Below are 57,671 nucleotides of genomic sequence, written 5' to 3'. Positions count from 1 at the left end.
TGGCATACTTGGCTTCTTAATCAATCCACCTATCGCGCTGTACTTTATTCAAGGCTTGAATACCACCGCGACCCACGCTCATGCCGCTTTTATGGGAGTATACGGCATGCTAGGTATGGGACTAATGTTGTTCTGTTTACGCGGTTTAACTGGCCAGATGCAGTGGAACGAGAAGCTACTAAAAGGCGCGTTTTGGACCATGAATATCGGCCTTGCGGCTATGGTATTTATCTCACTGCTTCCCGTTGGAATCGTGCAGTTCTTTGCGGTAATAGATAACGGTTATTGGTTTGCCCGCTCACCCGAGGTGATCCACAGCCCACTGGTTGAAACCTTAGTCTGGATGCGTATGCCAGGTGACGTACTGTTCAGCTTCGGTGGAATATTTATGGGCTGGTTCCTATTCGATATCATCAAAAAAGCCATCGCTAAGAAAAAAGCGGTTGCCGTAATTGATGATCAACAATCGGTAAACGCTTAAGGTTAAAGAAGGCTCTAGAATTGAAACAAGGTTCTAGAGCCTAGAAAAAACTGGAAAAGCATAAATGCCGACCGACATCTAAACTAGAGTCTTCAGAATCAGGGCCTTCAGATTGGAGGCTCTGGTTTTTAACTACCATCTTGTCATCAGGTTAGAATCAGCACCATTTGCAGCTTGTCACCAGCCCAGTTGCCAGACTAATCGGCTCGCCACGCTTATCAGAGTGTAAAATTGACATATAAACAGCAGAGTTCAATACTGTTAAAAAGACACTGCCTAGCAGTGCTAAATGCTAAAGCAAGGTTACACTGTTAGCCTTAAATTGGAGTTCATCATGGCACTAAGCCAAAGCGATCTTACTCGTATCGCACTCGATATCACTTCAGGTCTTTCCGACCATGACCGCTTCGCTCGCCTGTTAGATACCATACGCCAAACCCTACACTGTGATGCAGCCGCTCTATTACAATTTAGCGGAAAGCAATTTACCCCACTGGCAATCGATGGCCTAAGCCCCGATGTCTTAGGTCGGCGCTTTATTCTGTCTGAACACCCAAGGCTCGAGGCCATTGCTCGTGCGGGCGACGTGGTGCGCTTTCCTGCCGACAGCGAGCTGCCCGATCCCTACGATGGTTTAATCCCCCATCAAGAAGATCATTTGATGGTGCATGCTTGTATTGGCCTGCCCTTAGTCGCCGATGGGGCACTTATCGGCGCAGTCACTATCGATGGTTTCGACCCAGAGCAATTCAATCGATTTAGCGATAAAGAACTACGCACCTTAAGTGCTATCGCTTCAGCATCACTCAGTAATGCACTACTTATCGAAAAGTTAGAAAAACAGGCGGTGCAGTCGCAAGAGCCATCATCGTTTAATCACAGCAGCGACAGTGAAGTGGAGATTATAGGTCAATCACCCGCCATGCAAGCGATGCAAAATGAGCTTAGCGTAGTAGCCAGTACCGATCTTAACGTTTTGATTTTAGGTGATACAGGAACGGGTAAAGAGCTGGTTGCTAAATCTATCCACTCGCACTCTCTGCGCGCAAACAAGCCACTGATCTATCTTAACTGCGCCGCCCTGCCTGAATCCGTGGCCGAAAGTGAGCTATTTGGGCATGTAAAAGGGGCCTTTACCGGTGCCATTAGCCACCGTAGTGGTAAGTTTGAAATCGCCGATAACGGCACACTGTTTTTAGATGAGATAGGCGAGTTACCTTTGTCGCTGCAATCTAAATTACTACGAGTATTACAATATGGCGATCTACAAAAGGTCGGCTCAGACAAAAGCCTAAAAGTGGATGTACGTATTATTGCCGCCACCAATAAAGATCTCAAGCAAGAGGTATTGGCAGGGCGTTTTAGAGCCGACTTATACCACCGCTTGAGCGTGTTTCCCATCGTTGTGCCGCCGTTAAATGAGCGTGAGGGTGACGTGATTTTATTAAGCGGCTTCTTTGTCGAACGCAGTCGAGAAAAGCTCGGTTTAAAGAGCCTAAGCTTGAGCCCTGATAGCATTAACCTGCTAAATAATTATGACTGGCCAGGTAACGTTCGTGAACTCGAACATGTGCTGCGCCGAGCGGCGGTATTATCAAGAGCCCAGTCTCAGTCCGATATTGCGGTGATCACCCCGCAGCACTTTGATCTGCCAGGGCAAGACTCACAAGAACAGCTGTCCTTACCTACGCCTCACGTTGAACTAAAAACGGGCAGCCAAATCAATTCAGGGTACTCATTAAAACAAGCCACCGAGTCATTTCAGGCGCAATATATCCGTCAAGCGTTAGCCGCCAATGGCAATAACTGGGCAGCGACGGCTCGTGCACTCGATCTAGACTCCGGTAACCTACACCGTCTCGCAAAGCGCATCGGATTAAAGTAAAAACACACCAGCTACCGGCTATAGAACACCGCAGATTAAGCTGATATAACTTAACTTGTTGTTGATGCTAAAAGCCGTTAAAAAAGGAATTGAGACTAAATTGAAGCGATTAATAATAAGTTGCATTACTGTTTTATACGCGGCCTCTTTGCCAGTCAGCGCAATGGATACTGATAAGCCAGAAAATTGTGCGCTCGATACACTTGCCCAGCCGCTCTATGATGTAGAGCAGAAAATTCAACTCCGCCAGCTCGATAATGGTCTGCAAGTCCGCACTCTGGCCCTTAAAAACACCCAAGCCGTATCAATCGCCAGCCAGTTCGATGTGGGCTCGCGCAATGAAGTAAAAGGCCAAACCGGATATGCTCACCTGTTTGAACATATGCTGTTTAAAGGCAGTGAAAATGCCCCCGGCGATAGCTATACCCAGACCATGAGTGCCTTAAGTGGCCAATTTAATGCTAGTACCTTTTTTGATTTCACCAACTACTACCTGACGATCCCCTCACAAGCACTCGAGTTGAGTCTATGGCTGGAGGCCGACCGCTTTCGTTACCCAACGCTCAATGAAACCACAGTCAAAAATCAGCAAGGGGCTGTGCTTGAAGAGATGGCCACCAGCATAGATAACCAGCCTTATGTACGCAAAGCGATGGAGTTTTTACTGGCGCAGGTTGAGGGCACGCCCTATGGCCATGCGGTGATCGGCAGTGTCGAAGATGTCAAAGCTGCAACACCCGAGAGTTTAAATGCCTTTCATCAACAGTTTTATCGCCCCGATGCCATGCAGCTAAGCTTAGTGGGCGACATACCTTTGCAAACTCAGGACTGGATAGACACGCAATTTAGCGACTGGCAGGCGCCGGATATCGAGCGGACTCAACTGAGCGACCTTAAGATACTTCCTAAGCCTGTGCATGGTGAAATCATCGATGAACGCGGCCCTTGGCCGGCAGTACTCTTTGCTTGGCATACCGCTGGCACCAATTCAGCCGATGCTGCGGTGCTAGCGCTGCTCGAAGCCTACCTGTTTCAGAACAAGAGCAGTTTAATTCAGGGCACAAGTTTGACTGATCCCGACCAACTGCTAAGTTACTCAATCCCCTTAACCATGACCCATCACGGCATGACTAACTTAGTATTGGTGCCCCGCGCCCGCACTTCGCTCGATAAGCTCAGTGACAATGTCGAGTCATTGATAGCCTCTGTTGCCGCGCAGCCCATAGATGATGAGCAGCTTTGCCAGTTAAAGCAGATCTGGCTCAACAAGGCGTTATCCGCTTTAGACTCGCCGTCACTGCTAGCGAGAAGCCTTTCGGCGACTCAACCTCAAGATAGACACCATCCCCTCACAGGGCCATGGCAACGTATCGATGCCGTTAGCGCTAAAGAGCTACAAGCCATCGCCCAAAGGTACTTTAGCGGCAATACCGTGCGTCTGGATCTGCTACCACCTTGGTATATTCGCGCCACCAAATCGATTCTAGAGTTCCTACCTAAAGGAATGACCGACAGCCTTGAAGAGAGCGTAATGTGATGCCCCATATAATAACGCTACAGATGAGAATGCTAATGAAACCTCTGACAAAGCTCAGCTCATATACACTCGTTGCAGGCATACTCCTGAGTGCGCTTGGCTGTCAGCAGACTCATATCAATTTTACCCCAAAGGCTGAACCGCAACTCCCCGTATTCGATAAACTAAAGGGCGCACCAGAAATTATGCCGCTTAATTATAAAGAGTGGCGCCATTCTGAGCCTGTCCCTATCACGCCAAAACTGGATCTATACCTGTTTGATGACACCTTATCGGGTCTAAACCATCTCTCATTGGTGGCCTACAGCAGTTTGCCGATGCTCAATCTAGATGTACTCGTGCAAGCCTTTACGGAGAAGAGAACTTGGCTAGTACAGCAATCAACACTTGCCTGCGCTGAGAGCCTGAGTATTCGCCCAAGTATGCACAGCTTGACCATTAGTATCGATTGCCCAAACTCCCCTGCCCTTGCCAGTGAGCTGTTGATGCAGTTTTGGCAAGTCGACAGTTTTGACGAGCTAGATATCGCTAATGTGCGCCGCCAACTCAAGTTGGCTAAACATATTAACGCATACAGCGGCGCCGAAATCGATGATGTGTGGGCCAAGAAAATTCTCGGTGAGCAGCATGTTTATAACCAAGCGCTCAATGATAAGACCCTTGCCGATGAGCTCGACTTAGACAAACTGAACCAAGTTAAAAAACAAATTTTAGAACAATCTAATTGGGCACTTTTAATCAATTCTAGCCTTGAGCAAGACAAGGCGTTTATCTCGGCGCTGAGCCAACAATTTGAGTCAAAGATTGCTAGCACGCCATCAACCCCATCTGTCATCAATAGCGAAGCTAACACTCAGCCCAATTTAAGCAATAACCTTAGCAATAGCCCTGTGAACAGCCCAGCCATCCCCCTAGGCAATGATAACAAGACACTGTTTATCATCGATGCACCGGGTAGCGTGCAAACACAAGTACGTATCGGCTATCCACTGGATGCGAACAACAAAGATATCGACAGTATTCAAGACTGTAAGCTGCTGGCCAGCTGGCTGGGACGCAGCTTTTCTGGGCGGCTTTACTACGATCTTCGCGAAGTGCGCGGCTTAACTTACGGCATTTACGGCCGCTGCTTCGATAATCCGCTATCACGCACACTGAAATTTTATGGCAGCACTAAGCTTGAGCACACTGGCGCCTTTATCAGTGGCGTGCTGGATCACCTCACATTGGCGACACAAACGCCCGCATCGGCTGTCGAAGTGGACGCCTTAATCACTTACCTCACTAGCCAAAAGATGCTACGTCAGGCAAACTTTCGCGCGGTAGAGGTCGATACCATCAAGCAACTTATTCGCGGTGGCTCACCTCGGCAGGAGCAACAAGCAGCAGACAGACTCGCAGCACTCACACCTGAACAATTACAACAGATTGCCAGCTCGGTGTTTAACAACACCCCCTATATCGTCATTCGAGGCGATAGAGATAAGATCCAAGCCGATCTAAAAGACAAGTTACCTGAATGGAAGATAGTCGAAGCCATGGCAGACTAGCCGCTGAAGCTTTAACTGGATAAGTTTTAAACGGAAAACAGCGTTTTTTGGTAGTGCCGCCACATCCTAGAAAATAAACCCAATAAAGATTTCAGTTCTTTGCAAATCGGGTCGCATTAACTTGCAAAATTGGGTTTATTTATAGGAACACTCATGCATTCAAGCATCATGAAATTCGCCATCGACGATGGCTCGACCAACGTTAAGATCAGCTGGCTTGAGGACGGTCAAGTGCGTAGCGTGACCTCGCCTAACTCTTTCCGTAAAGACTGGAAAAGCGCAGCGCTACTTAGCGACCGTAAGGTGTTCAACTATCAAATCGCATCGACCAAATATACCTACGATGCCACGTCTGACAAGGCGCTTTCGACGACCCATGTTGCCTTTCAGTACGATGACTTAAACCTACTCTCAGTGCACCATGCTCTACTACAGACTGGCGTTAAGCCTTGTCCCGTCAGTATCTTAGTGACTCTGCCTATCACCGAATACTACAAAGCCGATGACTGCCAGAAGAACGAAGACAACATCGCTCGCAAGAAAGCCAACTTAATGCGAGAAATAACCCTAAACAAGGGCGAGCTATTTACCATCGTCGATGTTGAAGTACTACCCGAGAGTCTGCCTGCGGTACTCACCACCTTGATGGATTCAGGCGTCAATGAATTTGCCAAGTCTTTAGTTATCGATTGCGGCGGCACCACCCTTGATATGGGCGTCATTGTCGGTGAGTTTGACGATATCTCCGCCGTGTATGGCAATGCCGAGATTGGCGTATCTATGGTCACCAACGCAGCGCGCAAAGCCTTGGCCGCAGCCGACAGTGACGCCAGCTACTTGGTGGCTAACGAGCTGATTAAGCGCCGCCATAACCGCGAGTTTGTTGAAGAGGTGATCAATGACATCAGCAAAGTCGATTGGGTGCTAGAGCGTATCGAAGATAAAATTGCCGAGCTAGGCGCGGCAGTTGCCTACGAAGCCAAGACCTTCACCCGTAACCCAAATCGCATCTACTTAGTAGGCGGGGGCGCCATGCTAATTGAAACGGCGATTCGCGAGGCCTACCCTTCGTTAAACGATAAGATTGTCATGGTCAAAGATCCTCAAGAGGCCTTGTCACGTGAGATCTGCTGCTATCACGCGGCAGAACCAAGCGACGCGGCGTAAGAGGAAGCTATGCGCATTCGATTCAATGTTAGCCTAGAGCCTGAGATCTACGACTCCCATAGCTACGCCATCGCCAGCCTTAGGCAGTGGCAACAAGCGGAAAAAGAGCGTGATGACGACCCCGATACAGCACTGGTGCGGCGCAATCGCTTTCATCGTAATCTGTATCTGTCGGGGCTGTTCCTGCATGAGCTCGCACCGCAACTACCTTCTATGCTGGTGCAGATGTTGCAGCAAGACAAGGTGAACTGCAAAACCTTAGCGTCTCAAGTGCGCGCCGTTGGCCTGCCGCTAGAGAACGCTAACACCCGCGCGCTTACTGAACCCCAGTGGCAGAAGCTAACATCGCTACTCGAAAGCACCAACCTACCCGAACATCCTGTAGAAGCGCCTAGCGAAACAGCGGTCATTAGCGAGCTAGCCCTCGAACAATTGCAGCAGCAACTCAGCCTGTTACAACAGGGTCAACAGCAGATGTTAACCGCTTTGACAGACTTATCAGCGGGAGCGGCTTCAACGGAAACGGGATCTGATTTTAGCGATCACTTTAGTCAGCTAAAGCGCGGGCAAGATAAGCTGATGAGTCAGATTAACGCCCTGCGTGAGCAAGTCTCTGCTTCAGCTATTCCAACGACGCAGGCGCTAGCCGACAGCCCGAGTATCGAAACCCAGCTCGAACGCGCCAGCCGAGTCAAATCTAAAGGCCTGTGGTAGGCTTTTAACCTAGTCTCTAGCATGTTCTAACTAGAAGATTAGAAACAAAAAAGGCAGAGCCAAGACTGAATATCCCAGTCAACGCCCTGCCTTTTTGTTATTACGCCAATCTAGCGCGATAAACTAGCGCTATTAGCTAGCCGATTGCGCTAGGTATTTTGCCATCTCTGTCGCTGGCACCATTCCGCCACCTGTCGCCCACACCACATGCGTCGCGTTCGCCATCATATCGCTTGTCAGCCCCATACGTGCCTGATATTCGCTATCAGCGCTCACTCTCAGTGCGCCCGGCATACCCGCAAGAGCCGATGGCTCAAGCTCGATACCTTCGCTCTTAGCCAGTAGACCGAGTAGATCATACATGTGCTGGTCGCTTAATGTGTAGTAACCATCAAGCATACGCTCCATGGCGCGGCCGACAAAACCTGATGCGCGGCCTACCGCTAAACCATCGGCTGCAGTGACGTTGTCGATACCTAAATCTTGCACCGCGATTTCGTCATGTAGACCCGTGTGCACCCCCAGTAACATACAAGGAGAGTGTGTTGGCTCGGCAAAGAAACAGTGCACGTTATCGCCAAAGGCTAGCTTAAGACCGAATGCTACACCACCTGGGCCGCCACCCACACCACAAGGTAGGTAAACAAACAGCGGATGCTCGCTATCCACCTTGATGTCAGCCGCGTCAAACTGTGCCTTTAAGCGCTCGCCCGCAACCGAGTAGCCTAAGAAGAGAGTGCGCGAGTTTTCATCGTCGATAAAGAAGCAGTTAGCGTCTGATTCAGCCGCCTTACGTCCCTGCTCAACCGCAACGCCATAATCTTGCTCATATTCATGTACCGACACGCCGTGGCTACGTAGCTTGTCTTTCTTCCACTGGCGCGCATCGGCAGACATATGCACGCTCACCTTGAAACCAAGCTTGGCACTCATGATGCCGATAGACATGCCTAAGTTACCGGTCGAGCCTACCGCAATACTGTAACCACTAAAGAAGTTACGCATCTGTTCAGTGAATAGCATTTGGTAGTCGTCAGACTCTTTAAGTTTACCCGCTGCAATCGCTAGCTTTTCGGCGTGGGTCAGTACTTCATAAATACCGCCGCGCGCCTTGATAGAGCCAGAGATCGGTAGGTGACTATCTTTTTTCAGCATCAATTTACCGGCAATCGCTTGGCCGTACTTGGCTTCTAGCGCCTGCTTCATCTGAGGGATCTCAACCACTTCAGACTCGATAATACCGTTAGCAGCTGCCGTTTCTGGAAAAGCTAATGCTAAGTAAGGCGCAAAGCGCTGCAAACGGGCACTGGCATCGGCGACATCTGTGCTGTCTAAGCCAACAAATGGCAGGGCTTCAACTAAGTTAGTCGCCTTAGTTTCAAACCAGCTGACCTCTTCTAGCTTGATAAGCTGAGTCAGCAAAGGGAAGTCGTTTATCAGTTGTTCAGTGTTCATGGTTTCAGTTCCCCTTTTAGGATTAAATAACATAAGACTTTTGATTTAAATTACGTAAGACAGTGCAAAGGTCGCAGCCAGTGCCACCAGCGAGGCGATAAAGGTTGCGGTGGTGTAATAGATAAATGTTTGTTTCATGGTGGCACCGGTGTACTGCTTAACCAGCCAGAACAGTGAGTCAGTGACGATAGTGCAGCCAATTGCACCAGAGCCGATAGCCAAGGTCACGATAACCGGGTTTAAGTCTGGGTACAGCACCAACAGTGGTGACACAATCGCCGTTGCGCCCATCATAGCAACGGTGGCTGAGCCAACTGCGGCGTGCAAGATGATGGCAACTAGCCAAGCAAGCAGCACTGGATGCATATCAAGGTTAGCCAGAATCTGCGCCAAGCTGTCGCCCATGCCGCTGCCACTTAATACGCCGTTAAACGCGCCGCCCGCACCAATAATCAGCAGGATGTTAGCAATTGAGGCGAAACAGTCTTCGGTTTTGGTTAACAAGGTACCCATGGTCATCTTGTTGCGCAGACCTAGCAGGTAGTACGCCACAAAGGCTGCGATAAACATCGCGGTGATTGGGTTACCGATAAACTCAAGGGTAGTGTAAAGCGTGCTGCCCGGCTCCATGTACAGCTCGGCCACGGTTTTAACCAACATCAAAATGATTGGCAAAAGGATGGTGAACAAGGTGGTGCCAAGTGATGGTAGCTCGCTCTCTTGGCGAGTCGACACTTCATTAAACTCAGCAGGTACGCTTAAGTGTGGCAGCTTGTCGCCAAACAGCTTAAGGAACAGTGGACCACCAATTAATGAAGCCACTAGTCCGATTAGCAGACCCCAAATAATCACCGACCCCACATCGGCGCCTAGTGCGTTAGTCACAAACAGCGCAGCTGGGTGTGGCGGCACGATGCAGTGTACGGCCATCAAGGCGGTACATAGCGGAATGGCGAGCTTTAGCAAAGAGGTATTGGTTTTACGTGCAATAGAAAAAGCCAATGGAATAAGCAGTACCACGCCCACTTCCACGAACAGGGTGATACCACAGATAAGACCCACTAGCACCATGATCACATCGGGGCTTAAGTAGCGTGACTTTAGCAGGGTGATACCAATTCGCTCGGCTGCACCTGAGATCTCCATCATCTTACCTAAGATGGTGCCAAGACCGATAACGATAGCCAAGAAGCCGAGAGTACCACCAATACCAGACTCCATCGCCTTGATCATTTCAAGTGGTTCCATGCCCATCATGCCACCAACAAAGAAGCTGGCTAACAAGAGTGCTAGGAAAGGATGCAACTTGAACTTAACGATGCTGATGACAATCAACAAGATACTGCTAAGCAGAGTACCGATAATCCACAGTTGTGATTCCATTGTATTTCTCTATTTAGTTGAAAGAAGTAAAAGTGGCGCTATTAAAGCCAATCAATGAAATGCTGACAAAAGATATAAATTGCAGTTCGCTTGAGCCAGATTGTGGCAACAGGCACTCTGGTGTCACAAAAGTGGGGGTTACATGATCTAAGCTTCAACTGTGTTGATGTTATCGGCGCTAAAAAGCACCTTAGGGTAAAATGCTCACATCAAAATTTGAGAAGTTAGTCATGTACTCCCAACAAGATGTGTTCAGCAGAAGTCGCCTACTCAGCAGCTATCAGCTTGCAAAACTGCATACCTTCGAAGTGGTGGCTCGCCACCAATCCTTTTCCCTCGCCGCCGAAGAGCTATGCGTTAGCCCCTCAGCCGTGAGCCATCGAATTACCGCACTGGAGAATGAGTTAGGCTTTAAGTTGTTTAGTCGCTTTCATCGCAGGATCGAGCTAACGGAAGATGGCAAGCGGCTGTTTTCAAAGTTGAAAGACAGCTTAAAAAGCTTGAATCAGGAAGTGTTTGAGATTAAAAACCAAGAGGTGTCGGGTAAGCTGACCGTGTACTCTCGCCCTTCCATTGCCCAATGTTGGCTGGTGCCTAAAATTGCCGATTTCAGCCGCCAGTATCCGGCCATTTCAATCAATATTTTGACCGGCAATGAGAATGTTAACTTCAACAGCTTTCATATCGACTTAGCGATTTACTACGATAATCGCCCCCGCAGTAAACTGTTTTGCCAGCACTTGATGGATGAAACCATCATGCCAGTCTGCAGCCCTGAGTACGCCGCCGAGCATGATCTCATCGGCAAGCTGGAGAACTTGAGTCGCTGCACCTTGCTGCACGATAACCAAGCCTGGGAATATGACTCAGATTGTGATGAGTGGAAGTATTGGGCCGATAAACAGGGTCTCAGCATTGATGATAACCGTTCTATCGGTTTTGACCGCTCAGACTTAGCCGTTATCGCCGCCATGAACCATGCTGGTATCGCCATGGGACGCGGACAGTTAGTGAGTAAGCGCATTAATCGAGGCGAACTCATCGCCCCTTTTGCCAACCAGCAGGTCCCATGCGAACAGACTTATTATGTGGCTTCACACGATAAGGAGCTCAACCCTAAGGCTAAGCTGTTTGTGGACTGGCTAAAGCAACAAGCTAATTTGGCTTCCCAGTAACGCTGTTCCTCTCGCTATTGCTAGCAAGGCTCGAATATTTCGATGGCCAATCTATTGCTCACAGCAAGCTTGCGGCATAATGGCGCTAATTACATTACAGAGTCGTAAAAATGGATAATCAGCAAGACAGTTACATGACTGAAGAAACCTTAATTGAAACAGTGGAAAATCAAATCGCCGATGGTGAACCTAAGAAGGTCAAAGAGACCTTAATGCGTTTGGTGATGACAGGCACGCCTCGCGAAGAAGCGATTCAATGGATGGCCTGTGCGCTTGCTATCGAGGTAAGTGATGTGATGCTAAATAACGCCTCGTTTAACGAAAAGCGTTACAACCAGCATTTAGACGCACTGCCAAATTTAGATTGGATGGAAGACTAATATTAACGCTGCAAGCCCCCGCTTAGCTCGGCTGTTAATTGGCGCGACAGTCGCCATCTTGCTTGGGCTTTCTATTACAGAAAGCTCAGCTCAACAACTAACTGAAGTAACAGAGCCTAACGCACAAACAAAGGGAGAATTGACCGTGAGCCAGCCGCATACACTCACATTAGATGATGTATCTTTCGATAAAAAACAAGGCAGCATTGATGCCTATGATGGCAACTATCAAAACATCATCATCCCCGACAATTTTGACGGCATCACCGTTACCGAGATCTCAGACTACGCGTTTTCAGAAGTAGAAGATTTAGGTGACGATGAAGCGCCAGAGAACCCTCTGACCAGTGTAGTACTCCCTAATACTGTCACCGAAATTGGTGAAGGTGCGTTTCAGCGTAATGCCTTATACCAATCAGTATAAGAATTTGATCAGCTCAGAACGATTTTTGGCAAACTAATTCAAGGCGAATAGCTGCAATAATGGTTATTCCCTTATAAAGCTAATCAACGCAGAAGTAGGCAGCCAAAAACGTTCCAGACTGGCGAGTTTTAGCGATTCTGATGCTGTGTTAACGAGCTTGAACGTAGAACAACTATGCCCTTCGCTCGTTGCCTTGCCTCAAAACCGCTAAACTCTCGCTGAGCGACTAAATGTTTATACTGATTGGTATTAACAAAATTGTCATCCCAAGCTCTGTTACCCGCATTGGTTACTACGCATTTGCACAAAACGCATTAACTCGCGTCGATATCCCAGACTCTGTGACTGAAATTGTAGAAGGCGCATTTACCGTTAACGCGATAGAGCAGCTTAAGCTAGGTAAGTCAGTGTCGATCATTGGCGATTATGCATTTGCTAACAACGCCATTAGTCAGCTCACCATTCCAAGCTCATTTACGGAAATAGGTGAAGAGGCCTTTGCAGATAACGCTATCACCCATGTGCTACTCACCAAAAACATCACTTATATGGGCGATGACGCCTTTATCAATAACCCGCTAAGGGGCCGCCCGATTAAAAGCTTTGGCAAGAAAAAGCCGCCAAGAGAACTCACTGACGAAGAGTTTCTCGAAGCCTTTGGTGACTTATAAGGTTAAGTCACCCTCAAAGTTTGGGGGGGAGGTATCAAGCAGCGCTTGATACCTGTGTTTACACATTGCGAACGATAAAACTGTCTGGGGCCGAGGTCATCTGCAGGTACATCACATAGCAGACGGGGATTAACACCAAAGAAAACACTGCCAAAGCCACTATCATAAACAGATGCATTGTTGGCTTGATGACAGCGGTATCGGGGTTACTGGGCTTGTAGTGCACTTGGATCTTCTTGTCACTAGGAAACTCCGCCACCAAGGCTTCGGCCTCCTCCAAAGAGTAACCGGGGATGGCACCTGTGATGTCTGTCTTATTGCTCTTGTGGTAAATTTTACCGTCAACAGCATAGAAATACTCGATAGCAACCTCGTAATGAGATTCGGCGCTACTTCTTTCATGGTAGCGTTCTATGATCCAGCTATTCACCACCATCCCTTTAGCCGTAGGCCAATTAAAAGATGCATGAAACTGATGCACAACATACGTTGCCAGACCCACAGCAAAAGAGAACATGATAAACATAAACCACATTAAATTTGAAACCTGCGACAGCTTAAACCGCTTCACTATTATTCCTCTTGTTATCCTCATAATTAGCCATCAAAGCTCGATAGCCTTTCACTAGCCTAATCAATGGCTATAAAGTGCCAATGCTCAGCAATAGTGCCAAAAAACCAAAGCCAAGCAGATAGCCAAACTCTTCAGCTCTGGTAACTGAAAACAGCCCATCATTAAAAAGTTCACTCTGACTCTACTTATCCATGAATTATCTCCTCTACAGCAGAGCCAAAGGAAACACCAATCCCCCATCGGAAGCGTTAGACTATTTCAAATAAGTATGAGGGAGACCACTTCGTCTGGGGCGGCAAGACTCTTTATGAAAGAAATGGGCAAGAGGGCGTTGCTGTTGACCCCTTCTTGGCCGAGTGTGAGCTGGAAGCTCACGGCTTTAATCGTTAGACGCAGTCTAACTTAAAGCTCAAGCGCAGCTTGGTAAAAAACAGTTTTTAGACGAAGTCTAAATAAACATCGCAATCATGCCACCAACCGTGGCCGCAGCCTTAACATATTGGCCTGCAGAATATGACGGGTCACCGTTCTCATCGATCTCTTCAGGATGATCGAGCCCTAGCGCACCAAAGACAAAGGACTCAAGATCGCCATCTTCCTCTTCGGCTTTAGCAGTTTCAGTCGAAGAAATGTTGGCTTTAGCAGCTGTTTGCTCATCGGCCAGCTTTTGCTGGGCATCGGCTGAAATCGCCACATTGGTACTGGCACCCACATTAGGTAAAGGCGCCGCAGGAGTCGCTGCTGGCGTAGCTGTTTTATTAGCCACAGGTGTATTAGTGACCGAAGCTGTTATTGCGCTTCCTACTGTATTTCCAACTGCGCTTCCTATAGCACCACTGACAGAAGTCATCAAACATTCCTCTAATTAATCCCTTTTACAACAGTGGGATATACAAGTGCAGATAGTAAGCAGGAAACCATTAACCTCAAAGCAGATTTTGTCGAAAGTTTGATACAAAACGTATCCTAGCTTATCCCTTAGCAGCAGACCTTAGCAGCTCCTCTTAAAAACTAAAGCGAGTACGCTTGACCCAGAGCGGGTCTTCTTGAGCCCCTTTAATATGGATAATATCGACATTGAGCTGGGTTAGATTTGCCAATACCCCGATAAACTCTTGACCATAATGGCTAGTGATGAGGTTCGTCGTATAGAGGGTCAGCTCGCTGTTATCGCTAAATTGCTCTGCGAAAAGGCTGAGGCTGGACTGATGTTCAAGCAGATAGTTTTTATCTATCCAGCGGCCGCCCAAGTAGATTGCCGAGCTTGAAGCCTTAGCGACTATGGTCACATTCGAATAGAGCGGCTCATCATATAGCGCCCGATTTATCTGCTCAAAGGGATCAACATCCTCCTCAAGAATAAGCAGATGCAACTCGCCTCTCACGCCTGAGAGGATCTGCTCAACCTGCTCAAGCCTGCGATCGACAATGATAAGATTGATGCTTTGATCCGCATCGACAAAAGCACTATTTAGTTTGGTTGGCACGAGACTCTTTGGCCCTGCCATAACGCTATTAATCAATAGCAATAGGCACAGAAGCAGTGACCAGTAAAAGGGAAACTCATGGGTTCGTCTATGCTTGGGCTTTCTATTGCTGCCACCTCTCGCTAAAGGCCATCGACGACCTAAGTATTGAGTAAAAAAGTACCGAGTAAAAAAGTACCGAGTGAAAGAGTGCCAAGTAAAAATCTTGCAGGTAAAAAACTGCCCCTTAAAGATCTTCATCTCGGTAAGACTATCGTTGAAAGTACTGTAATGGCTTGCCTGTTTGAGAGCGTTCATCGTGAGCTCCTTAAAAAAAGAGAACACACTGACTACTGCATATAACAAACCAATCTACCGCATAGTACAAACTAAATTGTCTTTACCCTTAAACTCAAGAATTTAGCCAGTAGGCTCTAGCCTTGACTAAGTGTTACTCTACAGGGTTCTTAATCTGCAATGCATTTTGCTTGCGCTTTTGCGGCGACAGTATAAACGCAAAAAGCCTCCCATATCCGTCACATTAAGCGTTGGAGATAAGAGGCTTTCTTCATCGGCAAAAACAGAGGCGATTATTCGCCTAAGATCTGTTTATAGATAGCTTCAACCTGCTCACTATGGGACTTAACGGCATCAATCGGCAACACCGGCTTCTTCTGCTGCAGTACCAACTTATGGCTTTCGTCACGCAGGTGACAATAAGCCTGAGTTAATAGCTGTGCGGTCTCAAAGGGGAGCAGTTCTAGCTCGGCCAACTCGGCAAAGATCCTCACATTATCTGACCAGAACGACAGTGACTTGTGATCGTAGGCGTGAGCCAATACTAGGTACTGAGCGATAAACTCGATATCGGCGATACCACCGCTGCTCTGTTTAAGATCGAACATCCCCTCATCGACCCTTAATAGATGATCGCGCATCTTAAGCCGCATCTCTCTGACATCTTTGGCCAGCGCCTCGTTATCCCGTCGCGTCTCGAGCACTTCGGCTCTGATCTCATTGAATCGACTGCAAAGGGAAACGTCACCAAACATAAAGCGCGCCCTCACTAAGGCTTGATGCTCCCAGGTCCAGGCATCGCTGCGCTGATACTCGCCGAAGTGTTCGATTTCACTCACCAATAACCCCGATGCACCAGAGGGCCTTAAGCGCATATCCACTTCGTAGAGTTCACCAGAGTTGGTACGGGTCGAGAACAGGTGTAACACTCGCTGGGCAAGCTTTAGATAGAAGTGACCGATATCGATCGCTCTGTCGCCGTTGGTCTGCCCCGCTTGACTGCCATTATGGAGAAAGACCAGATCTAAGTCTGATCCGTAGCCGAGTTCTATGCCCCCGGCCTTACCGTAGCCAACGACGGCAAACCCCATCTCATTGTCTTTAAGATTTCCAGGCACCCCATGGCGAGCACTCACCTGAGCCCATGCCTGATGCACTACCTGCTCGATAATCGCTTCGGCTAGGAAGGTTAAGTGATCGCTCACCTCCATCACAGGCAATACTCCCGTCACGTCTGCCGCGGCAATCTTTAACTGCTGTGATAACTTAAACTGGCGCAGCGCTTCCATCTGCTGCTCCATATCATCCTCAGGCACTCTAAGCAGGTATTGGCGTAGCTCACTGCCGTAATCATCAAGGGATGTGGTGTCATAGAGCTGCGCCGGATCAATAAGCTCATCGAGCAGCATGGGGAATTTAGCCAGCTGCTCGGCAATCCATGGACTGGCGAGACAAAGGCTCACAAGCTGCTGTCGTGCGCCGGGGTTTTCACATAAGAGTTCAAGGTAGGTGGTGCGCGTCAGAATCTGATCTAGCACTTTTGAGACTTGCTCAAATGCTTTCGATGGATGCGGAATATTGGTGAGCTCACATAAGAGCTTAGGCATCAGCTTGTCTAAGGTCTCACGCCCTCTAGGACCAATGGTGCGGCGCACCACGGTATCGTGCCAGCTGTTCAGCAGAGGCCAGAGCTCCTCGTCATCTATGCCCTGCTCCTCTAATATGGCTAAGGCGTGATCATCTTCATAGGCATTCCATAACTGCTGGGTCCAGGTCTCGCTATGATCATCAAGATTATTGCCGCCGACGGTATCGTTAAAGTGACGGTGGATCCGCCTCATAGCGGCCTCGATCTGCTCGCGCAGATCCATCTCGGTGTCGGCTCCGAGGGCGTAACATAAGCGCTGCCAGTTCAGTTCATTGCTCGGCAGGGTCTGTGTCTGCTCATCATTGATGGCCTGTAGTAAATTCTCGACTCGGCGCAACAAGATATAGCTTTTTTCAAGCTCATCGACGGCCAAGTATTCCAGCTGACCTAGCTGGTACAGGGTATTGATGGCACCAAACAGGCTCTGCTGACGTAGTGCGGGCTCGCGGCCGCCACGGATAAGCTGAAAGCTCTGCACCACAAACTCAACCTCACGGATACCGCCGGCGCCGAGCTTAATATTGTTAGTAAGCTTTCTGCGGCGCACCTCTTGGGTGATCAAGCCCTTCATCTTTCGCAGTGACTCGATGGCCGAAAAGTCTAAGTAACGGCGGTACACAAAGGGGCGTAATAAGTCATGTAGCTCGTCGGAGTCCGACGTCCAAGGCCCAAGCGCTCGGGCTTTGACCATGGCGTAGCGCTCCCAATCACGCCCCTGCTCTTGATAATAATCTTCTAGCCCGCTGAAGCTCACCACCAATGGCCCACTCTCGCCGTACGGGCGCAGGCGCATATCGACGCGGTAGACAAATCCATCCACCGTGACTTGATTCAAGAGGTTTACTAGGCGCTGCCCCATACGAATAAAGAACTGCTGATTCTCTATGGCGCGGCGCCCACCAAGGGTTTCACCATGCTCGGGGAAGGTAAAAATAAGGTCAATATCGGAGGAGAAGTTCAGCTCACGGCCACCCAGTTTGCCCATGCCTAAGATCAATAACTTCTGCGGCTTGCCTTGTCTATCGCTTGGGGTTCCCTGTGAGGCGCACATCTCGCGATACAACCAGTCGCGAGCGGCAATCACCAGCGCTTCTGCCAGCGCCGATAAATCTAATAGGGATTCCTGCAGTTCACTGTAATCACAAAAATCACGCCAAGCGATACGCACCATCTGACGATTACGATACTGACGTAAAATACGTTTTACCTGCTCTTCATCGGTAACACCGGCTAACTGCTTACTCAGTTCGCCATCGAAGGCTTGGCGCTCAATGTTATCCAGTTCATGCTCAAATAATGCGGGGATCCACTGTGGGTTACGACATAGCTGCGTGCCGATAAAGTCGCTTAACGCAAAGATAGTTTTTAGCTCTTGTTGCTGCGCCTGGGTCAAGGATGACACTAAGTGCGCGGAGTTGTCATTCAACCTTTGCCAATACTGTTCTGCACTCGCAGCCATTTGAGTGGAAACAAGCTTATTACCCATTGAAGCCGTGTGCATAATAATCCCTAACAATTTTGTATATCGACATATTATGTCGTTGATGATATAGATAGAGCGTGAATAATTGTGAGCAACTTTTGCTAATAATGTTGGCCAGTTGAGGCTTTTTTCTCTAACTGCGCCATGAAAACAGGAACGGTAGTGTTTTTGTGCTCTAATAAGCAATACTATACTCAAGCAGTGGCAATTGCAGTAAGCCAAATAATTTCTCTTGCGAATTCAATGTTTCAGCAAGTGAAAAAGACTTAATTAACTAAGACTCATCGGTCTTTTAGGCCTGTGTATCCCTGCATTAAGCGATATGAAGTTGGCCACTTTAAGTACAACACCCCAATTTGGAGAAACTATGGCAGGAATGCTAATCCGCGTTCTCACCGTCTTAATGGTTTTCGCCCTCGCAGGATGCGGCGATGATAGACCCGCTCAAGTTGCTAAGTATCAGCAACTGACACAGCAGCGTCTGGACACCCTTAGCACTATGCTGAGTGACGGTCAGATCCGTAATGCGAATTTGCTTAAGCAATACGTTCAAGTATTGGAAAAGCAAAAGCCCGATTTAAGCCCCTTGCTAAACGAGCTCGCCACCGATGCGACTAATCGTGGCCCTATGTTTACCTCGCTCACACGGCGCTTAACCGAGTCGCAAAACCCTGCAAACTTTGTCGATATCGATCAGCAACTTGCCGAAGTAGAAAACCTCTATCAAGCGGCAGATCCTAGCCTGTTTAACGATATGCTGTCCGACCCCCTGAACGTGGTCGCCGATATGTCCGATGGCGCACTGGCACGGGTTAACTCTATTAGTCGTGAAGCGGCGGCACTCGCCAATGGCGCAGAAGACTTTGGTGCTGGCAGTCAATTAGTGGGCAACCCAGCTTACGGTAGCTGGCAGACCGGCTCGAACGGCATGTCATTTTGGGCTTGGTACGGCATGTACTCCATGTTTTCCAACCTGACCCGTGGCCCAATCGGTTACGATCGCTGGTCTAGTCGTCGTAACTACAGTTACTACAACGATGTTGGCCGTTACCGCTACACTTCGCCAAAGCAGGCCAGAGCACAGACTCAAACCTATGAGCGCACTAAGAAACAATTTAACTCTCAAGGTCGTAAGTTCGATAGCCCTTACGCCAAGTCGCGTACTGGCTCAACCAGCCTTTCGAGACAGAGTAGCAGCACGCCAAAGGCCAGTTCAACAGGACGCACCACGAGCAGCAAGAGCAAGTTCCGCTCTAACTACTCTAAGGACAGCAGCTTCCGTAATTCCAGCAGTCGTACCACTCGCGGTGTTCGCCGAGGCAAATAATTAAGGAACTCTTATGACATTTTTACAAAACCACGGCCTCACCCCAGAGCTGATGATCATTCTATTTATCGACATCACGATTGCCGTGCTGTTACTGGCCTTGATGCGCTACCTACAGGGATGGACGGTAAAGGTAAATAGCCGCCATGAGTTAGCCGAAAACGACAACTTTGCCTTCGGTATTAGTACCGCGGGTGCAGTGATGGCTTTAGGGATTGTGCTAACCGGTGCCATTACTGGTGAAGCCGCCGAGTCTTACTTAGTTGAAGCCATCGGCATGACCGCTTATGGTCTGTTTGGCCTAGTGCTGATTAAGCTCGGCCGTTTCCTGCACGATAAAATCGCCCTTAATGATATCGATAAGAATGCCTTAATAGTGAAGGGCAACCTCTCGGTCGCCATCGTCGATGCCACCGTAGCCATCGCCACAGCGATTATCATCCGCTCGGTACTGCTGTGGGCTGAAGATCTTACGGTTTATACCTTTATCGCCATCTTTAGTGCCTTTGCTATCTCTCAGCTGATGCTAGTGCTGCTCACCCGCGCACGCGAGAACCGTTATGCTAAACGCAACCAAGGCGCATCGATGCAAGAGGCCTTTGCTCAAGGACATGTGGCACTAGCGATTCGCCATAGCGGCTATATGCTTGCCATGGCCTTTAGCTTCAACGCAGCCAGTCACTTCATTATCTTCGACCCACATGCCTATGTCGCTAACCTGATCGGCTGGCTGATCTTCTCTGTAGTGATGCTGCTTTCTTTGATGCTGCTTATCAAGCTCGTGAAGAAGCTGGTACTGGCCAAGATCGATCTATGTGAAGAGGTTGAGAAGCAACACAATATCGGCCTCGCCGCTGTGGAGATGGCGATCAGCGTCTCGATTGCCATTATCCTCGCTGCCTTGATGGCCTAAGGTGACAAAGCAAGGGAGCGCTCGCTGCGCTCCCTTTTCTATTGTCCTGCTTAGTGATTGGCGATTAACAGGATTTTGAATAGCGGCTATCTCGAATAACTACGGCCTCGAATCGAAACGCTCACGACTAAGAATTATCTATTAAAAATAAGCTACCGACACCCAATGCAAACCAATTCAAGCAGCGCTACCACTTCAACCCATAATAAAACCATTGAATCGGGCAAACTCGGTTGGTTCGATGATGCCTTACTGCTCGGCATCATGGCCGTACTCGCTGGCTGCGGCCTAATCTACGAGTATCTACTATCCCATTATGCAGGGCGTATTCTTGGTGCGTTAGAAGCCGCCATCTACACCATGATAGGTTTGATGATCGTCTCCATGGGCCTCGGCGCCTTTGCCGCCCGTAAAATTCGCTGTGCTTTCACAGGCTTTGCAGTGTTGGAGCTCTGCGTCGCCCTGTGTGGATCTTTGGCGATCTTAATCACCGCTGCGGTGATTGGCTTTGGTCAGCAGTTACCCCTTGTTATCGCCAATACCTTAGGCCTACCCGCCGATCAGCTGCCCGATGGCGGCTTTATTGGTACGCTGCAAAAGCTCAGCGAATATCTGCCTTATGTCTGGGGCGTATTGCTCGGCCTGATGATAGGTATGGAGATCCCACTTATCGCCCGGGTACGCCAAGCGCTGTCTGAGGCGCACCTAATGCACAACGCGGGCACCATCTATGGCGCTGACTATGTTGGTGCCGGTATTGGTGCGGCCATCTGGGTCGGCTTTATGTTGGCTATCGATATTCAGCTGGCTGCGGCGCTCACGGCAAGCTTTAACCTACTCGCTGGTTTTCTATTTATCTGGCGCTTCTGGCATCAAATACGCCATGTAAAACTGCTGTTAGTAGGCCACTTCATCGCCACCGGGATCTTAGTCATGCTGGCCCTGCATGGTCCTCAATGGGAGCAGAGCTTTAATAACCTGCTCTATAAAGACAAGGTGGTTTACGCCAAGGCGACCCGTTTTCAGCAGCTGACCTTTACCGAGCGCTTAAGGGGCAACGGCCTAGGTCCGGTGCACTCCCTCTATATCAATGGTCGGCTGCAGTTCTCTAGCAGCGACGAGCATATCTATCACTCCTTCTTAGTGCACCCAACCATGGCGGCCAGCGCGCGTCACGACAAGGTGTTGATCATTGGCGGCGGTGATGGCTTAGGCCTGACCCAAGTGCTGCAATGGCAGCCTGAGCAGGTAACCCTAATGGATCTAGACAGCGAGTTGGTCGAGCTGTTTAAGCAACCATCGAGCGATATGCCTGAGCATCTGAGTAAGGCGCTGTTGGCACTCAACCAAGATGCTCTTAACGATCCCCGAGTCAGAATTATGTATGACGATGCCTTTAACGGTGTCGATAAACTGCTGGCCAAGGAGGAAAAGTTCGATGCGATTATTGTCGATCTGCCAGACCCTAGTCACCCAGATCTTAACAAGCTCTATTCCGATGCCTTCTATTTAAAGCTTAAGGAACTAATGAGTAATGACGCTGCCTTAACCATACAGTCGACGTCACCTTATCATGCCCCTAACGCCTTTATTTCAGTGGGCAAGACCTTGGAGCTCGCTGGCTTTAATGTCGACCAGTACCACCATAATGTACCCAGTTTTGGTGAATGGGGCTGGAGCATCGCCACCTTAGGTGGAAAAAGTGCCCGAGCTAGGCTACAAAGTGTGCAGCAACTGCCCGTTGATGATCCTTGGCTAACCCCAGGTCTGATCCATGCAGCTTTCGAGTTTCCAGGAAACTTTTATCAAGATAAGGCAGAGATTAAGCCCAATGTTTTAGGTTCAAGCCAGCTGTATCAATACCATCAGCAGGCTTGGTTAGAAAATCAGTAGAGTTTATTTTTGAATCGTAAAGATAGCGCTTGACATATTATGTCGCAGTGTTATCTTTAATCACAGACATAATATGTCAATAAGGACAAATATGAATATCCACACAATTGCCAACCACCTAAATGAACTTGGCGACAACAGCCATACTGGCTTTCAATTTGATTGTTATCCAATTAATGGTGACGTGGAAGTCTTACAAGTTAACGTAGTTGGTCGTGAAGAGATCCCGGTATTCGTATCGGTCACGGACAACCAGATCCTTTGCATCAGCTATTTATGGGGCGAGGATGAAGTAAATCAACAACGACGTGCTGAGATGTTTGAGACCATGTTAGAGCTCAACATTCCAATGCCACTGTCATCGTTTGCCAAGATTGACGATAAGTACGTGGTTTACGGTGCACTATCAGTGCATTCAAGCATGCAAGAGATCGAGCAGGAGCTATCTGTTCTTTCTGATAATTGTCTCGAAGTCATCGACGAACTCGTCGATTACCTGAATTAAAGGAGCCACATCATGGGCATTCTAAACAAAATTCTTACAGCCTTCCGTGGCGGTGCCACTGAAGTAGGCCAAAGCATCGTAGATGCAAACTCTACTCGTATCTTCGAACAAGAAATTCGTGATGCAGAGAAGCACCTCACTAAGGCTAAGCGCGACCTAACCGAAGTGATGGCGAAAGAGATGCAAGCGAGCCGTGAAGTCGATCGCCTAAAGCGCTCTGTAGCCGAGCATGAAGGCTATGTGACGCAAGCCCTTGAAAAAGGCAACGAGCCGCTAGCACTTGAAGTGGCAGAAAAGATTGCGCAGCTTGATCAAGAACTGGCCGATCAGCAAGCGGCAAACGACAGCTTTAGCGCCCATGCGACTCGCCTAAAAGAGCTTGTGCGCAAGACTGAGCGTCAAGTTGCCGATTACCAACGTCAGCTGACTATGGTTAAGACGACCGAAAGCGTGCAAAAAGCCACGGCGACGATTACCGATTCGTTTGCGGGCAGCAACTCAAAGCTGCTTAACGCTAAGGATTCACTAGAGCGAATCAAGGCGCGTCAGCAATCATTTGATGATCGCCTAAAGGCTTCTGAAACGCTGGCGGAAGAGAACAGCGATAAGGCATTACATGACAAGCTAGCCGCAGCAGGTATTGGCGAGCAGAAGTCTAACGCTAACGCCGTACTGGATCGCATTAAAGCGCGTAAGGGCTAAAGGAGACTGGCGTGGGATTTCTAAACCGCCTATTTGGCAAGAAAGAGGAACCTAAACGTCAACTCGACCACCCATCAAAACTCATCAAGGGAGATCATATCTCCCTTGATGACAGTTTTGCGCTGCCCCCACAACTTCGTGGTCAGCAGCTGCGAGTTGAAGCGGTGAACACCTATGAGTATCAGCGTAAACAACAGACAGAGTGGGTGCTAAAAGGTCACAGTGGCGATGCCATCTTCCTCGGTCTTGATGAGGATGACGAAACCTATCTGGCCCTTTCGATTAAGATAAGTCGTGGCCAGGTTGAGCAGTTCTTCGATCTCGATCAGTTCAGTGAGATTTTCGAAGAAGAAGGTAAAGCCGAGTTAACGACGCAACCGTTAGCGGCAGACTTAAATGATTATGAGCAGTGGTTATCACCTCACTATCATCAAGTCACATCTGGCAACTTTGGCTATTTCCACCGCCAAGATTACCGTGGCCTTAGGCCTCCGCAAGATGCCGATGGCGCAACCGGTGAGCCGTTTGAGTCCTATCAGCTACTTGACGATAACGAAGACAAGGCTGTCGATGTCGAGGTCTATGAAAGCGGTGATACCGATGTAATGCTCACCCTCTATCGACCTCTATCAGATATCAGAGAATATTGGCCGGGCCAATAAATCAATGGTTCTAGATGCAGATCTAGAACCATTTCTGTTTCAACTCCGATGAATGATAGCATGGAAGAGTTTCCGTACCTTGTTAATACGGATCAGTAAATTTAGGTATAGTCCCCATGACCAAACAAAAAAATCCCTTACCCGCGCAGTGGCAACAAAACCAAAAAGCGGCCAAAGCGACTCAAATCGCCTTCGATCTGGATGAGAAATTCCAATATGCCATCCGTAAGGCAGCACTCGATGCTGGCGTGAGTCCATCGGATCAGATCAGGGAAATTCTCGGGTTAAGCGTGACTAAACGCCCTAAACGCCCCCGTCTTACCGTGTCATTGAGTCCGAGTGATTATGAGATTTTGGCGAAGAAATACAATCTATCAGCAGATCAACAACTTGAAATTAAAAAGCATGTGTTAGATGATTTAGTACAATTTAGTGCCGACAAATAAGCACAAAACATGGTGCCAGATGAACACGGACTGGCACCAATCAAGACGGATCTAAGCCATGGCAACAAAAAAGCGCTGGCTACTTCAGCCTGAAACGCCCCCCACTCCCGGTCAGCTAGCCATGATGCTGCTATCGCTGCTATCAGTGATTGTGGTACTGGTACTGACATTCGGTCGCGTCGATGGCGAAACGAAGCGACTATTGTTTATGATAGATTTCAGTATCTGTCTTATCTTCATGTCTAACTTCTTTTTCGAACTCTTTAAAGCCAGTGATAAAGTCGATTACTTAAAGAGTCATTGGATAGATTTTATCGCCAGTATCCCCGCTATCGAAGCACTACGTATGGCGCGTCTATTCCAAATTTTGCGAGTGATCCGCCTCATTCGTATGACCCGCTCATTGATCGTTCCCATGGTCAAGCAGCGCAGACAGGCAACGGTTGCTAGCCTGCTAGTCGCGCTAGTCATTATTTTAACCCTATCGTCTGTATTGGTGCTGATCGTGGAAAGCGGTGTAGAAGGGGCCAATATCGATACCGCCGAGAGTGCGATTTGGTGGGCCTTGGTCACCATCTCAACCGTAGGTTATGGTGATTATTACCCTGTCACCACCGCAGGTCATATCATAGGTGGCGTCGTCATCGTCTGTGGCGTGAGCTTTTTCGGTGTGATTTCAGGCTATATGGCATCGGTATTCGTCTCGCCAGACGAAGCAGAAAAACTCGATACCCATGCCGAAGAGATCCGCTCCGAGCTCAACACCAGTTTGCGACGCATGGAAGATAATCAGCAAAAACTGCTAGCGGAAATTGACGAGCTTAAGCAAGCCATACAAGACAAAAAGTCGGAGTAACCTATCGACTCGACCAACAAAAAGCCCACTCTTTATTGCTAATGCAAAAAAATGTGGGCTTTCTATTTAAGCGAATAGAACAGGGATTAACGCCAATAAGGCTCACTCTGCATCGCACTTCGGCGCGAGAACTCCATCGCCTGCACTAAGCTCTGCTCTTTATTTTCAAGCCAATCGCTGATATCCAAATAAGCCGTCTCGCTAATTGACTTTAGTTGGCGATAGGCTGCTAGCGTACGGATCCCCAGCGCCAGATCCTGCCATGGCGCTCTAAATTGATCCCGTGATTTTTCACTGTAGAGTCCACCATAGGCGACACCCACAAAAATACTGTCATCGAGTGCCTTAGCCACCGAAAGATAGTCGGAGCTACTCAACTCATTGTCGAGCGGCATCACGTCTAAAATTTTCTGCCAGGAGTTTTCCTGCATCTTATCGGCAAAGCTTCTCAGATCTAGCTCTTTGTCGATGATCACTTCACCATCATTTAACTGCATCAGCAGACTAACTAAGTGCACTTGTAATCGGCCATAACAGAGGTCGCCAAGTAACTGCTCAACTTGGCCAATAATATCCAACTGCTCAAGCTTAGCCGTTGCCACATCCACCAACGCCTGATGCATAGGTAGCTTTGCCACTAACGCGGCATTATTTTCAATGATGCTGTAGAGGCTTAGCCCCTCTTCAATAAAATTAAGTCGCTGCTCGATACTATCGAAGTCGGTTTGGAATGAATCTTCAAGCAGCTCAAACTGTTTCAGCGTGCTTTTAATTAAACGAATACAGGCACGTAAGCGGTAGCTCAGCGTTGGTAAGGACATCACTGACTGCTTGGGCGCTAACATCATCGCCTCTATGGTCTGCCAGCGATCGAGGCCGACTGCCAACAAATTAACTGCCACTTGTTTAAGACTCTGCCTTGGGTCTATTTCAATAAACTTAAGTGCTTCAATAGTTTCGACACTGGATTGGCCAGCTAATTGGTAGCCGCGTTGCGCTTTACTGGCCTTGCCCAAGCGTACCGGGATCTCTCGACTGACCAAGCCCGCTAAGGTCAATAACGCACTGGTATCGCCCGCTAGCAATTCAAACTCTAACTCACAGATAGGCTCGAAGCTGTCATCGACTCGGATCTCGCCAACATCTAAAGCGACCTCGACTAAGCTGTCATCAACAAAAATATGCCAGCTCTGACGTTCAAAATCGGTATTAAACAGACACTGGAGTTCAGACTGAACTTGATCGATATTTGACTCTGTAGGCCAAATTTCATTCGGGAATAAATTTAATTTCGGAAAATCTTGATCTATATCAACATTAAATTCGGGGCGGGAATGGATACCGCCTATAACTTGGCCAGCGGTCTTAATTGTTTGCTCTAAATGGTCATTAATGCCGCGGATCCGCAGACCCATGTCCCATTTTCGTAGAGTGAGGTTTGGAGTATCAAAGTAACTATTTGTTAGTTTCTCTACGCCCTTCCCATCACAACTGGGTAGGCTATCTAGCAGGTTTATAAGGTTTTTTTTATGGTTTTCATTAAAAAAAAGTTTCAGCTCTATTTCAGCTTCCATCGATCTACCGTTCACCTTGTCATTAAAAATTAATCAAACTGTCACTAAAGATACACAGTGTAATATTTCTGTAATAATATCGCCGTAGGATCCGCTTTGCAGTTAGGATATAACTAGCTAGAATAAAAAACTGTCAATTTAAATATAAAAACACAGTTTTCTTACGCGGCCGCTTGGGTTAACATGCGCCCGCTTTTTCCAATAGTGGAATAACCAAAATAGGTACACGGCAATGCCAGTAAACTCTATTTTAGGCGTGTTTGCAAAATCGCCAATTAAGCCTCTTCAAGAGCATATCGACAAAGTATACGACTGTGCGTCATTACTTGTCCCATTTTTTGAAGCTACTGTCGCAGGAGACTGGGACAAAGCCGTTCAATTACGTAAGCAAATTAGCTCTGCAGAGCAAGAAGCGGACTCACTAAAGCGTGAGATCCGTCTGACTCTGCCTGGCGGTCTGTTTATGCCTGTTGAGCGTACTGACTTACTGGAGCTATTAACCCAGCAAGATAAGATTGCTAACAAAGCAAAAGACATTTCCGGCCGTGTCATTGGCCGACAGTTAGAATTACCTCTAGCCATTCAAGAACCATTTATTGCCTATTTACAGCGCTGCATCGATGCAGTGTCTCTGTCTAAAGAAGCAATTAACGAACTCGATGACCTTTTAGAAACAGGTTTCAGAGGCCGTGAAGTGGATCTAGTGGCTAAAATGATTGGTGAACTCGACTCTATCGAAGAGGATACCGATGACTTACAGATTAAGATCCGTAGACAGCTTTACGCTATCGAATCTGAATTAAACCCTGTAGATGTAATGTTCCTCTACAAGATAATTGAGTGGGTTGGTGACTTGGCAGATCTTGCTGAACGAGTCGGTTCCCGCCTAGAGCTAATGTTAGCTCGCGTCTAATCGGAAAGGTTATCAAGGTAATAACATGGTTGATGTATTAGTCACCAATGGCCCGTGGCTTATTGGCATTGCGGCTGTATTTGGATTTTTAATGGCATGGGGTATTGGCGCGAACGACGTAGCTAATGCAATGGGAACCTCAGTAGGTTCTAATGCTATTACAATTAAACAAGCGATCATTATCGCTATGATCTTCGAGTTTGCTGGTGCATACCTAGCGGGTGGTGAAGTAACGAGTACGATCCGTAAAGGTATCATTGACTCAGCTTACTTCATCGACTCACCTGAACTACTCGTTTACGGTATGATTTCAGCCTTGCTTGCTGCTGGTATCTGGTTGATTGTTGCTTCTGCTTTAGGCTGGCCTGTATCGACCACTCACTCAATTGTTGGCGCCATCGTTGGTTTCGCCGCAGTGGGTGTGGGTAGTGATGCGGTAGCTTGGGGCAAAGTAGGTGGTATCGTAGGCTCTTGGGTCATCACTCCTGCAATATCTGGCTTTATCGCCTTTATGATATTCCAGAGCGTACAAAAGCTTATTTTCAACACTGACAACCCGTTAGAAAACGCTAAGCGTTATGTTCCTTTCTATATGGCGTTGGCTGGCTTCGTTATGTCGCTAGTGACTATCAAGAAAGGACTTAAGCACGTTGGCCTACATTTCACTAACGTTGAAGCGTATGCCCTAGCTGTTGTTCTAGCGATACTTGTAGGTATTGGCGGTATGATCGCCATTAAGCGCCTTAAGATGGACAGCCAGGCTGACCGTCAAACACAGTTTGGTAACGTTGAGAAAGTATTCGCTATCTTAATGGTTGTGACCGCATGTTGTATGGCATTCGCTCACGGTTCAAACGATGTTGCTAACGCGATTGGCCCTCTAGCAGCTGTTGTATCGGTTGTTGAAAGCGGCGGTCAGATTAACAACACTGCGCCTCTAGTCTGGTGGATTCTGCCTCTAGGTGCTGTGGGTATCGTTATGGGTCTTGCTATCTTTGGTCAACGCGTAATGCAAACCATCGGTAAGAACATTACTCACCTTACACCAAGCCGTGGTTTCGCTGCTGAGCTTGCAGCGGCATCAACCGTTGTTATCGCATCGGGTACAGGTCTACCAATCTCAACTACGCAAACACTTGTGGGTGCGGTACTAGGTGTGGGTATGGCTCGTGGTATTGCTGCGATTAACATCGGTGTGGTACGTAACATTGTGGTTTCTTGGGTTGTAACCCTTCCAGCGGGTGCTGGTCTTTCGATCATGTTCTTCTTCATGATTAAAGGTATTTTCAACTAAGGTTGAGCAACATCGGCTTTACAAGAATCACGTAATATTAAGGGAAGTTTGATAATTTTTGTATCAAACTTCCCTTTTGCGTTTTATCCCTCTTTTGCCACTTGCATTAACCCCTTTAAATCCCTAGCATGTGGGCTAAATTTCGTAGATGAGAATAGATTAGTGTTAAGACTTCTAATTATTGCGGGAATGATGCTACTTTCCCCCTCTTTGCTTGCCGCAAACCAAACGCGCTACATCTCAGATGATGTTTACATCTACCTTCATGGTGGGGCTGGGACGCAGTTCCGGATCTTGGGCAGCGTAGAAGCTGGTCAAGAGGTGACTTCACTTAATGAAACTCAAGGCGACTACAGCAAGATAATCGACCATAAGGGTCGTGAAGGCTGGATCCAGAGCAAGATGCTAAGCGCCAAACCAAGCCTTCGCGTACAGCTTCCAGCGATTCAAGCTGAACTAGAGCAGACTAAGGCCAAACTTGAAGCCGCCCTTGATAGCAGCGACAGCAATGCTCAAGAGCTTAGCCAAGTTAAGTCTCAACTTGCTGCGGCTCAAAAAGCCCTAGACAGTGCGACTAACGAACGCGATAGCGCCAAGGCAAAGCTTGCCAGCATGCAGAAGAACGAGCGTTTCGAGATGTGGAAACAAGGTGGCTATATTGCTGCCGGTGGTCTGATTTTAGGTATCATCTTAGTCTACTTGCCAAAGCCACAGCGTAAGCCTAAGAACCGCTGGTAATCGCTTATTTATAAGTAAGTAAACCACATTAAAAGCCTGTATTGAGTATATACAGGCTTTTTTATTGGCTGGACCTCATAAAGTAGCCTCACAATCGCTCATAAGCGCCTCATTTAACAAGCGGATGTTATTCGGCTTACGACCTTACTGATCCAATAAAGTCCTACACAAGCCTGTTTATAAGCTTTCGAGTACTCACTTTAACGACTAACTTAGCTTATCTCTCAATGGGCGTCTTTAAAACCTCATCCCCTCCCCAGCTCACCGCTCAGACTTTTGTAACTTACGCCAGCGACTAATCACAGGGCAAAGCATTGGCGTTCTCATAGCAAAAATTTTCAATGTAAGCTGCACTTATTAATATCATATTGGTTTATCAGGTAATTTTTTAGCGGTTGAAAGTAAAGTCCTGAACCTTATGAAAACCATCGGTAATAATTCAGTAAAACCGCATATAAAGCCGATGTGATTAAAACGCTGCACTTTTTTTAATCTTTCTCTAGGCCCTATAATACAAGGGCTAGCGCGCATTTCTTAAAATCAAAATCAAACGCAGATCACAATAAATATGACATTATTGTCACCCGTCACATTTTATGGTTATAATCGGCCGCGCGGAGGCCTTGAATTGTATACAAAAGAATAACAACAGAGGTTTTGTCGCGACACCTTATCCAAGCAATCAGCCCCAGCGGCTAAGATGGAAGCGATTACTATGTTCAAAGCGAGTGAAGTTCTAGCAGGTCACTATGACTCAGCTACCCTCGATGAGCTGTTTAAAGCCATCACCAATAACTACATTGTCGATGAAGATGAATATCTGTCGGAACTGATCAAACTTGTGCCATCTAGTGATGACGAGATCCAACGCGTTACTAAAAGAGCCCATGATTTGGTGGCGAAAGTTCGCCAATATGACAAGAAAGGCCTAATGGTGGGTATTGATGCCTTCTTGCAACAGTACAGCCTAGAAACGCAGGAAGGCATTATTTTGATGTGTCTTGCCGAGGCGTTATTGCGTATTCCAGATGCGGCTACCGCTGACGCGTTAATCGAAGATAAGCTATCGGGTGCTAAATGGGATGAACATTTAAGTAAGAGTGATTCACTGTTAGTGAACGCGTCAACATGGGGACTCATGCTAACGGGTAAAATCGTCAAGCTAGACCAAGCTGTTGACGGTAAGCCAAGCAACCTATTAAATCGCTTAGTCAACAAAATGGGCGAGCCCGTGATTCGTCAAGCCATGCTTGCTGCCATGAAGATCATGGGTAAGCAGTTTGTTCTTGGTACAAGCATAAAAGATGGCCTTAAAAACAGTGAGAACAATCGCAAACTTGGCTATAGCCACAGTTATGACATGCTTGGCGAAGCGGCGCTCACTAAAGCTGACGCCGACAAGTACTTCTCTGAATATTCATCAGCGATCGCGGCTCTTGGCGCACAAGATTACGATGAAACTCAGGCTCCTCGCCCCACTATCTCTATCAAGCTATCGGCGCTTCACCCAAGATACGAAGTGGCCAATGAAGATAGAGTCCTCAGCGAGCTATATGACACGCTGATCAAACTTATTGTCCAGGGGCGTAGCCTCAATGTCGGGATCTCCATCGATGCCGAAGAGATGGACAGACTCGAACTCCACCTCAAGCTGTTTAAAATGCTCTACAACTCAGATGCAGCTAAGGGCTGGGGACTGCTGGGGATCGTAGTTCAAACCTATGCCAAACGTGGTCTACCTGTACTTTGTTGGCTCACGCGTCTTGCAAAAGAGCAAGGTGATGAGATCCCGGTGCGACTGGTTAAAGGCGCGTATTGGGATAGTGAGCTTAAGTGGGCCCAGCAAAATGGTGAAGGAGGCTACTCGCTGTTTACTCGCAAAGCGGGCACAGACGTCTCTTATCTTGCTTCTGCGCGTTACCTACTGTCAGATGCAACGAGAGGTGCCATCTACCCACAGTTTGCAACCCATAATGCTCAATCCGTTGCGGTCATCATGGATATGGCAGGCGATCGTCTCTACGAATTCCAACGCCTACATGGCATGGGTCAAGAGCTGTACGATACACTGCTGGCCGAAAGTCCTACGACTCGGGTTCGTATCTATGCGCCGATCGGTGAACATAAAGAACTCTTGCCCTACCTAGTACGACGACTATTGGAAAATGGTGCTAACACCTCATTTGTTCATAAACTTGTCGATCCTAAGGTAGCAATCGAATCGCTCGTGGTTCACCCACTGACGACCTTGAAAAAGTACCAGACACTTTCAAATAACATGATCGTTCAGCCAGCCGATATCTTTGGCCCATCGCGCAAAAACTCCAAGGGACTCAATATGAACATCATCTCCGAATCTGAGCCATTCTTCGCCGCACTAGACAAGTTTAAAGACACCACATGGCATGCAGGTCCACTGGTTAACGGTGAGACCCTAGCTGGCGAAACCAAAGAGGTGGTGAGTCCATTCGACACCACACAAGTGGTAGGTAAAATTGCTTTTGCCAACAACCAAGCGGTTGAGCAAGCCCTTGCAAGCGCCAATGCCGCATTCCCAAGCTGGTGTTCCACACCGGTAGAAGTGCGTGCCAATGCACTACAAAAACTTGCGGACTTGCTAGAAGAAAACCGTGAAGAACTCATCGCGCTCTGTACCCGTGAAGCGGGTAAGAGTATTCAAGATGGTATCGATGAAGTCCGTGAAGCCGTGGATTTCTGCCGCTATTACGCGGTACAAGCGAAGAAAATGATGGCTAAGCCAGAACTGCTTCCTGGCCCGACGGGTGAGCTCAATGAGCTATTCTTACAGGGTCGCGGGATCTTTGTCTGCATCAGCCCTTGGAACTTCCCATTAGCTATCTTCTTAGGACAAGTGGCAGCGGCGCTAGCAGCTGGTAACACTGTAGTGGCAAAACCAGCCGAGCAAACATCGATCGTTGGTTACCGTGCGACTCAGCTCGCTCACGAAGCGGGAATTCCTAAGGAAGTACTACAGTTTCTTCCAGGCACAGGTGCTACTGTTGGCGCGGCAATTACTGCCGATGAGCGCATTGGTGGTGTTTGCTTTACGGGTTCAACAGGTACAGCCAAACTGATTAACCGCACACTGGCGATGCGTGAAGGGGCGATCATTCCGCTTATCGCTGAGACCGGTGGTCAAAATGCTATGGTGGTCGATTCGACATCACAACCAGAGCAAGTGGTTCACGATATCATTGACTCATCGTTCACCAGCGCTGGCCAGCGATGCTCGGCATTACGGGTACTCTTCCTGCAAGAAGATATTGCCGACCGCGTACTCGATGTGATGAAAGGCGCAATGGAAGAGCTAAGCATAGGTCATCCAGGCTTGGTCAAAACCGATGTGGGCCCGGTTATCGATGCCACAGCCAAAGCAAACCTCAATGCCCATATCGACCATATTAAGCAGGTCGGCACCTTACTCAATCAGCTAGAGTTACCAGAGGGCACCGAGAATGGTCACTTTGTGGCGCCAACGGCGGTAGAGATTGATTCGATCAAGGTGCTGGATAAAGAGCATTTCGGCCCGATCCTGCATGTGATCCGCTACAAGGCGTCTGAACTTGATAAAGTCATCGAAGAGATCAACTCAACGGGCTTTGGTTTGACCTTAGGTATTCACAGCCGTAACGAAGGTCACGCACTCAATCTCGCAAGCAGAGTGAATGTGGGTAACGTCTACATCAACCGTAACCAAATTGGTGCGGTTGTGGGTGTACAGCCATTCGGTGGTCAGGGACTATCGGGCACGGGGCCAAAGGCAGGCGGTCCACACTACCTGACTCGCTTCGTCACCGAAAAGACCCGCACCAACAACATCACCGCCATTGGTGGTAATGCAACCTTACTGTCACTCGGTGATAGCGAGGAGTAGCGCTAAACCTTCCCTGTACACCTAAGGTGTGCAGGGGAGTGAATTGACTAGAAAGCCGATTGTATTGCAGTCGGCTTTTATTTTAACGATGGTAGGCCTGCCATCATTATCACCGAAATCCTAATGCCGTACTGGATTGTTTTCATGTAAATTTTCCACCTCTTTGACACGCTACACACCTGCGTACACAAAACGCTTCTATCATTGTGTAATATTTGAGATAACTCTCCCATTTATCATGAATCTGATATACATACTTAAAACCTTTGCTTTATAATTCAGCCGTTTTTTAAACATGGGATTAATCTACACTTCCATGATCTTACTAGCCAAAATGGTTGCTTAACCTAAATTTTATTAGTGATAAATAAAATGAACCTTACGATAAAGCACAAAATTCAACTTGCCGTTTTAGTGACTATTCTTGCCATTAGTAGCACCTTGGCAACCCTGTCGACCCGCCAATTAATCCATGATACAGAACTGGCGATCTCAACACGCTTCGAGTTACAGGCCGAAGCTGTGAGTAATAATATCTTCAGTTGGCTAGAAGATAAGAAGCGCATCGTTAAGGCTAACAAATCTCGAATACAGCAAGGCTTAGACAGTGACAGAGAGTTATGGTTATCTGTCAATAGCGGCGGTTTCATCGATGTGTATGCTGGATTTGATACTGGCGATATCATCTCAGGTGATAAGAGCCAGCCTTGGCCAGACGATTATGATCCACGAACACGCCCTTGGTATAGCCAGGCTTACAGTGGCTCTGAGATGATCATCACGCCTCCCTATATCGATATCACAGGTGCCGCAGTAGTGACACTGGCCCAGCGTTTTAATGGCGCGATGAAGGGGGTTATCGCTGCCGATTTAAGTATCGGTTACATAACGGAGCAGATTAATAATCTGCAGATTGAGAATGCAGGCTTTGCCTTCCTGCTGGATGAAAACAATAAAGTTCTCGCATTTAGAGATACTAGCTTCGCGCAAAAAGATGCCAGCCGTCTCGCGCAAACATTAACGCCATCAAACATTGAGGCTATCCGCAACAATGGTGAGCTCAACACCATCGAATGGCGAGACGGCAATGAGAAACTGATCAGTTTAACTCACCTAAAGGGCACCAACTGGACACTGGGTTTAGTTGAGGATAAAAACCTTGCCTATCAAATGATTGAGAAGCAAGTCGTTAATAAGCTCATCGTGGTTGCAGTGCTTGCATTCATCATCTTGATGATTGCTTCTTTCATCGTGAACCAGATGTTCAAACCGCTGCAACAATTGACCAATGCAATTGAAACCCTATCTAAGGGCGATGGCGACCTGACTCAGCGCTTTGCTGCAAGTAAACAAGATGAAATTGGTCTGCTTGAAGGCCATATGAACCGTTTCCTTGAGAGCCTGCAACAGATGGTTAAGGCGATCTCCAGCGATACCGAACAACTCATCCAACAGATCCATGAGTCTTCGGCTATCGCATCTAAAGCCAGCGAAGGTGTGAATGGTCAGCATCAAGATGTGGATCAGATAGCCACCGCAATTCACGAGATGTCAGCCACTGCCAGTGAAGTCGCCAACCATGCGGAGATGACAGCCAATGCTGCGCAAGTATCGACTCAGGCTTGTGTTGAAGGTAACGAAGTTATCGTTAAGAGTAGCGACTCTATCGAGCTGCTTTCTGAACAGTTAGGCGATGCCTCTAAGGTGGTTTCAGCACTCGAAGAGAACGCTACCGAGATCAACCAGATCCTGTCAACGATTCAAGCTATTGCCGAACAAACGAACCTGCTGGCGCTTAACGCAGCGATCGAAGCGGCTCGAGCCGGTGAACAGGGCCGAGGTTTTGCCGTGGTAGCCGATGAAGTACGCGTATTGAGTCATCGAACCCAAGACTCGACCGAAGAGATCAGAGCCATGATCACCACCTTACAGCGAAACAGCCAACAGGCAGTATCTTCTATGGCATCGAGCACAGATATCGCCCATCAGAGCGTCGAATTCGCTAGCATGGCAAAACAGAGTCTAGAGCGTATCACCGACTCCATTACTGAGATCTCCGATATGTCGACCCAGATTGCTAGTGCAGCAGAAGAGCAACGTGCGGTGTCTGAAGATATCAGTCGTAACACTCAAGCGATTAGTGATACGTCTCATCAACTGTCGTCTCAAACCCAAGAGGTGAGTGACAATGCATTAGAGATGTTGCAGACCTCAAATGAACTAAGCGATCGCGTCTCACGCTTTAAGATCTAAATAGCCGATAACGCCTCTATAAGCCCTGTTTAATGCAGGGCTTTTATTATAAAACCGCCCCTTTAGTGACATTTCCAATCACATTTAAACGATAAAAGGTGCAGCTGACATAGTTGTTTCTGCGTTATGTAACCATTAGTAATTTTAGTATTAGTTATTAATAATTTGAGACAAATCTCTCAGTGATGAAACGATTCAAATGCTCAACTAATTATCATCCCCTATAATCCGCCCACTCTCAACAAGACCTTGCCGTACTGACAGCCTTTAGCCAATGATTTGTCGGTCAAAATTATTAAAATGAACCTTACAATTAAGCACAAGATCCAACTCGCCGTTTTAGTCGTCATAGTGACGATAACAGCGACACTCGCCCTTATTGCGACCAAGCAGCTAAACCAGCACACAGAAAATGCCATCACGACCCGCTTTGCACTGCAAGCCGATGCGGTCAGCAACAATATATTTAGTTGGTTAGCAGATAAGAAACGTATCATCACAGCCAATGAGACTCCGCTGCAAAACGGCCTAGATAATGCGAAAGAGCTAGAACTTAGCATTCAAGCAGGTGGCTTTATTAACCTGTATATGGGATTAGAAAACGGACAGGTGATCTCTGGCGACAAAGCCGTTGAGATCCCAGCCGATTTTGATGGTCGCACCCGTCCATGGTACCAAGCAGCCTACAACAGCCACGAGATCATCACCACCTTGCCTTATGTGGATATCTCCGGTGATACCGTCGTGACCTTAGCTAAACGCTTTAACGGTCAATTCTCTGGAGTGCTCGCGGCGGACCTAAGCATCGGCTATATCACCCAGCAGATCGATAGCCTCAATATCGCTAATGCCGGTTTTGCATTCTTGCTGGATGAAAATAATAAGATCTTGGCTTTTAGAGATAGGAGTTACACTCAGCAAGATGCGACTCGTTTAGCGGCAAGTTTAAATCCACAGACTATTCAGGCTCTGCGCAATAGCGGCAAGATCGCCACCATTGAATGGCAAGATCGCCAAGATAAACTAATCCGCTTAACTTCACTAAAAGGCACCAACTGGACCCTAGGCTTAGTCGAAGACAAAGCCCTCGCCTACGAAGCAATACAAGCGCAAATCATTCAATCGCTCATCGCGGTAACAGTATTAGCTTTAATCATTTTATTGCTCGCGTCTGTCTCGGTTAGCTATCTGTTTAAGCCACTTCAGCAACTCAGCCTAGCCATCGAAAAGCTTTCCCAGGGCGATGGTGACTTAACTCAACGTTTCCCTGCCGATAAGCAGGACGAAATTGGTCAGTTAGAGCGCCATATGAACAGCTTCCTCGCAAGTTTGCAGCAGATGGTGCAAGCCATCTCACAAGATACCGAACAGCTGATCAAACAGATCCATGACTCTGCAGATATCGCCACTAAAGCCAGTGATGGCGTCAATGGTCAGCATCAAGATGTGGATCAGATAGCCACCGCGATCCATGAGATGTCGGCAACCGCTAGCGAAGTCGCCAACCATGCAGAGATGACCGCCAATGCGGCACAGGTATCGACTCAAGCCTGCATTGAAGGCAATGAAGTCATCGTTAAGAGCAGCGACTCTATCGAGCTTTTGTCACAGCAACTTGGTGATGCCTCTAAGGTGGTTTCAGCCCTCGAAGAGAACGCCACCGAAATCAATCAGATCCTCTCGACGATTCAGGCGATTGCCGAGCAGACCAACCTGCTAGCCCTGAATGCTGCGATCGAGGCGGCGCGAGCGGGCGAGCAAGGCCGCGGTTTTGCTGTGGTTGCCGATGAAGTGCGCGTACTGAGTCACCGCACCCAAGACTCGACCGAAGAGATCCGCGCCATGATCACCGCCTTGCAGCAAAACAGCCAGCAAGCGGTCTCCTCGATGACATCGAGCACACAACTCGCCCATAACAGTGTCGAATTTGCCAACCAAGCCAAACATAGCCTAGAAAGCATCACCCAATCGATCACCGAGATCTCGGATATGGCGACCCAGATCGCCAGTGCGGCAGAGGAGCAGCGTGCGGTTTCAGAGGATATCAGCCGTAACACTCAAGCGATCAGCGATACCTCTCACCTACTGTCATCGCAAACCCAAGAGGTCAGCGATAACGCCCAAGAGATGCTGCAAACCTCAAGCGGATTAAGTGAGCGGGTTTCTCGTTTTAAAATCTAATACCAGCAGTACAAACCCAATTACCCATAAAAAAGCCCTGATTATTCAGGGCTTTTTCTTTGCACTCGATTTCGATAGCGGTCAATCTTTATCGATGATACTAGGCTAAACGCTCAAACAAGCTAGCATAATAGTCATCTGAGCTGAGTAACTGCCTATGACTTCCGCTGGTACGAATAGTACCTTGGTCCATTAAATGGATAGTATCCATCTTGTTCATGGCGGTGAGTCGGTGACTTATCATCAGCATCGTCTTACCCTCGGCGAACTCGAATAACAGACGCAGAATCTCACGTTCGGTGCGCTTATCTAAGCCTTCGGTTGGCTCATCAAGCAATAAGATTGGTGCATCACGTAATAAAGCCCTTGCGACACCGATACGGCGCTGCTCGCCACCAGAGAGCTGACGTCCACCCTCGCCTAGCCAAGTATCGAGCGGCTTTTCTCCCTGCAGTAAGCTGTCTAAGCCGACCTTTTGTAGCACGGCAATTAGCTTGTCATCATCCTTACGGGTCGCTCCCTCAATGGCCAAGGCCAAGTTGTCTCGCAAGCTACCGCTGAAAAGATAGATCCGCTGACTCACCACCGACATAGATTGGCGCAGTTGCTGCTCGGTATAATCGCCGACTTCATGATCATCGATGGTGATCTGACCGTTTGTCGGTAACCACTCTCGAGTCAATAGCGACAATAGGCTCGATTTACCACAGCCCGTTTGTCCAAGTAGGGCCACTTTCTGCCCGGACGGAATATGGAGATTGAGCCCACTGAGCACACTTTGATTTTTGGCATAACCAAAATCGATATCCTTAAAGGCGATATTGCCCGCGGTGACTGCTACGCTCTGCTCATTTGCAAAAGTGACACTTGGCGCTTGCTCGACCACCTCATTGAGTCTAGTCGCCGCCGAACTACAGGCCGATAGATGCTGGAAGGCACCTGCCAACGGCATCATCATCTCGATTGTTGCCATGGTTAAGAACACCACCATGGCAAGTCTTGGTCCTGGCGGCACCGCCGTACCCACGCCTGTCGCGGCTAAATACAGCATCAGCAGCACCGCAAAACCATGACACAAAATCAAGCAGGCTTGGCTTAGCGCCGTCACTCGGTTCATCACATTCTGGCTATTAATCATCACGCTTTGCGCCTGATTAAGCCTGTCTCTATAAGCCTTTTGCGCACCAAACAGCGTCAACTCGGCCTGACCCTGTAGGTATTCCAATAGCTGGACTCTTAACTGTCGTTTGGTCTCTAACTGGGCAATACCGGGTTTGCGACCAAGAAAGTAAAAGGTCGTTGGTAGCAATAGCCAGACGGCCAATAATACACTACATAAAGTGCGTGCTAATTCTGGATCAAAATGGCCAACGAAAAAGTATAGCGCCAGCATCATCAATAACGACGCAGCTAACGGCGTCATTAATCGCAGATACAGGTGATCTAAGGTATCAATATCGGCCACTAAGCGGTTAAGCAGGTCGCCTTGGCGCACCCCTTGCAGATTCTTGGCGCTCAGGGGAAGCAGCTTATTCCATACCCAGCAGCGAAGATCCGTCAATAAACTAAAGGTCGCTTCATGAGTAGCAAGGCGCTCACCATAGCGACTGGCGGTGCGCACTATCGATAAGAAACGCACCCCACCTGCTGGAGTAAAGTAGTTAAAGGTCTGCGCAGTTAATACCGTTAAGCCTGCGACTGCCGTTGCCGACAGGAACCAACCAGATAACGACAGTAAACCTATGCCAGCCATCAAGGTAGTCACGCTTAAAAACAGGCCAATAAACATCATAAAGCCTTGGCTTTTAAAGCGTTTAATATAAGGAAGTAGTGCTCGCATTATTTATCTCCCTCAGCTTGTGTTTGCTGCGCCGACGTTGCATCTTTAGCTTGAGTGTCGACGTTAAGGTCAGCTTCATTAGCTAGGTCAAGATCAAGGTCAAACTCACTAACGCTACTGGCTTCCTCCAACATCTGTTTAAAGCAACCGGGCTCAGACACGAGCTGCTCATACCTCCCCTGCTGCACAATAGCGCCCTTATCTATCACCAAGACGTTATCCATGACGCTCAGGTTCTCCAATCTATGGGTGACCATCACACAGGCCTTGCCCTGCATCGCGCTTGTTAAGGTGGTTTGTACCGCCTGCTCGCTCAAACTATCGAGGCTCGCTGTTGGCTCATCGAGAATGAATAGCTGCGACTGCTGGGCAAGTGCACGAGCCAGTGCTATTCGCTGAGCCTGCCCCACGGACAATCCCGCCGTTTGCTCTGCAATAGGGTAATCGAGTCCTTGAGGTTGCAGCTCAACAAAATCTAAGATCTGTGCCTGCTCTAACAACTTACAGATCGCCTCATCAGATAAGGTTCGCCCCATGGCAATGTTGTCTCGCAAGCTACCATGAAACAGCTGTGGCTCCTGCCCAAGCCATGCCAACTGCTTACGCCAATCCGCGAGCGATAACTCACTTAGCTCTGTACCAGCAATCTTAAGTTGCCCCTTGTAGGGTAGGAAACCCAACAGGGCGTTAAGCAAACTGGTTTTCCCCGCACCACTTGGGCCGACGATCGCCACATGCTCACCCGCTTTTACCTGGAAGCTAACCGGGCCTAGCAGCAAGCTGCCATCGAGGCTATAGACCATTAAATCCTTGGCCTCTATCTCTACAGCTCCGCTCACTTGCTTATCGCCGCCGTGTTGCTCGGTTGGGTGATCCAGCAGCGCCATCAACTCTTCTGCCGCACCAATTGCTTGGGCTTTGGCATGATAGTGGGTACCCATATCTCTAAGTGGCTGATAAAACTCGGGGGCTAAGATCAATACAAACAAACCAGTAAACAGGCTGATTGACACGCCGTAGTGACCAAAGTCCAGATGATGCAGGTAGCTAAAGCCAAAGTAGACCGCCAGTACCGCAATCGATACCGCAGCGAAAAACTCCAATACTGCGGAGCTTAAAAACGCCATCCGCAGTACGGCCATGGTGCGCTCTCGAAATTCTTCCGAGGCCTTGCGGATCACCCTAGCCTCTTTCTCGCCTTGATTGAATAACTTGAGGGTCGACAGGCCTTTTAGCCTATCCATAAAGTGGCCGCTTAAACGCGCCAGCGCACTGAAATTCTTGCGGTTAGCATCGGCGGCGCCCATACCAACTAAGATCATAAACATAGGAATAAGCGGTGCGGTCGCCAGCAGAATAAGGCCCGCCGCCCAGTTTATCGGGAATACCGCCACTAAAATAATCAAGGGAATGAAGCCCGCTAGCACCACCTGCGGCAGGTAACGAGCGTAGAAATCGTGTAGATCTTCCACCTGCTCCAGCACGATACTGGCCCAGCTTCCGGCGGGTTTGCCCTTGATGAAGGCGGGACCGAGTAGCGCTAATTTATCGAGTACTGCACCGCGCATCTGTATGCGCAGTCGTGCACCGGCCTGAAAGCTGGCTCGCTCTCGAGCGAAAGCCAAAATACCGCGCACTATGGTTAGTAGCAATAAAGCCCAGAAGTGATCGATAAAATCAGACTTGGGTAGCTCATCTATGATGATCCCTTGTAAAACGGTCGCGATGAGCCAGGCTTGGCACATCAAGCTGAGTCCGGTCAGCACACCGAAAAAAACCGACAGATTCAGATAGAAGCCACAGGCCTTTTTCTGCTGTTTAAGCCACTTTGTAAGCTTTTTCTCTACTGTTTTATCCATGTTCTTCCAGACTAACCACTGTGGGAGATGAGTCGATGCTTGGCATCTTTACTAATTGAACGAGTGAACCTTCATAAAGACTTTGATGTAAGGCTTAAGTTCAATAACTGTGAACGTAAAATACGAGAATGAATCTCAATCTTGGCTGAGTATCGCAGGCATTAATCGCAGAATAAAACGGGGTTGATATATTTGCTATCGGACTCACAAAAATTGAGCTAGATCAATAAAAGTGAGCTTATCGACAATAACTGAGCCTGAGCAACCCACATAAAAAAACCGCATCAAGCTAGGCTTAATGCGGTTTAGTCTTTGATTTAGACGAGGCTAAATCAGCTCAGTCTCAAATGACGTTGAAAAATAAATTAACGATCTGAATCAGACTCGTAATCTAGGTTATCTTCATCGAAACCGTAATCAGAACCTTTAGGTTCGCGAGCATCGCGCCATGCATCGGCAGCTAGCTCTTTAGCTTCAGCCGCTTCGTTACGCTCTTCACGTGCCTTAGCCTTACGTTCGTTACGCTTAATTAAGTTCTCTAAGAATGACTTAAGCTCAGTCTCGCCCCAAGCCTGCGCTTCTGCTTCAGTGGCAAAACCTTTCTTGCTCTTAGAAACCACGATCTTACGTGCCGTTTGACGACGAGTGATCTGAGCGGTCCAAGTTGCGCCATCTGCAACTACGCGAAAATCATACTTCTTAGTTTGTGTCATGTTACTTTTATCCTAACAATAATTCTAATACTTGAGCTAAGCAGGCTATGCACTATAAAAGGCGCCCCTTAACAGGAGAGCCAATTCGAGATAGTTATAGCTAAGCTCAATCAATACGCAAGACCAACAACCTAAGTATCACTCTCGCGTTCATAATTCTGTTTATCAACCAGGCTGGCAATGATCACCTTTCATTGCCACGAGGTTTATACTGATTGGTATCATTCCATTTCCGAGTCTAATTCACACAGCTTACAATTGAGCTTATAACCCAGCATGGCATTTCTGCCTTCTCGATGAGTCACCCAGTCTCGCCGCTCCCAAGGAGGACGATGGCGAACATGCTGAGTATGGCCGCAAGACAAATTGGCAACCCAATGATCTTCATCGTCTTGATGATAACTCACGATAGGTTGCAGCATGACAAACCGCCGAATTAGGTATAATCCTTACCTAGATTTTGCTGGTAAAAATCGGTAGATGAACTTTCAGGGGCGCGAGATTAACACATGCAGCCCAGATACAACATCTTTTAATCGCCCAAAAATCACACAATCGATGTTTTTTTTCAAAATTAGCCCATTTAGGTGAGAAACGCGTATCGATACGCCCAATAACACAAGCCTAATTAACTGCCATACTCAATAGATGAAGTCAGTTATGGGATAACTTGATTATTTAGCCACTGATTGTTTAATAATTAGCGCTTTTTAAGCAGATCCTGTAAGCTGCACGGCCGCCAGCATCCGCAGGCCCCCTTAAACCGCTGCCAGTCGCACTTTAACGCCTATTTCGCAGCCGAAATGAGACCTATCTATGAGTTTTGCCTCTCTGGGCCTATCAGCCCAAATTTTGAAAGCCGTTGCCAACAAAGGTTATGACACTCCGTCCCCTATTCAAGCGCAAGCAATTCCAGCCGTACTTGAAGGTAAAGACGTGATGGCCGCCGCGCAGACTGGTACAGGCAAAACAGCAGGCTTTACCCTGCCACTGCTAGAGCTACTTTCAAAAGGCACTAAGGCACCGGCAAAACAGGTGCGTGCATTGGTACTGACACCGACTCGTGAACTCGCGGCTCAGGTAGGTGAAAGCGTTGAAGTTTATGGTAAGCAACTGCCACTTAAGTCAGCCGTAGTGTTTGGTGGCGTTGGTATTGGTCCGCAGATCTCTAAGTTGAGTCGTGGCGTCGATATCCTTGTCGCGACCCCAGGCCGTTTACTGGACCTCTATAACCAGCGCGCACTGAGCTTTAGCCAGCTTGAAGTATTAGTGCTAGATGAAGCCGACCGTATGCTAGATATGGGTTTCATTCATGACATCAAAAAAATCTTAGCGATTTTGCCTGCGAAGCGTCAGAACCTAATGTTCTCAGCGACTTTCTCAGATGAAATCCGCCAACTCGCTAAGGGCCTAGTTAACAACCCTGTTGAGATCTCTGTTACACCACGTAACGCAACCGCTAACACGGTAAAGCAGTGGATCTGTCCAGTCGATAAGGGCCAAAAGGCCGCGGTCTTGGTAAAACTTATCAAGCAGAATAACTGGAAGCAGGTATTAGTATTTAGCCGCACTAAGCACGGCGCGAACCGTCTGGCTAAAAACCTAGAAGCCAAAGATATTACTGCGGCTGCTATTCATGGTAACAAGAGCCAAGGGGCAAGAACCAAAGCCCTAGCCGACTTTAAGAGCGGCGCGATTCGCGTGCTTGTGGCAACCGATATTGCCGCACGTGGTTTGGATATCGACCAGCTACCTCAAGTGGTTAACTTCGATCTGCCAAATGTACCTGAAGATTACGTGCATCGCATCGGTCGAACAGGTCGTGCAGGCGCATCTGGCCATGCGGTTTCACTTGTGAGCGATGAAGAGGCAAAGCTGCTTCGCGATATCGAGCTACTGATCAAGCAGAACCTAGAGCGTCGTGTGATTGAAGGCTACGAGCCAACCCATCGCCTACCAGAAACGGACCTAACGGCTAAGTCTCACGGCCAGAACAAAGGTCCGCGTAATGCGGGTAATCAGGGTCGTGGCAATGGTCGCTCACGTAGTCCTAATAAAGGCGCTAACTCGGGTGGTGCTAGCAACAAGTCACCAAACCCACGCCGCCAAGGTCATGGTGAAAACAGCGCTGCTAAAGTCGAGCACAAAGATGGTCAACGTAGCGGCGAAATGGCTCGTGGCCACCAGCCAAATGCCAATGCACAACCAAGTAAGCCTAGACGGCCGCGTAGACCAAACGCGAATAACAATGCATCGGGCAATAATGCTTCAGGCAACAATGGTAAGCCATCGGGTCAACGTCGCCCTAACGCGAATAGAAGTAGCAATGGCAACCGCAGTGCCAATAAGCCAAGCTAAGCTTAAGACAGTTATAAAAACACAAAAAAACAGCGCCTAAGCGCTGTTTTTTTATATCGGAAGGAAATGCGTTTAGCGCAATTCCCAAGCTCGATATGAACGACCTTTTAGTTTGCCGTTAACAATTTTATTCAGTGCCTTCTTGGCCACTTTACGGTTAACAGCCACATAAGAACGCATATCGGTGATCTTAATCTTACCGACTTCGCTACCTTCGATACCATTGTCACCAGTTAAGGCACCAAGAATGTCGCCAGGGCGCAGCTTCTGCTTCTTACCACCGTCAATTTGCAAGGTGGTCATCACAGGCTGCACAGGGAAGGTGTCTAGAAGGTTCTCTGGCGGCAATGCTTCGTTAACAATATCGCGCTCTAAGTAATCTTCCAGTAGTGCAATCTTATAACCGTCTTCATGGTTATAGAAAGTATGTGCCGACCCCTTACTGCCCGCACGGCCTGTACGACCAATACGGTGAATATGCACTTCGGTGTCGTATGCGACATGGTAGTTGATCACCGCATCGAGAGCGTCGATATCAAGGCCACGAGCCGCGACATCGGTTGCCACCATGATTGACACACTCTTGTTGGCAAACTGCAGCAGAGTCTGATCTCTATCACGCTGCTCTAAGTCACCGTGTAAAGAAACAACGCTAAAGCCGTCATTCTTCAGCTGCGCCGCGACATCTTTAGTCTCACGCTTGGTATTACAAAATACTACTGCGCTCTCTGGGCGGTACTGCAGTAGCAATAACTTGAGCGCACGCATGCGATCGTTGTTATTACCCACTTCATAAAAATGCTGTTCGATGGTGTTTGTTGCGTGAGTCGAAGCCACTTTCACCATCACAGGTTTGAACATGATCTTGTCGGCAATCGACTGGATCTGCTCAGGAAAAGTCGCGCTAAATAGTAGCGTCTGACGCTCAATTGGCATGCGCTCCATGATGCCTTCAAGTTCCACTTGAAAGCCCATCTCTAGCATACGGTCGGCTTCATCAAGCACTAATGTATGTACGTTTTCTAGATCTAAGCGGCCGCGATCTAAGTGATCAATAATACGGCCTGGCGTACCCACAATAATATGAGCACCGTGTTCTAGGGAGCCAATCTGCGGCCCCATAGGCACACCACCACAAAGGGTCAACACCTTAATGTTGTGAATGCCACGAGCTAGGGTACGGATCTCTTTCGCGACCTGATCGGCAAGCTCACGGGTGGGGCATAACACTAAAGATTGAATGCGAAAACGCTTAACGTCTAACTTGTGCAATAAGCCCAAACCGAACGCAGCAGTCTTACCCGAACCGGTTTTACCTTGGCCAATCACGTCTTCGCCATTTAGGATCGCAGGCAAGCTTTGTGCTTGGATAGGAGTCATCGACTCATAACCCATAGTCTTTAGGTTATCGAGTAACTCAGTCTTAAGGTTAAGACTTGAAAACGGCGCTTGGCCATCGGTATTGGGGACTGTTTGAGTCAAAGTATCTTTCCTAAGTATTCACTGCTCATTAGGGCGGTTTTCCCTCTAAGACTCGATACCTTACTCAGGCTCATCAAATCGCGCTTTGCAGTGATAATATCATGGTGACAAGGCTCCAAAATGCTAGGAGCAAAGTTGTCGTTTTCTATCGCTTTAAATTATAGCGCGCTATTGTAGCAGTAATTGCTCTAGTTGCAGCATATCCAATGGATAATAACCGCTAAATATCACTCCCAGTGACAAATCTACTCACCTCAACACATTTGGCTTACCTGCCCTGCTCCTCAAAAGCGATGAGTTACAAATGCTCATTGCGCAAGGTTTTGCCAAGGCGCTCTACCCACCAATCTATGGCATCCTTTGCATCATCGGTTGAGTCGATCATAGTGCTTAAATCTTTACTGCCCGCTTTCCTGTCTATCACAGCAACGATAGGTTGAGCAGTCTTGGCATCGCTAATCATCAACTCTATGGTCGCGCTGCCCACATTGGTATGCTCACCCGTCACGACCTTTGAAATACTGGAAATGCCTAGCCCGACGGGTAGTATGCTGCTGGTCACCGCTAAGATCGGATTCGGTGTTTCGATATTAGTCAGGGCAACACTGACCCTGAGGGTGTTGTCATCTGGCCTGTGACTAATTCAAAGCGTTGACTGGCTTTGTCTTTAATCTTACTCACCAGATATTGCGACACTTGAATAATCTCTTGCTCGTCGAGGTTATCGTAGCGAGTTTTATCATCAAGCACTAACCAAGCTTGATCGACGATAACCTTGTCATATTCATCGAGAATTTGCCTAAGATCCTGAAGGCTTTTGATTCTAGGTTGCGCCCAGATCAGATCGCTGCCGCCATCTGGCCCGGGGCGAAAGTCATCGAAGGAACTAAACATCTGCGATTTTTTATAATCATGAATCGCTTCGCAGCCCATTAATAGAAGGCTCGCTCCAAGCACACACCAACGTATCACCGTCATTACCTTTACCTATGTTCGCTAATACCAACATTTTGTTGGCCTACAAAGGAACTAGTTTACACGAGTCAAGATAAATATAAACACCAAGATATACAACTGTACAGCTCACTGAGAGTGTATTTAGGCAAGCCTCCACTGGCTAATCTGGAGTAAATACGCCAATTACCGCACCCGTGGCCTTCTTTGCCACTTTCTCTTCGGTCTGTTGTTCACGATAGTCACAGTCAACACACTCAACCGTCTCTACACCATTTTCCCTAAATAGCACGATAGACTCTTTAGCCTGACACTTAGGGCACTTAGCGCCAGCCACGAAACGTTTTTTCACTTTTTTAGTTGTTGTCATGATTTTACTTCCAGTCCATATATGCCTAACATTTTGCCATAAAAGCTGCGCCATGACCGTATTTTTCCCCGATGCGCATAGAAGTCGCTATGCCTTCTAGGCTATTATCACTCCCCAATATTTGCGCTAACTCAGACTTTAAGCCGACTTCAATGATCACCATCACTCAAGCTCAACTCATTCGTGGCTCGAAAACCTTGCTCGATGAAACTTCGTTAACTGTCTACCCAGGCCACAAGGTCGGTCTAGTCGGTGCTAACGGTAGCGGCAAGTCGTCGCTACTGGCACTAATTATGGGCAAGATTAGCCTAGATAAAGGCGAATTCAGTCTGCCTAGCGGCTGGCAGATCGCCACAGTGGCGCAGGAGACTCCGGCACTTGAAGTTGCAGCAATCGAATATGTGATCGATGGTGATACCGAGTATCGACAGCTTGAGTCAGAATTACATGCAGCCCAAGAAGCCGATGACGGTCATAAAATTGCCCTACTTCACGGAAAAATCGACGCCATTGGTGGCTACGCGATTCATTCTAGAGCGGCGAGCCTATTAGCGGGTCTAGGTTTTAGTGAGCAAGAACAGGGCAATCCGGTGAAGAGCTTCTCCGGTGGTTGGCGTATGCGCCTTAACTTGGCTCAGGCCCTGTTGTGCCGCTCAGATCTACTGTTACTCGATGAGCCAACCAACCACTTAGACTTAGACACCATGTATTGGTTAGAAGGTTGGATTAAAGCCTACCAAGGCACACTGATTCTGATCAGTCACGACCGTGACTTTATCGACGGTATCGTTGATGAAATCGTTCATGTCGAAAACACTAAGCTGAACTACTACAAAGGCAACTATACCTCTTTCGAGCGTATTCGTGCCGAGCGTATGGCCCAGCAACAGGTGGCCTTTGAGCGTCAACAGAAAGAGCGTGCTCATATGCAGTCTTTTGTCGACCGCTTCCGCTATAAAGCCAGTAAGGCGAAGCAAGCCCAGAGCCGCCTAAAAGCACTTGAACGTATGACCGAGCTGCTGCCATCACAGGCGGACAGCCCGTTTCATATGGCCTTTAGAGAACCGGAAGCGCTGCCAAATCCACTGGTGACCATGGAGCAGGTTTCTATCGGTTACGGTGAAACCGAGATCCTTAAGAAGGTGCACCTCAACTTAGTGCCTGGTGCTCGCATCGGTTTACTTGGCCGCAACGGCGCCGGTAAGTCGACCTTAGTGAAGCTACTTTCTGGTGAGCTTTCGCCAATGAAAGGGAAATATGAGACCAATCCAGGCTTAAACATCGGTTACTTTGCCCAGCACCAGCTGGAATTTTTAAGCCTAGATGACTCACCACTGCAACACTTAGTGCGTCTCGCCCCTAACACTAAGGAGCAGGAGCTACGTAATTTCCTAGGCGGATATGGCTTTAATGGCGATATGGCACTGGCGCCGGTGCGCCCTTTCTCTGGCGGTGAAAAGGCCCGCTTAGTGCTAGCACTGTTGGTATGGCAGCGCCCTAATCTATTACTACTCGATGAACCAACCAACCACTTAGACCTAGAGATGCGCCATGCGCTGACCATGGCACTGCAAACCTTCAAAGGCGCCATGATTATCGTCTCCCACGATAGACACTTACTGCGCCTAAGTTGTAGCGACTACTACCTTGTTGACCAAGGCGAAGTAAAAAGCTTCGACGGCGATCTCGATGATTATCATCAGTGGCTGCTCGATGCCGCTAAGACCGCCGGTAAGTCAGAAGAAGCCGAACTCGCTAAACCCGTTCAAGATAAGAAGCTACAGAAGCGCTTAGAGGCTGAGCTGAGACAGAAGCTGTCACCGCTCAAAAAGGTACAGACTAAGCTTGAGAAAGATCAACAAAAAGCAAACGAGCGCCTAAAAGAGCTTGAAGAGATGCTGGCCGACACCAGTCTTTATGATGCCGATAACAAGGCGAAACTCACTCAAGTACTTGCCGAGCGTACATCGCTGACTCAAGGGCTAGAAGAGAGTGAGATGGAGTGGTTAGAGATCCAAGAAGAGATCGAAACCATAGAGCAGAGCGTTCGCGCCGAAGCCTAATTTAGTGAGCAATACTAGGGGAGCATGGCTCCCCTTTTTGTTACCCTCACCTATAATGGATAACCAGAAGGTCTACCCCTATGACATTGTCTAACCCTATTACTCCAAGCTTGTGGCATGATTGCGATAGCCTCTACATGGCGCATCAGACTCTGTTCTTGCAGTTACAGGATGACCACCAGCTCAATGTCAATTTGTTGCTATTAACCCTATGGCTGGATAAACATCACTACTCGCTTGCAAAGCCACAATGGCAAACACTGCAACAAGCGACTCTCACTTGGGAGCAAAAGTTGCTGATTCCCTACAGGCAGTTAAGACGCCAAAGTAAGGCCCTACTTGAAACTGAAGAATACCAACAGATGTTAAAGCTTGAGCTGATGCTGGAGCGAAAATCTCAGGTGATGATTTTAAAGACTCTGCAATCTATGTCGGTTAAGGCGGGAACAAATACCAATAACGCTAACCTCAGCCAATATTTAGCCCTGTTTGACCTCGATAGCCGCGACTTTCCATCATTGCAAATAAGCTAGCATCACAATAAAAAAGCGAGCCAATGCTCGCTTTCATTATAAAAAGGCTCAACGCCTTTAACTAACTTTAAGCTTCTGCGCCAATCGAGTCGCGTTTCTCGCGGTAATACCATAGATAGATAGCTGCGGATTAGCCCCTAGACTCGTTGGAAATATCGAGCCATCCATCACTGATAGGTTATCGAAGTAGTGTGACTCACCAAAGCTGTTCACCATCGACAACTTAGGGTCTTCTCCCATTGGACAGCCGCCCATCACATGGGCCGATGCAACAACGGTTTTCAAAGGCGCTAAATCCATCTCACTGATCACTTTTTTAGCCTCACTCCAGCTCGAAAGATAGGGCATCCCCTCGCTTATCGGTAACACTTGCTGTGCACCGGCTGCAAATTGCAGCTCAGCCATACTAGCAAACGCGCGCCTTGCCGCTCGCCAAAATGCATCGGTTAACGGGTAATCGAGAGTGAAGCCACTGTCTGTCAACTTCACCTGCCCTCCCTGGCTATTGTCATGATAACCATCCCTTACCAGTGCGATAGTGACCTGTAGCTGATTAAACTTCTCCATCAGCTGGGCATGGCTCTGACCATAACCAAGGGTTTTAGAAGCGATCAAAATCGGGTGAATTGGCGGGACTTCAAGCTTATAACCGAGCTCACCATCGGCACCGTCTTGCCAGACAAACTCATCGGAATAGATAGATTGAGGCGCACCACTATGACCATTGATTGGATCGCTAAACACCGCGCCGCTCAAAAGAGTGGGATGCAGGAAGGTGCGCTTGCCAATGATTTCATAGGGGTCAGGCAGCTTAGAGCGCAGCATGATAGTTGGTGTGTGGATAGCGCCTGCAGCCAAGATATAGTGCTTTGCCTTAAACATCAGCTCAACCGGAAGCGGCTTCATATTGTTATCGACCGCTTGGGCCTTTAACGCAAAAATCTTGTCGTTATGATGCTCAAGCTTGAGAACCTGAGCCTGACTCACCAGTGTCGCACCACGCTCCAGTGCTGCAGGAATGGTAGTAACTAACATAGATTGCTTAGCATTGACCGGACAGCCCATGCCGCAATAACCAGTATTCCAGCAGCCCAGTACATTGCGCTTAATGACTGTATGTTCCCAACCTAACTTCTCGCAGCCGTGCTTCAACGCCTGATTATTACGGTTAGGCTCGTAAGCCCATTCGCTGATATTAAGCCGCTGCTCCATCTTCTCAAACCAAGGGTCTAACTCGGCGCGAGACAGGCCTGCAACCGTTTTAGCCTGAGCCCAATAATCCAGCGCTGGCTTTGGAGTACGAATCGAAGTTGTCCAGTTAACGGTTGTGGAACCACCTACGGCGCGCCCCTGAAAAATTCCGATGGCCTTATCTGTGGTCTTCATTCCTGCCGCTTGCTGGTAGAGATCGGGATAGGCGACTCGCTCCTCCATCACAAAGTCTTTCGATGACTTTAGCTGACCAGCCTCAACGATAATCACCGACAATCCTGCTTCGGTAAGAATTTCTGCCGCAACACCGCCCCCTGCACCACTGCCGACAATCACCACATCGGCCTCTAAGGTTTGATTTTCAGTGAGCTTAGCCGCATTAATATGGCTCCAACCGGAATCGAGCCCAGTAACAATTGGATCTTCAATAGCCATAAATACTCCCCTTTCCGGTCAGATGAGTCTTAACCAATAACTTCACTTCATATCCTCAAGAAATGTCGGTTTCGCGTAATGCAATCGACTCCAGTGTTCAGGGCTTGAATAATAGCTCGCCATCACTAGCTCTCTTAACCCCTGATAGGCAGTCACCATCATATCCATGAAGCTGGTACGCCAACTCTGCAGCATCTCTATCAAGTCGGCTTGATTACGCATCATCAAAGGCGTCATGCTGCCGGTTAAAATCAATAAGCCAAGTCGCCCCTCTAACATCTCAAGAAGTTGCTCTAGTTCGTCAAAGGAGTCTTGGGGAAGGATGGAGATGGTATGCTCGATAGCATCTAGAGTTCGATTTATCGAATCGCGTTTTAAGGTTGCAACATCGGGGAGTGCTCCATCGAGAAAGACAGGAACGAGCACGCTAAATAACAGACGGTGTTTGTCATCGAGTTCTTTATTGACGCCAACATAATCTGACGAGTAATAATTTACTCCCAGCGCTAAGCAAGCCGTACCTGCTAATGCGGTTGTGATAAAGGTCCGTCGCTCCATCGAGTCCTCTCATTGTTATTATGAATTTTATGGCGGCAAAACTGCGCGGCCCTAGCGCTTACAACGACAAACAAAGCGAATAAAAGACCTGTATAAAATCTGTGTTACACTCTGCAGACAATAACAATTAAACATACGTTTTAATTTTCAGCAATAGCCAATTACTATGAGTCAGATATTTTCCCCCCCTTGGTGGGCCAAAAATCCCCATATCCAAACGATTCTACCCGTGCTAACCAAAGTGGACAAACCACAGCTTAGACGTGAGCGATTAGAGCTTAGCGACGGTGACTTTATCGATCTCGACTGGCAAGGCTCCCCAAAGGAGAGTCAGCCGATCTTGGTGATAATTCATGGCTTAGAAGGAAGTGCACAATCCCATTATGCACGGCGTATGTTAGCGGCCTGTAAGGCGTTAGACTTATGTGCTGTAGTGCATCACCATCGCAGCTGCTCCGGAGAACTCAATCGTCTCGTGAGAGGCTACCACAGTGGCGACACTCAAGATCTACAAACCAGCTTGAATCACCTAAAGACGCAATATCCTGGCAGCCGCTTACTTGCGGCGGGCTATAGCCTAGGCGGCAATGTGTTAGTTAAGTATCAGGGTGAGCAACAAGATAGTAGCCTTATTGACAGAGGCGTTGCCATCTCGGCGCCACTGCAGCTTGGCTCCTGCGCCAATCGACTTGAGAAAGGCTTCTCAAAAGTTTACCAAAGCTATCTGATTAAACAGTTACAAGAGAAGATGCGTGGGAAAATAGCCAAACCTGAATTACAGCCCTTAATGCCAATCAATAAAAGGGACATTGAGCGGCTAACAACCTTTTATGCCTTCGATGATAAGATCACCGCACCGCTACACGGTTTTACCGATGTTGATGACTACTATACTCGCGCCAGTGGCTTACCTTACTTACGTCAGATCACTAAGCCGACCTTAGTCATTCACGCTAAAGATGATCCCTTTATGACGCACGCAGTGATCCCATCAAAGGCACAGCTATCCGATCAGGTACACTACGAGCTGCACGAAAATGGTGGTCATGTGGGCTTTATCGATGGTGGTAGTCCGTGGCGACCGCAGTATTATCTTGAAAAACGCGTATTAAACTTTTTAACCTCATTGGAAACATCAGTATGTTAGTGCCTTATGAGTCTTTAACTCAGTTACCTAGCGAGACTTTTGACAACCTCATTAAAGAGTACCTTATCAGCCAAGTCGAAGATGGCAGCTTTTCTGGTGATGGTGAACATAGTATGGATAGAGCCATAGTTCAGTGCAGGGCCGCACTCAAACAGGGGATCTTAGTGGTTGAATATAACGAGGAAGAGGAATCCATCGGCATCAGACGCAAAGAAGATATCGTCTATCAAGAGAGTGATTACGATTAAATTGACCTAAGCGAAGCGAGTCCGTATAACTTAAGATACTGAACCGCAATCTGCTTACCTGAGTCACTATAGTTAGCCTTTTAGGCTAGTGTACAGGTGATAGTTAACTATCTATATTTTGGGTAAAAAAATGTCAGCGAAACATCCGATCATTGCAGTAACTGGCTCCTCTGGTGCAGGCACGACGACCACGACAACCGCATTCAATCATATCTTTAGACAACTCGGCATCAATGCCGCGATTGTGGAAGGCGACAGCTTTCATCATTTCACCCGCCCAGAAATGGCGGTGATGATCCGTAAAGAGAAGACCGAGAATCGAAATATTAGCTATTTCGGTCCGGAAGCGAATGACTTTAACCGTCTTGAGCAGTGTTTCAGCGATTACAGTAATACTGGACAAGGTGAGACTCGCGCTTATTTACACACCTTCGATGAAGCAGTGCCCTTTAACCAGATGCCTGGCACTTTTACCCAATGGCACCCACTGCCTGAAAATACCGATATGCTCTATTACGAGGGGCTTCATGGTGGTGTTGTCACCGATGACTGTGACGTCGCCCAACATGTGGATCTGCTTATCGGCATGGTGCCGATTGTTAACCTTGAATGGATTCAGAAGATTATCCGAGATACGTCGGAGCGTGGCCACAGTCGTGAAAAGGTGATGGATTCAATCGTACGCAGTATGGACGATTATATTAACCATATGACACCACAGTTTTCTCGCACCCATATTAACTTCCAGCGCGTGCCCACGGTAGATACCTCAAATCCATTTAGCGCTAAGAGCATTCCAACCTTAGATGAAAGCTTTGTGGTGATCCGTTTTCGCGGCATAAAAAATGTCGACTTTCCCTACTACCTAAAAATGATCCAAGGCTCATTTATGTCACGCATGAATACATTAGTCGTACCCGGTGGCAAGATGTCCCTAGCCATGGAGCTTATCCTGACCCCATTGGTAAAAGACTTGATGGACAAGCGACTAGAACTTATTGCTCAAGAGGATGAGTAACTTTTACTAAGCCATAACTTATTAAGATTAGTTTAAGCCTGCTTATGTAGACTGCGGCTTATCGGGATTTCAGGCGAAAGAACGATAAGTTAGCGGTCCCTTGGAGGTAAATTCCCCCATCTTGATCTGTTTGTCTTCTTGGGATCGCTAGCTGACTTTTTAGTTTCCCCGCATATAAAGTAAATTCCACTTCAATGCTTGATCTGTTTATTTCCTTGGGATCGCTAGCTGACCTTACAGAGACCCACAAAAGTAAATTCCACATCCATGCTTGATCCGTTTGCTTCCTTGGGAGCGCTGACTGACCACTTCTTAGCTTTCTAATCAAAAGCAAAATTCCACCTGGGTGCTTGTGCTGCTCTTTATATTTTTCAGGTACAAAAAAAGCTCCTATTGAGGAGCTTTCTATTTATCAGTACTGTTCATGAGTAGGATGCAATTACTAATTACCCGTTAGCGGCAACACTTCACGGTAGGGCTCATAGTTTTGATAGCGCTTAAGACGCTGCTTAAACTCTGCCGTTTTACTTTGATCTGTGCTCAAGTTTAATGCCTCAATCGCCTTCTGCTGAGTCGAGATGGCGGCATTGAAATCACCGATTTCGGCATAAGCGGCAGCAAGGTTATCTAAGTTTGTCGGATCTTGCTCATTTGATTCAAGCAGCGCCAATGACAATTCGAGTGCCTTATTACCATTGCGATATTGCGCTTCTGGGCAGGTCGCTAGGATCCAGGCCACATTGCCAAGCGAAACCATATCGCCTACGGCATTAAACTGCTCCACCGCCTTACCGCAATTTCGCTCAATCCCTTGACCACCTGCTGCATAAATAAAACCGAGTCTAAAATTAGCCCACTTGTTTCCCTGTTTGCTCAACTCACTATACCACTGCTCGGCAGTCGAAAGGTCACGTTCGATTAGGCTACCTTCGAATGCTAAATCAGCGATAGTTTGCTGCGCTTTTGCATGGCCAAGCTCGGCGGCTTCGGTGAGCCACTGCACGCCCAAGTCTCTATCTTGTGCGACAAAACGACCTGATAAGTACATTAACCCCAACAGATACTGTGCATCTTTGTCACCCTGGGTCGCTTTGAGTTGAATGTGCGCTAAACGACTTGCTTCTTCTGCGCCTTTAGGCTGCGGAATCGAGAACGCGTTAGCTCCAGTGCTAACGGCTAAAAAAAAGACCACAACAGTATTTAAAATCCAAGGTCTACAATTCACGATAGGCTCCTACAACTCACTAAAAATGACTGTAAATAAGACAAGAATTAACAGTCTCTTTAATATTATTCTTACCCAAGTTAGCCAGAAATTAGCTTGAATGTCGAGTGCAAACAATACAGAATCACTAATGAGAACTATTTCTCTATATAAGAATTCCACTATTAAGAATATTGTATACACGTATAAATCTAATCCTCTGCACATTTGAGGTGAAAATGATTGTAACAAGATGTGATATAAGCCTAATTGTTCACTCAACAATTAGGCTTAGCTGCGGATTCAGTTGACATATATCACTAATGTATCAGAATACGTATATCTAAATGGCTAGACGGCTTTGAGTGGGTAAGTCTAAACTAAGACTTCTATCAAGGTTTTAATAGCTTAATTGACGTAAGATGCTTAATTAGCATATTCTTACTTTATAATGTAATCAGCCGAGGAACATAGGCATGGCTCTGATTGGAAAGCCAAAACCAGATCCTACTTTGGAATGGTTTTTATCACACTGTCACATTCATAAATATCCAGCCAAAAGTACTTTGATCCACGCTGGTGAAGATTCAGATACACTTTACTACATAGTAAAAGGCTCTGTTGCCGTCTTGATTAAAGATGAAGAAGGTAAAGAGATGATTCTTTCTTACCTGAATCAGGGCGACTTTATCGGTGAGCTAGGTTTGTTTGAAGAGCAAGCAGAACGTACAGCATGGGTTCGTGCTAAGCAAGCTTGTGAAATCGCAGAAATCTCTTACAAGAAGTTCAAGCAGTTAATTCAAGTTAACCCTGAAATCTTGATGAAGCTTTCATCTCAGATGGCTTACCGTCTGCACAGCACAAGCCAGAAAGTAGGCGACCTTGCGTTTCTTGATGTTGCTGGAAGAATTGCACAAACTTTGCTTCACCTTGCAAAGCAGCCAGATGCGATGACACATCCAGATGGCATGCAGATCAAGATCACTCGTCAAGAGATTGGCCAAATCGTTGGTTGCTCTCGTGAGACTGTAGGTCGTATCTTGAAAATGCTTGAGGAACAGAACCTTATCCAAGCACACGGTAAAACTATCGTGGTTTACGGAACTCGATAAGCCAGTATTAAGCTCGGTTTAAGACAGCTTCTATAAAGTGGCCTGAGATTATCTCAGGCCATTTTTTTTATTAGGAGTTCAGTGTGAAATTAGCATTATATCTATGCCTTATGGCTGCGATGC

Annotated in this window: 50 protein-coding genes (2 of these 50 running past the window's edge); 32 read left to right on the top strand and 18 right to left on the bottom strand. The window is 47.8% G+C overall.

Going from position 1 to position 57,671, the window contains the following annotated elements:
* The 6 genes from L1D44_RS02225 to L1D44_RS02200 all read left to right on the top strand — a co-directional run.
* Positions 1 to 481, top strand: the end of a protein-coding gene (locus L1D44_RS02225; protein WP_239888637.1) for a nitric-oxide reductase large subunit. It extends 1,811 nt beyond the left edge of the window; only the last 481 of its 2,292 coding nucleotides appear in the window; the start codon falls outside the window, past its left edge; its stop codon occupies positions 479 to 481.
* A gap of 334 nt (positions 482 to 815) precedes the next feature.
* Positions 816 to 2,366, top strand: coding sequence for a nitric oxide reductase transcriptional regulator NorR (gene norR, locus L1D44_RS02220; protein WP_239888636.1), 1,551 nt, complete (start codon positions 816 to 818; stop codon positions 2,364 to 2,366).
* A gap of 100 nt (positions 2,367 to 2,466) precedes the next feature.
* Entirely contained in the window at positions 2,467 to 3,903 is a 1,437-nt protein-coding gene (locus L1D44_RS02215; protein ID WP_239888635.1) for a pitrilysin family protein, read from the top strand.
* Between the two features lie 35 nt (positions 3,904 to 3,938).
* Positions 3,939 to 5,453, top strand: a complete 1,515-nt coding sequence (locus L1D44_RS02210) for an insulinase family protein (protein ID WP_239888634.1) — start codon at positions 3,939 to 3,941, stop codon at positions 5,451 to 5,453.
* 153 nt (positions 5,454 to 5,606) lie between these two features.
* The gene (parM, locus tag L1D44_RS02205; protein WP_220768619.1) at positions 5,607 to 6,620 is read left to right on the top strand and encodes a plasmid segregation protein ParM domain-containing protein; all 1,014 of its coding nucleotides are present in this window, start codon (positions 5,607 to 5,609) and stop codon (positions 6,618 to 6,620) included.
* A gap of 9 nt (positions 6,621 to 6,629) precedes the next feature.
* Positions 6,630 to 7,334 (top strand): hypothetical protein, encoded by a 705-nt coding sequence (locus L1D44_RS02200; RefSeq protein ID WP_239888633.1) that lies wholly within the window; start codon positions 6,630 to 6,632, stop codon positions 7,332 to 7,334.
* Between the two features lie 132 nt (positions 7,335 to 7,466).
* On the opposite strand, the gene dsdA is transcribed toward L1D44_RS02200, so the two are convergent.
* Positions 7,467 to 8,789 carry a D-serine ammonia-lyase gene (dsdA, locus tag L1D44_RS02195; RefSeq protein WP_239888632.1) on the bottom strand — a complete coding sequence of 441 codons (1,323 nt, stop codon included), beginning with the start codon at positions 8,787 to 8,789 and terminating at the stop codon, positions 7,467 to 7,469.
* A 45-nt stretch (positions 8,790 to 8,834) separates the two neighbouring features.
* Entirely contained in the window at positions 8,835 to 10,172 is a 1,338-nt protein-coding gene (gene dsdX / locus L1D44_RS02190; RefSeq protein WP_239888631.1) for a D-serine transporter DsdX, read from the bottom strand.
* A gap of 230 nt (positions 10,173 to 10,402) precedes the next feature.
* Here dsdX and dsdC point away from each other — a divergent pair, with 230 nt between their 5' ends.
* From dsdC to L1D44_RS02170, 4 genes are all read left to right on the top strand, one after another.
* A complete protein-coding gene (dsdC, locus tag L1D44_RS02185) occupies positions 10,403 to 11,347 on the top strand; it encodes a DNA-binding transcriptional regulator DsdC (RefSeq protein WP_239888630.1) in 945 nt (314 codons plus the stop codon).
* A 110-nt stretch (positions 11,348 to 11,457) separates the two neighbouring features.
* Positions 11,458 to 11,727, top strand: coding sequence for a hypothetical protein (locus L1D44_RS02180; RefSeq protein ID WP_220768624.1), 270 nt, complete (start codon positions 11,458 to 11,460; stop codon positions 11,725 to 11,727).
* A gap of 145 nt (positions 11,728 to 11,872) precedes the next feature.
* Positions 11,873 to 12,151: a leucine-rich repeat domain-containing protein gene (locus L1D44_RS02175; RefSeq protein WP_239888629.1), complete on the top strand. Its 279-nt coding sequence runs from the start codon at positions 11,873 to 11,875 to the stop codon at positions 12,149 to 12,151.
* Positions 12,152 to 12,381: 230 nt separating this feature from the next.
* Complete coding sequence (locus L1D44_RS02170) at positions 12,382 to 12,822, top strand: leucine-rich repeat domain-containing protein (protein WP_239888628.1); 441 nt, start codon at positions 12,382 to 12,384, stop codon at positions 12,820 to 12,822.
* A 58-nt stretch (positions 12,823 to 12,880) separates the two neighbouring features.
* Here the strand turns inward: L1D44_RS02170 and L1D44_RS02165 are convergent, their stop codons facing one another.
* The 4 genes from L1D44_RS02165 to glnE all read right to left on the bottom strand — a co-directional run bounded on the left by L1D44_RS02165 (position 12,881) and on the right by glnE (position 18,308).
* A complete protein-coding gene (locus L1D44_RS02165; protein ID WP_239888627.1) occupies positions 12,881 to 13,393 on the bottom strand; it encodes a DUF3592 domain-containing protein in 513 nt (170 codons plus the stop codon).
* A gap of 451 nt (positions 13,394 to 13,844) precedes the next feature.
* Positions 13,845 to 14,246, bottom strand: coding sequence for a hypothetical protein (locus L1D44_RS02160; protein WP_239888626.1), 402 nt, complete (start codon positions 14,244 to 14,246; stop codon positions 13,845 to 13,847).
* Positions 14,247 to 14,400: 154 nt separating this feature from the next.
* Positions 14,401 to 15,180, bottom strand: a complete 780-nt coding sequence (locus L1D44_RS02155; RefSeq protein WP_239888625.1) for a DUF4347 domain-containing protein — start codon at positions 15,178 to 15,180, stop codon at positions 14,401 to 14,403.
* A 272-nt stretch (positions 15,181 to 15,452) separates the two neighbouring features.
* A complete protein-coding gene (glnE, locus tag L1D44_RS02150; RefSeq protein ID WP_239888624.1) occupies positions 15,453 to 18,308 on the bottom strand; it encodes a bifunctional [glutamate--ammonia ligase]-adenylyl-L-tyrosine phosphorylase/[glutamate--ammonia-ligase] adenylyltransferase in 2,856 nt (951 codons plus the stop codon).
* A gap of 349 nt (positions 18,309 to 18,657) precedes the next feature.
* Here glnE and L1D44_RS02145 point away from each other — a divergent pair, with 349 nt between their 5' ends.
* The 8 genes from L1D44_RS02145 to L1D44_RS02110 all read left to right on the top strand — a co-directional run bounded on the left by L1D44_RS02145 (position 18,658) and on the right by L1D44_RS02110 (position 25,594).
* Positions 18,658 to 19,617 (top strand): hypothetical protein, encoded by a 960-nt coding sequence (locus L1D44_RS02145; RefSeq protein ID WP_220768629.1) that lies wholly within the window; start codon positions 18,658 to 18,660, stop codon positions 19,615 to 19,617.
* A gap of 13 nt (positions 19,618 to 19,630) precedes the next feature.
* Positions 19,631 to 20,530: a DUF350 domain-containing protein gene (locus tag L1D44_RS02140; RefSeq protein WP_239888623.1), complete on the top strand. Its 900-nt coding sequence runs from the start codon at positions 19,631 to 19,633 to the stop codon at positions 20,528 to 20,530.
* Between the two features lie 165 nt (positions 20,531 to 20,695).
* Positions 20,696 to 22,423, top strand: coding sequence for a polyamine aminopropyltransferase (locus L1D44_RS02135; RefSeq protein WP_239888622.1), 1,728 nt, complete (start codon positions 20,696 to 20,698; stop codon positions 22,421 to 22,423).
* Between the two features lie 91 nt (positions 22,424 to 22,514).
* Complete coding sequence (locus L1D44_RS02130; protein ID WP_220768632.1) at positions 22,515 to 22,928, top strand: DUF2170 family protein; 414 nt, start codon at positions 22,515 to 22,517, stop codon at positions 22,926 to 22,928.
* Between the two features lie 12 nt (positions 22,929 to 22,940).
* Positions 22,941 to 23,630, top strand: a complete 690-nt coding sequence (locus L1D44_RS02125) for a PspA/IM30 family protein (RefSeq protein WP_220768633.1) — start codon at positions 22,941 to 22,943, stop codon at positions 23,628 to 23,630.
* 11 nt (positions 23,631 to 23,641) lie between these two features.
* The gene (locus tag L1D44_RS02120) at positions 23,642 to 24,292 is read left to right on the top strand and encodes a hypothetical protein (protein ID WP_239888621.1); all 651 of its coding nucleotides are present in this window, start codon (positions 23,642 to 23,644) and stop codon (positions 24,290 to 24,292) included.
* Positions 24,293 to 24,408: 116 nt separating this feature from the next.
* Positions 24,409 to 24,738: a hypothetical protein gene (locus L1D44_RS02115; protein WP_220768635.1), complete on the top strand. Its 330-nt coding sequence runs from the start codon at positions 24,409 to 24,411 to the stop codon at positions 24,736 to 24,738.
* A 58-nt stretch (positions 24,739 to 24,796) separates the two neighbouring features.
* Positions 24,797 to 25,594 (top strand): ion transporter, encoded by a 798-nt coding sequence (locus L1D44_RS02110; RefSeq protein WP_239888620.1) that lies wholly within the window; start codon positions 24,797 to 24,799, stop codon positions 25,592 to 25,594.
* Between the two features lie 86 nt (positions 25,595 to 25,680).
* Here L1D44_RS02110 and L1D44_RS02105 read toward each other — a convergent pair whose 3' ends face one another.
* Complete coding sequence (locus tag L1D44_RS02105) at positions 25,681 to 27,168, bottom strand: CYTH domain-containing protein (protein WP_239888619.1); 1,488 nt, start codon at positions 27,166 to 27,168, stop codon at positions 25,681 to 25,683.
* 232 nt (positions 27,169 to 27,400) lie between these two features.
* On the opposite strand from L1D44_RS02105, the gene L1D44_RS02100 reads away from it, so the two are divergent.
* From L1D44_RS02100 to L1D44_RS02075, 6 genes are all read left to right on the top strand, one after another.
* Positions 27,401 to 28,081: a TIGR00153 family protein gene (locus L1D44_RS02100; RefSeq protein WP_220768638.1), complete on the top strand. Its 681-nt coding sequence runs from the start codon at positions 27,401 to 27,403 to the stop codon at positions 28,079 to 28,081.
* A gap of 25 nt (positions 28,082 to 28,106) precedes the next feature.
* Positions 28,107 to 29,375, top strand: a complete 1,269-nt coding sequence (locus L1D44_RS02095; RefSeq protein WP_239888618.1) for an inorganic phosphate transporter — start codon at positions 28,107 to 28,109, stop codon at positions 29,373 to 29,375.
* A 162-nt stretch (positions 29,376 to 29,537) separates the two neighbouring features.
* Positions 29,538 to 30,113 (top strand): TIGR04211 family SH3 domain-containing protein, encoded by a 576-nt coding sequence (locus L1D44_RS02090; protein WP_239888617.1) that lies wholly within the window; start codon positions 29,538 to 29,540, stop codon positions 30,111 to 30,113.
* 700 nt (positions 30,114 to 30,813) lie between these two features.
* A complete protein-coding gene (gene putA, locus L1D44_RS02085) occupies positions 30,814 to 34,008 on the top strand; it encodes a bifunctional proline dehydrogenase/L-glutamate gamma-semialdehyde dehydrogenase PutA (RefSeq protein WP_239888616.1) in 3,195 nt (1,064 codons plus the stop codon).
* Positions 34,009 to 34,380: 372 nt separating this feature from the next.
* On the top strand, positions 34,381 to 36,261 hold the full coding sequence (locus tag L1D44_RS02080; RefSeq protein ID WP_239888615.1) for a methyl-accepting chemotaxis protein: 1,881 nt from the start codon (positions 34,381 to 34,383) through the stop codon (positions 36,259 to 36,261).
* A gap of 300 nt (positions 36,262 to 36,561) precedes the next feature.
* The gene (locus tag L1D44_RS02075) at positions 36,562 to 38,442 is read left to right on the top strand and encodes a methyl-accepting chemotaxis protein (RefSeq protein WP_239888614.1); all 1,881 of its coding nucleotides are present in this window, start codon (positions 36,562 to 36,564) and stop codon (positions 38,440 to 38,442) included.
* A gap of 100 nt (positions 38,443 to 38,542) precedes the next feature.
* Here the strand turns inward: L1D44_RS02075 and cydC are convergent, their stop codons facing one another.
* From cydC to L1D44_RS02055, 4 genes are all read right to left on the bottom strand, one after another.
* On the bottom strand, positions 38,543 to 40,282 hold the full coding sequence (cydC, locus tag L1D44_RS02070) for a cysteine/glutathione ABC transporter ATP-binding protein/permease CydC (protein ID WP_239888613.1): 1,740 nt from the start codon (positions 40,280 to 40,282) through the stop codon (positions 38,543 to 38,545).
* On the bottom strand, positions 40,282 to 42,141 hold the full coding sequence (cydD, locus tag L1D44_RS02065; RefSeq protein ID WP_239888612.1) for a cysteine/glutathione ABC transporter permease/ATP-binding protein CydD: 1,860 nt from the start codon (positions 42,139 to 42,141) through the stop codon (positions 40,282 to 40,284). Before cydD ends, cydC begins: the two co-directional genes overlap by 1 nt.
* 365 nt (positions 42,142 to 42,506) lie before the next feature.
* Entirely contained in the window at positions 42,507 to 42,854 is a 348-nt protein-coding gene (locus L1D44_RS02060) for a DUF3622 domain-containing protein (protein WP_239888611.1), read from the bottom strand.
* A gap of 221 nt (positions 42,855 to 43,075) precedes the next feature.
* Positions 43,076 to 43,276 (bottom strand): DUF3565 domain-containing protein, encoded by a 201-nt coding sequence (locus L1D44_RS02055; protein WP_239888610.1) that lies wholly within the window; start codon positions 43,274 to 43,276, stop codon positions 43,076 to 43,078.
* Positions 43,277 to 43,670: 394 nt separating this feature from the next.
* Here L1D44_RS02055 and L1D44_RS02050 point away from each other — a divergent pair, with 394 nt between their 5' ends.
* Entirely contained in the window at positions 43,671 to 45,212 is a 1,542-nt protein-coding gene (locus L1D44_RS02050) for a DEAD/DEAH box helicase (protein ID WP_239888609.1), read from the top strand.
* Between the two features lie 72 nt (positions 45,213 to 45,284).
* Here L1D44_RS02050 and dbpA read toward each other — a convergent pair whose 3' ends face one another.
* From dbpA to L1D44_RS02035, 4 genes are all read right to left on the bottom strand, one after another.
* Positions 45,285 to 46,694 carry an ATP-dependent RNA helicase DbpA gene (gene dbpA, locus L1D44_RS02045; protein WP_275660368.1) on the bottom strand — a complete coding sequence of 470 codons (1,410 nt, stop codon included), beginning with the start codon at positions 46,692 to 46,694 and terminating at the stop codon, positions 45,285 to 45,287.
* Between the two features lie 298 nt (positions 46,695 to 46,992).
* Positions 46,993 to 47,283: a DUF3313 family protein gene (locus tag L1D44_RS21840; protein ID WP_345773622.1), complete on the bottom strand. Its 291-nt coding sequence runs from the start codon at positions 47,281 to 47,283 to the stop codon at positions 46,993 to 46,995.
* Positions 47,284 to 47,288: 5 nt separating this feature from the next.
* Positions 47,289 to 47,672, bottom strand: a complete 384-nt coding sequence (locus tag L1D44_RS21835; protein ID WP_345773621.1) for a hypothetical protein — start codon at positions 47,670 to 47,672, stop codon at positions 47,289 to 47,291.
* Between the two features lie 139 nt (positions 47,673 to 47,811).
* A complete protein-coding gene (locus L1D44_RS02035; protein ID WP_239888608.1) occupies positions 47,812 to 48,018 on the bottom strand; it encodes a YheV family putative zinc ribbon protein in 207 nt (68 codons plus the stop codon).
* Between the two features lie 152 nt (positions 48,019 to 48,170).
* On the opposite strand from L1D44_RS02035, the gene L1D44_RS02030 reads away from it, so the two are divergent.
* On the top strand, positions 48,171 to 50,081 hold the full coding sequence (locus L1D44_RS02030; RefSeq protein WP_239888680.1) for an ABC transporter ATP-binding protein: 1,911 nt from the start codon (positions 48,171 to 48,173) through the stop codon (positions 50,079 to 50,081).
* Between the two features lie 80 nt (positions 50,082 to 50,161).
* Positions 50,162 to 50,614, top strand: coding sequence for a TIGR02444 family protein (locus tag L1D44_RS02025; RefSeq protein WP_239888607.1), 453 nt, complete (start codon positions 50,162 to 50,164; stop codon positions 50,612 to 50,614).
* Between the two features lie 57 nt (positions 50,615 to 50,671).
* On the opposite strand, the gene L1D44_RS02020 is transcribed toward L1D44_RS02025, so the two are convergent.
* The gene (locus L1D44_RS02020; protein WP_239888606.1) at positions 50,672 to 52,261 is read right to left on the bottom strand and encodes a GMC family oxidoreductase; all 1,590 of its coding nucleotides are present in this window, start codon (positions 52,259 to 52,261) and stop codon (positions 50,672 to 50,674) included.
* A 42-nt stretch (positions 52,262 to 52,303) separates the two neighbouring features.
* Positions 52,304 to 52,819, bottom strand: a complete 516-nt coding sequence (locus L1D44_RS02015; RefSeq protein WP_239888605.1) for a TAT leader-containing periplasmic protein — start codon at positions 52,817 to 52,819, stop codon at positions 52,304 to 52,306.
* A gap of 166 nt (positions 52,820 to 52,985) precedes the next feature.
* Between L1D44_RS02015 and L1D44_RS02010 the strand changes: the two genes are divergently transcribed.
* The 3 genes from L1D44_RS02010 (at position 52,986) to L1D44_RS02000 (ending at position 55,232) form a co-directional block, all read left to right on the top strand.
* Positions 52,986 to 53,966, top strand: a complete 981-nt coding sequence (locus L1D44_RS02010) for a hydrolase (RefSeq protein WP_239888604.1) — start codon at positions 52,986 to 52,988, stop codon at positions 53,964 to 53,966.
* Positions 53,960 to 54,214, top strand: coding sequence for a YheU family protein (locus L1D44_RS02005; protein WP_220768654.1), 255 nt, complete (start codon positions 53,960 to 53,962; stop codon positions 54,212 to 54,214). Before L1D44_RS02010 ends, L1D44_RS02005 begins: the two co-directional genes overlap by 7 nt.
* 130 nt (positions 54,215 to 54,344) lie before the next feature.
* Positions 54,345 to 55,232: a phosphoribulokinase gene (locus tag L1D44_RS02000; RefSeq protein WP_239888603.1), complete on the top strand. Its 888-nt coding sequence runs from the start codon at positions 54,345 to 54,347 to the stop codon at positions 55,230 to 55,232.
* Positions 55,233 to 55,674: 442 nt separating this feature from the next.
* Here the strand turns inward: L1D44_RS02000 and L1D44_RS01995 are convergent, their stop codons facing one another.
* Entirely contained in the window at positions 55,675 to 56,457 is a 783-nt protein-coding gene (locus tag L1D44_RS01995; RefSeq protein ID WP_239888602.1) for a tetratricopeptide repeat protein, read from the bottom strand.
* A 455-nt stretch (positions 56,458 to 56,912) separates the two neighbouring features.
* On the opposite strand from L1D44_RS01995, the gene crp reads away from it, so the two are divergent.
* Both crp and L1D44_RS01985 read left to right on the top strand, forming a co-directional pair.
* Positions 56,913 to 57,548 (top strand): cAMP-activated global transcriptional regulator CRP, encoded by a 636-nt coding sequence (gene crp, locus L1D44_RS01990; protein ID WP_012156707.1) that lies wholly within the window; start codon positions 56,913 to 56,915, stop codon positions 57,546 to 57,548.
* Positions 57,549 to 57,658: 110 nt separating this feature from the next.
* A protein-coding gene (locus tag L1D44_RS01985) for a hypothetical protein (protein ID WP_239888679.1) crosses the window boundary here: on the top strand, positions 57,659 to 57,671 show its 5' portion. The gene runs 296 nt beyond the window's last position; the window shows 13 of its 309 coding nt (coding positions 1–13); its start codon is at positions 57,659 to 57,661; its stop codon lies off the right edge, out of view.

Source organism: Shewanella sp. Isolate13, from assembly GCF_022398325.1.
Taxonomy (GTDB): Bacteria; Pseudomonadota; Gammaproteobacteria; order Enterobacterales; family Shewanellaceae; genus Shewanella.
This window is presented reverse-complemented; position numbering and strand designations above follow the sequence as displayed.

Coding starts and splice junctions, on each gene's coding strand:
- norR (WP_239888636.1), top strand. CDS start 816: ATGGCACTAAGCCAAAGCGATCTTACTCGTATCGCACTCGATATCACT.
- L1D44_RS02210 (WP_239888634.1), top strand. CDS start 3,939: ATGAAACCTCTGACAAAGCTCAGCTCATATACACTCGTTGCAGGCATA.
- parM (WP_220768619.1), top strand. CDS start 5,607: ATGCATTCAAGCATCATGAAATTCGCCATCGACGATGGCTCGACCAAC.
- L1D44_RS02200 (WP_239888633.1), top strand. CDS start 6,630: ATGCGCATTCGATTCAATGTTAGCCTAGAGCCTGAGATCTACGACTCC.
- dsdA (WP_239888632.1), bottom strand. CDS start 8,789: ATGAACACTGAACAACTGATAAACGACTTCCCTTTGCTGACTCAGCTT.
- dsdX (WP_239888631.1), bottom strand. CDS start 10,172: ATGGAATCACAACTGTGGATTATCGGTACTCTGCTTAGCAGTATCTTG.
- dsdC (WP_239888630.1), top strand. CDS start 10,403: ATGTACTCCCAACAAGATGTGTTCAGCAGAAGTCGCCTACTCAGCAGC.
- L1D44_RS02180 (WP_220768624.1), top strand. CDS start 11,458: ATGGATAATCAGCAAGACAGTTACATGACTGAAGAAACCTTAATTGAA.
- L1D44_RS02170 (WP_239888628.1), top strand. CDS start 12,382: ATGTTTATACTGATTGGTATTAACAAAATTGTCATCCCAAGCTCTGTT.
- L1D44_RS02160 (WP_239888626.1), bottom strand. CDS start 14,246: ATGACTTCTGTCAGTGGTGCTATAGGAAGCGCAGTTGGAAATACAGTA.
- L1D44_RS02155 (WP_239888625.1), bottom strand. CDS start 15,180: ATGAACGCTCTCAAACAGGCAAGCCATTACAGTACTTTCAACGATAGT.
- glnE (WP_239888624.1), bottom strand. CDS start 18,308: ATGCACACGGCTTCAATGGGTAATAAGCTTGTTTCCACTCAAATGGCT.
- L1D44_RS02145 (WP_220768629.1), top strand. CDS start 18,658: ATGGCAGGAATGCTAATCCGCGTTCTCACCGTCTTAATGGTTTTCGCC.
- L1D44_RS02140 (WP_239888623.1), top strand. CDS start 19,631: ATGACATTTTTACAAAACCACGGCCTCACCCCAGAGCTGATGATCATT.
- L1D44_RS02135 (WP_239888622.1), top strand. CDS start 20,696: ATGCAAACCAATTCAAGCAGCGCTACCACTTCAACCCATAATAAAACC.
- L1D44_RS02130 (WP_220768632.1), top strand. CDS start 22,515: ATGAATATCCACACAATTGCCAACCACCTAAATGAACTTGGCGACAAC.
- L1D44_RS02125 (WP_220768633.1), top strand. CDS start 22,941: ATGGGCATTCTAAACAAAATTCTTACAGCCTTCCGTGGCGGTGCCACT.
- L1D44_RS02115 (WP_220768635.1), top strand. CDS start 24,409: ATGACCAAACAAAAAAATCCCTTACCCGCGCAGTGGCAACAAAACCAA.
- L1D44_RS02110 (WP_239888620.1), top strand. CDS start 24,797: ATGGCAACAAAAAAGCGCTGGCTACTTCAGCCTGAAACGCCCCCCACT.
- L1D44_RS02105 (WP_239888619.1), bottom strand. CDS start 27,168: ATGGAAGCTGAAATAGAGCTGAAACTTTTTTTTAATGAAAACCATAAA.
- L1D44_RS02100 (WP_220768638.1), top strand. CDS start 27,401: ATGCCAGTAAACTCTATTTTAGGCGTGTTTGCAAAATCGCCAATTAAG.
- L1D44_RS02095 (WP_239888618.1), top strand. CDS start 28,107: ATGGTTGATGTATTAGTCACCAATGGCCCGTGGCTTATTGGCATTGCG.
- putA (WP_239888616.1), top strand. CDS start 30,814: ATGGAAGCGATTACTATGTTCAAAGCGAGTGAAGTTCTAGCAGGTCAC.
- L1D44_RS02080 (WP_239888615.1), top strand. CDS start 34,381: ATGAACCTTACGATAAAGCACAAAATTCAACTTGCCGTTTTAGTGACT.
- L1D44_RS02075 (WP_239888614.1), top strand. CDS start 36,562: ATGAACCTTACAATTAAGCACAAGATCCAACTCGCCGTTTTAGTCGTC.
- cydC (WP_239888613.1), bottom strand. CDS start 40,282: ATGCGAGCACTACTTCCTTATATTAAACGCTTTAAAAGCCAAGGCTTT.
- cydD (WP_239888612.1), bottom strand. CDS start 42,141: ATGGATAAAACAGTAGAGAAAAAGCTTACAAAGTGGCTTAAACAGCAG.
- L1D44_RS02060 (WP_239888611.1), bottom strand. CDS start 42,854: ATGACACAAACTAAGAAGTATGATTTTCGCGTAGTTGCAGATGGCGCA.
- L1D44_RS02055 (WP_239888610.1), bottom strand. CDS start 43,276: ATGCTGCAACCTATCGTGAGTTATCATCAAGACGATGAAGATCATTGG.
- L1D44_RS02050 (WP_239888609.1), top strand. CDS start 43,671: ATGAGTTTTGCCTCTCTGGGCCTATCAGCCCAAATTTTGAAAGCCGTT.
- L1D44_RS21835 (WP_345773621.1), bottom strand. CDS start 47,672: ATGACGGTGATACGTTGGTGTGTGCTTGGAGCGAGCCTTCTATTAATG.
- L1D44_RS02035 (WP_239888608.1), bottom strand. CDS start 48,018: ATGACAACAACTAAAAAAGTGAAAAAACGTTTCGTGGCTGGCGCTAAG.
- L1D44_RS02030 (WP_239888680.1), top strand. CDS start 48,171: ATGATCACCATCACTCAAGCTCAACTCATTCGTGGCTCGAAAACCTTG.
- L1D44_RS02025 (WP_239888607.1), top strand. CDS start 50,162: ATGACATTGTCTAACCCTATTACTCCAAGCTTGTGGCATGATTGCGAT.
- L1D44_RS02020 (WP_239888606.1), bottom strand. CDS start 52,261: ATGGCTATTGAAGATCCAATTGTTACTGGGCTCGATTCCGGTTGGAGC.
- L1D44_RS02015 (WP_239888605.1), bottom strand. CDS start 52,819: ATGGAGCGACGGACCTTTATCACAACCGCATTAGCAGGTACGGCTTGC.
- L1D44_RS02010 (WP_239888604.1), top strand. CDS start 52,986: ATGAGTCAGATATTTTCCCCCCCTTGGTGGGCCAAAAATCCCCATATC.
- L1D44_RS02005 (WP_220768654.1), top strand. CDS start 53,960: ATGTTAGTGCCTTATGAGTCTTTAACTCAGTTACCTAGCGAGACTTTT.
- L1D44_RS02000 (WP_239888603.1), top strand. CDS start 54,345: ATGTCAGCGAAACATCCGATCATTGCAGTAACTGGCTCCTCTGGTGCA.
- crp (WP_012156707.1), top strand. CDS start 56,913: ATGGCTCTGATTGGAAAGCCAAAACCAGATCCTACTTTGGAATGGTTT.